General features: G+C 41.0%; 46 protein-coding genes (1 of these 46 running past the window's edge). 37 read left to right on the top strand and 9 right to left on the bottom strand.

The genetic code is table 11. From position 1 onward, the window contains the following. Positions 1-1270, top strand: partial view of a Fe/S-dependent 2-methylisocitrate dehydratase AcnD gene (acnD, locus tag AC07M3_RS16950; RefSeq protein ID WP_494567835.1) — the final stretch only. Its footprint begins 1337 nt before the window's first position; 1270 of the gene's 2607 nt are visible here — the last part of the coding sequence; its start codon lies off the left edge, out of view; it ends in the stop codon at positions 1268-1270. A 57-nt stretch (positions 1271-1327) separates the two neighbouring features. Here acnD and AC07M3_RS16945 read toward each other — a convergent pair whose 3' ends face one another. Further along, a complete protein-coding gene (locus tag AC07M3_RS16945) occupies positions 1328-3106 on the bottom strand; it encodes a retron Ec67 family RNA-directed DNA polymerase/endonuclease (protein ID WP_494567836.1) in 1779 nt (592 codons plus the stop codon). A gap of 562 nt (positions 3107-3668) precedes the next feature. Here AC07M3_RS16945 and AC07M3_RS16940 point away from each other — a divergent pair. From AC07M3_RS16940 to AC07M3_RS16925, 4 genes are all read left to right on the top strand, one after another. Beyond that, positions 3669-3803: a zinc ribbon-containing protein gene (locus AC07M3_RS16940; RefSeq protein ID WP_004640417.1), complete on the top strand. Its 135-nt coding sequence runs from the start codon at positions 3669-3671 to the stop codon at positions 3801-3803. A gap of 121 nt (positions 3804-3924) precedes the next feature. Next, positions 3925-4500 carry a DUF4126 domain-containing protein gene (locus tag AC07M3_RS16935; protein WP_005049170.1) on the top strand — a complete coding sequence of 192 codons (576 nt, stop codon included), beginning with the start codon at positions 3925-3927 and terminating at the stop codon, positions 4498-4500. A 402-nt stretch (positions 4501-4902) separates the two neighbouring features. Next, positions 4903-5412 carry a GNAT family N-acetyltransferase gene (locus AC07M3_RS16930; RefSeq protein WP_494567837.1) on the top strand — a complete coding sequence of 170 codons (510 nt, stop codon included), beginning with the start codon at positions 4903-4905 and terminating at the stop codon, positions 5410-5412. 345 nt (positions 5413-5757) lie between these two features. Further along, positions 5758-6177: an NUDIX hydrolase gene (locus AC07M3_RS16925; protein WP_004640421.1), complete on the top strand. Its 420-nt coding sequence runs from the start codon at positions 5758-5760 to the stop codon at positions 6175-6177. 103 nt (positions 6178-6280) lie between these two features. Here the strand turns inward: AC07M3_RS16925 and AC07M3_RS16920 are convergent, their stop codons facing one another. After that, a complete protein-coding gene (locus tag AC07M3_RS16920) occupies positions 6281-6565 on the bottom strand; it encodes a hypothetical protein (protein ID WP_494567838.1) in 285 nt (94 codons plus the stop codon). 675 nt (positions 6566-7240) lie between these two features. Beyond that, a complete protein-coding gene (locus AC07M3_RS16915; RefSeq protein WP_494567839.1) occupies positions 7241-7933 on the bottom strand; it encodes a tetratricopeptide repeat protein in 693 nt (230 codons plus the stop codon). A 261-nt stretch (positions 7934-8194) separates the two neighbouring features. Between AC07M3_RS16915 and AC07M3_RS16910 the strand changes: the two genes are divergently transcribed. The 3 genes from AC07M3_RS16910 to AC07M3_RS16900 are packed head-to-tail and all read left to right on the top strand — an operon-like array spanning position 8195 to position 12194. Continuing rightward, positions 8195-10981, top strand: coding sequence for a type VI secretion system Vgr family protein (locus AC07M3_RS16910; protein WP_494567840.1), 2787 nt, complete (start codon positions 8195-8197; stop codon positions 10979-10981). Then, positions 10971-11708, top strand: a complete 738-nt coding sequence (locus AC07M3_RS16905; protein ID WP_494567841.1) for a hypothetical protein — start codon at positions 10971-10973, stop codon at positions 11706-11708. The genes AC07M3_RS16910 and AC07M3_RS16905 overlap by 11 nt, the downstream gene beginning before the upstream one ends. A 9-nt stretch (positions 11709-11717) precedes the next feature. Next, the gene (locus AC07M3_RS16900; RefSeq protein WP_494567842.1) at positions 11718-12194 is read left to right on the top strand and encodes a hypothetical protein; all 477 of its coding nucleotides are present in this window, start codon (positions 11718-11720) and stop codon (positions 12192-12194) included. Positions 12195-12257: 63 nt separating this feature from the next. Here the strand turns inward: AC07M3_RS16900 and AC07M3_RS16895 are convergent, their stop codons facing one another. Continuing rightward, positions 12258-12959: an SDR family NAD(P)-dependent oxidoreductase gene (locus AC07M3_RS16895; protein WP_494567843.1), complete on the bottom strand. Its 702-nt coding sequence runs from the start codon at positions 12957-12959 to the stop codon at positions 12258-12260. Positions 12960-13210: 251 nt separating this feature from the next. Between AC07M3_RS16895 and AC07M3_RS16890 the strand changes: the two genes are divergently transcribed. From AC07M3_RS16890 to AC07M3_RS16860, 7 genes are all read left to right on the top strand, one after another. Beyond that, positions 13211-13795 carry a TetR/AcrR family transcriptional regulator gene (locus AC07M3_RS16890; RefSeq protein ID WP_494567844.1) on the top strand — a complete coding sequence of 195 codons (585 nt, stop codon included), beginning with the start codon at positions 13211-13213 and terminating at the stop codon, positions 13793-13795. A gap of 198 nt (positions 13796-13993) precedes the next feature. Then, entirely contained in the window at positions 13994-15193 is a 1200-nt protein-coding gene (locus AC07M3_RS16885; RefSeq protein ID WP_494567845.1) for an MFS transporter, read from the top strand. Between the two features lie 487 nt (positions 15194-15680). Beyond that, positions 15681-16184 (top strand): DUF2867 domain-containing protein, encoded by a 504-nt coding sequence (locus tag AC07M3_RS16880; protein WP_151743782.1) that lies wholly within the window; start codon positions 15681-15683, stop codon positions 16182-16184. 80 nt (positions 16185-16264) lie between these two features. Continuing rightward, a complete protein-coding gene (locus AC07M3_RS16875) occupies positions 16265-16966 on the top strand; it encodes a DUF1003 domain-containing protein (RefSeq protein ID WP_003655668.1) in 702 nt (233 codons plus the stop codon). 111 nt (positions 16967-17077) lie between these two features. After that, the gene (locus tag AC07M3_RS16870) at positions 17078-17743 is read left to right on the top strand and encodes an RluA family pseudouridine synthase (RefSeq protein WP_494567865.1); all 666 of its coding nucleotides are present in this window, start codon (positions 17078-17080) and stop codon (positions 17741-17743) included. A gap of 128 nt (positions 17744-17871) precedes the next feature. Further along, positions 17872-18249, top strand: coding sequence for a ribonuclease E inhibitor RraB (locus AC07M3_RS16865; protein ID WP_494567866.1), 378 nt, complete (start codon positions 17872-17874; stop codon positions 18247-18249). Positions 18250-18276: 27 nt separating this feature from the next. Further along, entirely contained in the window at positions 18277-18654 is a 378-nt protein-coding gene (locus AC07M3_RS16860; protein WP_004640449.1) for a nuclear transport factor 2 family protein, read from the top strand. A 43-nt stretch (positions 18655-18697) separates the two neighbouring features. On the opposite strand, the gene AC07M3_RS16855 is transcribed toward AC07M3_RS16860, so the two are convergent. After that, the gene (locus tag AC07M3_RS16855; RefSeq protein WP_494567846.1) at positions 18698-20788 is read right to left on the bottom strand and encodes a TonB-dependent siderophore receptor; all 2091 of its coding nucleotides are present in this window, start codon (positions 20786-20788) and stop codon (positions 18698-18700) included. A gap of 74 nt (positions 20789-20862) precedes the next feature. Here AC07M3_RS16855 and AC07M3_RS16850 point away from each other — a divergent pair, with 74 nt between their 5' ends. After that, complete coding sequence (locus AC07M3_RS16850; protein WP_494567847.1) at positions 20863-22008, top strand: acetyltransferase domain-containing protein; 1146 nt, start codon at positions 20863-20865, stop codon at positions 22006-22008. Between the two features lie 42 nt (positions 22009-22050). Here the strand turns inward: AC07M3_RS16850 and AC07M3_RS16845 are convergent, their stop codons facing one another. Next, positions 22051-22518, bottom strand: a complete 468-nt coding sequence (locus AC07M3_RS16845) for an Lrp/AsnC ligand binding domain-containing protein (RefSeq protein WP_003655656.1) — start codon at positions 22516-22518, stop codon at positions 22051-22053. A 136-nt stretch (positions 22519-22654) separates the two neighbouring features. Here AC07M3_RS16845 and AC07M3_RS16840 point away from each other — a divergent pair, with 136 nt between their 5' ends. The 5 genes from AC07M3_RS16840 to AC07M3_RS16820 all read left to right on the top strand — a co-directional run bounded on the left by AC07M3_RS16840 (position 22655) and on the right by AC07M3_RS16820 (position 28820). Beyond that, positions 22655-23920, top strand: a complete 1266-nt coding sequence (locus tag AC07M3_RS16840; protein WP_494567848.1) for a D-amino acid dehydrogenase — start codon at positions 22655-22657, stop codon at positions 23918-23920. 20 nt (positions 23921-23940) lie between these two features. Beyond that, positions 23941-25044 carry an alanine racemase gene (gene alr, locus AC07M3_RS16835; protein WP_494567849.1) on the top strand — a complete coding sequence of 368 codons (1104 nt, stop codon included), beginning with the start codon at positions 23941-23943 and terminating at the stop codon, positions 25042-25044. A 10-nt stretch (positions 25045-25054) separates the two neighbouring features. Beyond that, positions 25055-25414, top strand: a complete 360-nt coding sequence (locus tag AC07M3_RS16830) for a RidA family protein (RefSeq protein ID WP_005037543.1) — start codon at positions 25055-25057, stop codon at positions 25412-25414. Between the two features lie 162 nt (positions 25415-25576). Beyond that, on the top strand, positions 25577-27016 hold the full coding sequence (locus AC07M3_RS16825; protein ID WP_494567850.1) for an amino acid permease: 1440 nt from the start codon (positions 25577-25579) through the stop codon (positions 27014-27016). A gap of 370 nt (positions 27017-27386) precedes the next feature. Next, a complete protein-coding gene (locus AC07M3_RS16820) occupies positions 27387-28820 on the top strand; it encodes an amino acid permease (protein ID WP_004640465.1) in 1434 nt (477 codons plus the stop codon). A 57-nt stretch (positions 28821-28877) separates the two neighbouring features. Here the strand turns inward: AC07M3_RS16820 and AC07M3_RS16815 are convergent, their stop codons facing one another. Next, positions 28878-29759, bottom strand: a complete 882-nt coding sequence (locus AC07M3_RS16815; protein WP_016142532.1) for a LysR family transcriptional regulator — start codon at positions 29757-29759, stop codon at positions 28878-28880. A gap of 166 nt (positions 29760-29925) precedes the next feature. Here AC07M3_RS16815 and AC07M3_RS16810 point away from each other — a divergent pair, with 166 nt between their 5' ends. The 7 genes from AC07M3_RS16810 to AC07M3_RS16780 all read left to right on the top strand — a co-directional run bounded on the left by AC07M3_RS16810 (position 29926) and on the right by AC07M3_RS16780 (position 38526). After that, a complete protein-coding gene (locus tag AC07M3_RS16810; protein ID WP_209735222.1) occupies positions 29926-31443 on the top strand; it encodes a CoA-acylating methylmalonate-semialdehyde dehydrogenase in 1518 nt (505 codons plus the stop codon). An 11-nt stretch (positions 31444-31454) separates the two neighbouring features. Then, positions 31455-32345: a 3-hydroxyisobutyrate dehydrogenase gene (gene mmsB, locus AC07M3_RS16805; protein ID WP_494567851.1), complete on the top strand. Its 891-nt coding sequence runs from the start codon at positions 31455-31457 to the stop codon at positions 32343-32345. Positions 32346-32422: 77 nt separating this feature from the next. Beyond that, positions 32423-34072: an AMP-binding protein gene (locus AC07M3_RS16800; RefSeq protein ID WP_494567852.1), complete on the top strand. Its 1650-nt coding sequence runs from the start codon at positions 32423-32425 to the stop codon at positions 34070-34072. A gap of 11 nt (positions 34073-34083) precedes the next feature. Beyond that, complete coding sequence (locus tag AC07M3_RS16795) at positions 34084-35211, top strand: acyl-CoA dehydrogenase family protein (protein WP_494567853.1); 1128 nt, start codon at positions 34084-34086, stop codon at positions 35209-35211. Between the two features lie 21 nt (positions 35212-35232). Then, the gene (locus AC07M3_RS16790; RefSeq protein WP_494567854.1) at positions 35233-36006 is read left to right on the top strand and encodes an enoyl-CoA hydratase; all 774 of its coding nucleotides are present in this window, start codon (positions 35233-35235) and stop codon (positions 36004-36006) included. Positions 36007-36018: 12 nt separating this feature from the next. Next, a complete protein-coding gene (locus tag AC07M3_RS16785; RefSeq protein ID WP_494567855.1) occupies positions 36019-37044 on the top strand; it encodes an enoyl-CoA hydratase/isomerase family protein in 1026 nt (341 codons plus the stop codon). Between the two features lie 120 nt (positions 37045-37164). Then, on the top strand, positions 37165-38526 hold the full coding sequence (locus AC07M3_RS16780; RefSeq protein ID WP_494567856.1) for an MFS transporter: 1362 nt from the start codon (positions 37165-37167) through the stop codon (positions 38524-38526). Positions 38527-38666: 140 nt separating this feature from the next. Here the strand turns inward: AC07M3_RS16780 and abaI are convergent, their stop codons facing one another. Both abaI and AC07M3_RS16770 read right to left on the bottom strand, forming a co-directional pair. After that, entirely contained in the window at positions 38667-39233 is a 567-nt protein-coding gene (gene abaI, locus AC07M3_RS16775; protein WP_307013203.1) for an acyl-homoserine-lactone synthase AbaI, read from the bottom strand. Between the two features lie 63 nt (positions 39234-39296). Beyond that, positions 39297-39713 (bottom strand): DUF4902 domain-containing protein, encoded by a 417-nt coding sequence (locus AC07M3_RS16770; RefSeq protein ID WP_494567857.1) that lies wholly within the window; start codon positions 39711-39713, stop codon positions 39297-39299. Positions 39714-40348: 635 nt separating this feature from the next. Between AC07M3_RS16770 and abaR the strand changes: the two genes are divergently transcribed. From abaR to AC07M3_RS16725, 9 genes are all read left to right on the top strand, one after another. Beyond that, complete coding sequence (abaR, locus tag AC07M3_RS16765; protein ID WP_494567858.1) at positions 40349-41065, top strand: LuxR family transcriptional regulator AbaR; 717 nt, start codon at positions 40349-40351, stop codon at positions 41063-41065. 863 nt (positions 41066-41928) lie between these two features. After that, on the top strand, positions 41929-43818 hold the full coding sequence (locus AC07M3_RS16760) for a fatty acyl-AMP ligase (protein ID WP_494567859.1): 1890 nt from the start codon (positions 41929-41931) through the stop codon (positions 43816-43818). 50 nt (positions 43819-43868) lie between these two features. Beyond that, complete coding sequence (locus tag AC07M3_RS16755) at positions 43869-45644, top strand: acyl-CoA dehydrogenase family protein (RefSeq protein ID WP_494567867.1); 1776 nt, start codon at positions 43869-43871, stop codon at positions 45642-45644. Next, a complete protein-coding gene (locus AC07M3_RS16750; RefSeq protein WP_056483985.1) occupies positions 45641-45901 on the top strand; it encodes an acyl carrier protein in 261 nt (86 codons plus the stop codon). Before AC07M3_RS16755 ends, AC07M3_RS16750 begins: the two co-directional genes overlap by 4 nt. Further along, positions 45898-49857, top strand: a complete 3960-nt coding sequence (locus AC07M3_RS16745; RefSeq protein ID WP_494567860.1) for a non-ribosomal peptide synthetase — start codon at positions 45898-45900, stop codon at positions 49855-49857. The genes AC07M3_RS16750 and AC07M3_RS16745 overlap by 4 nt, the downstream gene beginning before the upstream one ends. Positions 49858-49881: 24 nt before the next feature. Further along, complete coding sequence (locus AC07M3_RS16740) at positions 49882-53565, top strand: outer membrane lipoprotein-sorting protein (RefSeq protein ID WP_494567861.1); 3684 nt, start codon at positions 49882-49884, stop codon at positions 53563-53565. Then, positions 53562-54836 (top strand): porin, encoded by a 1275-nt coding sequence (locus tag AC07M3_RS16735; RefSeq protein WP_494567862.1) that lies wholly within the window; start codon positions 53562-53564, stop codon positions 54834-54836. The genes AC07M3_RS16740 and AC07M3_RS16735 overlap by 4 nt, the downstream gene beginning before the upstream one ends. A 53-nt stretch (positions 54837-54889) precedes the next feature. After that, positions 54890-56743 (top strand): alpha/beta fold hydrolase, encoded by a 1854-nt coding sequence (locus tag AC07M3_RS16730; RefSeq protein WP_494567863.1) that lies wholly within the window; start codon positions 54890-54892, stop codon positions 56741-56743. Next, on the top strand, positions 56743-57504 hold the full coding sequence (locus tag AC07M3_RS16725; RefSeq protein ID WP_494567864.1) for a 4'-phosphopantetheinyl transferase family protein: 762 nt from the start codon (positions 56743-56745) through the stop codon (positions 57502-57504). Before AC07M3_RS16730 ends, AC07M3_RS16725 begins: the two co-directional genes overlap by 1 nt. Positions 57505-57671: the final 167 nt, after the last annotated feature.

Genomic DNA, 57671 nt, shown 5'->3' with positions numbered 1-57671 from the left:
AGCGGCTGCACTTTACCTCGAAGAAGCGGGTGTTCTAAAAGACTTAGAGCAACTTGGTTTTGGTATTGTGGCTTACGCTTGTACGACGTGTAACGGTATGTCGGGCGCGTTAGATCCAGCTATTCAACAAGAAATTATTGACCGTGACTTGTACGCAACAGCAGTACTCTCTGGTAACCGTAACTTCGATGGCCGTATCCATCCATATGCGAAACAAGCGTTCTTGGCATCTCCACCGCTTGTTGTGGCGTATGCAATTGCGGGTACGATTCGTTTTGACATTGAAAAAGATGCTTTAGGTCATGACAAAGACGGTAACCCGATTTACCTCAAAGACATCTGGCCATCTGACGCTGAAATTGATGCCTTAGTTAAAGAAGCGGTGAAACCTGAACAGTTCCGTAAAGTCTACATTCCAATGTTTGACTTGGGCGTAACCGTAGAGGCCGAAAGTCCGCTTTATGACTGGCGTCCACAAAGTACTTACATCCGCCGTCCACCATATTGGGAAGGGGCGTTGGCTGCACCACGTACTTTAGCGAACATGCGTCCGCTTGCCATTTTGGGTGACAACATCACCACCGACCATTTGTCACCTTCAAATGCGATTTTGATGGACTCGGCGGCGGGTGAATATCTTCATAAAATGGGTCTACCAGAAGAAGACTTCAACTCATATGCAACGCACCGTGGTGACCATTTGACTGCACAACGTGCAACATTTGCGAACCCGAAACTGTATAACGAAATGGTGGTCCGTTCAGACGGTACGATCAAGCAAGGTTCAAAAGCGCGTGTAGAGCCAGAAGGCGAAGTGATGCGTATGTGGGAAGCGATTGAAACCTACATGAACCGTAAACAGCCGTTAATCATTGTTGCGGGTGCTGACTATGGTCAGGGTTCAAGCCGTGACTGGGCTGCGAAAGGTGTACGCCTTGCAGGTGTTGAAGCGATTGTAGCAGAAGGCTTTGAGCGTATTCACCGTACTAACTTGGTGGGTATGGGCGTGTTGCCACTTGAGTTTAAAGCGGGTGTAAACCGCAAGACTTTAAAACTAGATGGTACAGAGCTTTATAGCGTGATTGGTAATATCGCGCCGCGTTCGACTTTAACTTTAGTCATTGAACGTGCCACAGCAGATGGTAAAGAAGAGATTGTTGAAGTGCCTGTGACTTGCCGTTTAGATACAGAAGAAGAAGTTTCTGTATATGAAGCGGGCGGTGTATTACAACGTTTTGCACAAGACTTTTTAGAAGGCCAAGTGGCTTAATATTGAGTTAAAAATAATTGATATAGTTTTAAAAGCCCCGCTTTAGAGTGGGGTTTTCTACTCTTCAATATTACAATAAATATAATGATAGAATTGTATATGAAAAATAGTATTAAATATTAAATCGAACTTTGAGAAATCAATTGTATTCTGATCCTGAAAAATAATTTTTTCAAACAAATCTTTTTTTCCATAAAATTTAGTTAAATCAAATGTTGAGTTAGATGAATTGTAGGTTTTTCCACTAATCGTCTTTAATAAAATAGATGGATCATAAAAATTCTCAATGACAGTATTTTTAGGAAGCTTAATTATATATAAGTTATGATGGGCATGATAATAATCTAATATAGCTGATTTATTTAATGCAGTAAGATTAATATGCTTAATAAAATCTTTAAATTCTTTGTTTGCACATTTAATAACATGTTCACCATCACTATCTCCATCTACCAAGATAATACAAGGTAAATGGCTTATCACTTGTGATTTATATATTGCATTATAATTCTTTAAAAATTTTTGTATTAAACCTGTCCCCCCAGTTAGCCCCATAATTTTTGAGAACCTTTTTGTTCCTGAAAGAGAAGAAAATTTGATAAATTTTAATGAATCAGAATATAGTTTGTGGCATGCCAGTTTTAAGTGTAGAGGATCAGTATAGCCTTCACCGATTATCAAAACTCTTTGTGGATGAATAAAGTAATGGTGAAAAAGAAATTTAGTATAGAGTTTTTCAAGGCTGTTTAGTTCATTAAAGTTTCTTGTACCATTGGGAAATTTAATATCTTGCTGATTTTTTATTTCATAAATATGGCTTAAAATTCCATTTAATGCCTCTCTGTTTGTTTTGTGCTTATCCATGTGAAATTTTGATTTGAAAAATTCCCCTTCAGCACAAAAATTTTGAACCATTGATCTTGTATAGCGATAATAATTTTGATCAATATTTACTTTTTTATTAACGGTTAATCCTGTTACTTCTTGTTTATTATATTTGTCAGTTAATCTTGTTTTTTTAGGATTAATCTTAAATTTACTGCTATTAATTGTATGGTTTAAGGCTGAACCTAGAACCCATTTTTCACCATCAAATTCGATGATATCTTCAGAAAATTGAGGTAAATTAGTTGATAGCGTTAAATCGTCTACATATCGAGTATATGTAAATTTATATTCTTTTGCTAATTTTACCATTTTAACATCAAGAATGTTCCCAATTAAATTACTGATTATAGGTGAGCAAGGACTGCCTTGAGGTAAAAAACCTTCTTTTGAGGTAGATACTCGGTATGTAACAATTTGGGCAATTAAAATAGCGATATCAAAAGGTAAGCTAAAAAGTTTATTTTTACTAAAAAAGCCAACTATTCTAGAAAAGGTAATACTTTCAAAAAAATCCTTTAGATCAATATTTAATACTAGCCTTTTGCCTGTATGTTTTTGTGCATTACTGTATATACCAAAATTAATTTCTTTAGCTTCAAGTGAGGTACGATTTTGTTTTGATGTGGGAATGTTTATTTTGAGTTTTTTCCTAAATCCATGTGAACTAATACAGTTAACATAAGAGGAGGTTGATAGTCTCTTTAATTCCAATTCTCTATAACAATTACTTAGAAGAATAGATAAACGAGTTTGTAATATCTTAAGCTCAGGAGTTGGAGCAAAAATTCTTCTTTTACCACCACTTTTTTTAGAAATTTCAAAAGCTTGGTATCTTGTTGTAATATTTTCACTAAATAAGATACGAGTGAAGTTCTTTTCTGAATAGCCTAATAAAATTGCTAAATCTTTTTGTGTTTGACAAGATTTAAGCTGTTTTAAATATTTCAAAAGGTGCCCCTTGGGAACTCATATGGTCAACGCACAGCAGCATGGTTAGCAGAGTGCCCAATGACTGGTTGGCAAATTTGACAATAAGCCATTAACATTTTCAAAACAGAATGCGATACGCAATCTAAAAATCTTCCCAAAGGGCATTTAAATATTAATTTAAAAATTTAATTAAAACAAATTCATATATCTATAAATTTTAAATTGGATATATTAATAAGATAAAAATAGAAATACTTTGAAAAAATAAAAAAGCCCAACATCCTGTTGGGCTTTTTCGTATTTGGTTGCTAGATATGACTCCTGTCGTATCTCACGTCCTGATGCATGAACCTATTATTGTTGTTTTGTGTTCCGGAACATCCTGTTCCTGTATGAACTCATCATAGAAAAAAAGCAGGAAGTCGCCAATCCGCAAAATCCCTAAAAGTTTGTAAGATAAATCGTACAAATAACATTTTTTGCATTTATGCCATCATCATCGGGCGAAATGGACAATTGACAATCACTCTAACTGGGTTATATTCCTGTTTAATATCTATACGATTATAGGAACGCAATCATGGTAACAGCTGGCGAAAAACCCGGAACAGGCTTCTATTTCTGCGCTCAATGTGGCCAGAGAGTGTTTTTAGAAATTAATACAGATCGTTTACCGCCGTGCACTAAATGCTATTGCACTGAGTTTAAACGTTAAGAATAAAATAATATTTGCGTTCGCATTTAACAAAAAGCCCTGTCACCCGATGGGGCTTTTTGTTAGTTTAAAATAAGACTTACATAACAAGACCCGTGATGGGCATGAAAAGGAAACCGTTATGGAAACTATATTGGGTTTATGTATTGGCGTGGGTTTGAGCGCTGCCTGCGGTTTTCGCGTGTTTGTGCCGCTATTGGTCATGAGCATTGCAACCATGATGGGATGGTTTGAGCCATCAAAAGGTTTTGAATGGTTAGCTATGCCGTCGGTTTGCTTGGCTTTAGCTGTGGCAACAGTCTGTGAAGTTGCGGCCTACTATATTCCATGGGTCGATAATGCCTTAGACACTGTTGCGACCCCTGCGGCTATGATTGCCGGTACATTAGCGACAATGGCGGTTAGCAGTGGGGAAATGTCTCAGTTTGCGAGCTGGGCAGCAGCCATTATTGTGGGCGGTGGTACGGCTGGTGTGGTGCAAATGAGTACCGTTGCTGCACGCGGTGTTTCAACTGCAACCACAGGCGGCTTAGGGAATTTTGTAGTTGCTACAGGGGAGTGGATTGGGGCAATCTTACTTTCGGTTTCAGCTTTGCTAGTTCCCGCGCTTGTTGCAGTTGTGGTGGTTATTGCTGTTATTTTGGCAATACGTTGGATACGTCATAAAAAGCAAGAACAGGTACATAGTCCGTTATAGGTTAACTTTAATATCATTTTTAAATGACCATAAAAAAAGCCCAACATCCTGTTGGGCTTTTTCGTATTTGGTTGCTAGATATGACTCCTGTCGTATCTCACGCTCCTAGTGCATGAACTTATTATTGTTGTTTTGTGTTCCGGAACATCCTGTTCCTGTATGAACCAATCATAGGAAAAAAGCAGGGTATCGCCAATCCGCAAAATCCCTAAAAGCTTGTAGGTTAAAACGTACATCGAAAAGTTTCTTGGGAAGTTGTGTAGATGAGAGAAGCAAGCAAATAGTCAGGCTTACTTTTATGAATAACTGTTTAGGATTAGAAGTAGAAAAAGAGTTGTTATTGATAACAATATGTTATTTTTAAATTGTGATTATAAAAAGAACAATTTTCGGGAGTAAGAAATGACCGTTATGTTGGTAAAACCTCATTTGAGGTTTAAAGAGAGCTATAACAACTATATTAATGAATTAGCAGATGAAGAACGTTACCCTTTGACAATGGATTTTGATCATACAAATTTTGATTCGTTTTTGAATAAACTAAAAGAGTATGAAAATGGGGAATCTTTACAGGAAGGACATGTTGCCAATATTACATATTGGTTAGTAGAAGGCAGTGAAATTATTGGTGTATCTAACTTACGACCTAAGCTTAATGAACAGATTCAATATTGTGGCGGGCATATTGGTCTAGGTATTCGCCCTTCTAAACGTAGAAATGATTTTGGTTCAAAATTATTAGAGCTTACGATTCAGGAGGCATGGAAGTTAGGCCTAACGGAATTACATATACATTGTTATAAATCTAATTTAGCGTCCGCAAAAGTAATTCAAGCAAACAATGGCCGTCTTCATTCCGAAATTGATGTCGATCAAGTAGTTCAAAGGTATGTTGTGAATAAAACACTATAAGAATTTTCTTTTAGGTTGTTTTTAACGTAAATAAAAAAAGCCCGACATCCTGTTGGGCTTTTTCGTATTTGGTTGCTAGATATGACTCCTGTCGTATCTCACGCTCCTAGTGCATGAACCTATTATTGTAGTTTTGTGTTCCGGAACATCCTGTTCCTGTATGAACCCATCATAGGAAAAAAGCGGGAAGTCGCCAATCCGCAAAATCCCTAAAAGTTTGTAGGTTAAAACGTACAAGGCATTTTAGATGGTATGTGTAAGTTTAAGCGTTTAGGCCATTAATAATGTATTTGCACTCTAGTTAAGTTCTATAATATGTTATTAAATTTAAAGAAGAAAATGATTATGTCTTTAATAGAAAAAGTGGTTCCTGTGGTATTCAGGGAAATAAATAATAACTTGGAGATTTTAGTATTTAGACATCCATTAGCAGGAATTCAAATCGTTAAAGGGACTGTGGAACACCAAGAACAATTGGAACAAGCAGCTTTGCGCGAGCTTTATGAAGAGTCTGGAATAAAGAATGCACAAGTTCATTCATATCTAGGTAAACATATTCCCTCAGAGGCAGGGCCTGACTGGCATGTTTTTGTGTGTAGTACAGATGACGCTTTACACGACACTTGGTCACATTTTTGTGAAGACGATAATGGATTAACTTTCGATTTTTTCTGGCACTCTTTTTTGAGTCCTCCAACAGAAGAATGGCATCCTCTTTTTAAAGAATTATTTGAATTTATTAAATCTAAATACAAGCTCAACTAACCAAACAACTTTAGGCCTCTGTGCCACAACAGGCTTTAATCTTTGCGCTGATTTAAAGTAAGAAACCATTGCAACACAGAGATAAAGGGGCTAAGCCAAATGCTTAGCCCAGACTACTTTTGTCACACCGCTGCATGACGCTGAAAAAAGTAGGGGCAAAGTCCTGTGGGAGAACAGGACTTTGCAAACTGACATGTTCTAGGTGCTGCATAAGCTTAGGGGAGTAAGCTTGTTCAAGCCGTTGGTAAATACAGTCGCAACTGGCTTGGGTGTGCCCACCCGACAGGCAAATTTTTTCAAAATCCTGCTGAGTGTGTAGGTTACAACCCGAAATACCCAAACTACCTAGAATGAAACTTAAAGCCAAAATAGGTTTATAAATTGTCATATTATTCTCATAATGATTTATATCTATGAGTAGAGTGAAAGTATAATTAGTTTTAAGGATTAAAATGATTTTTAGGTAATAATTAATCCTCCCATAAACATAGGAAAATAAAATAATTTAAGTTTTAAAATAAAAAATACTTTATAAATTTAAAAAATTAGGCAATAGAAAACCAAAATTTTAAATAAATAAAATGATTAAATTGGAGAGGGAATAAGTTTGAAAAGTATCATGGTCAACTCCTTAAAATTATGGAGTTCTACCACCAGATTACCGCGAATTAATTTATGGTGGTAGAACGAAAGGGGGTTGACAGACTGGACTCGTAGAACCAGCACGCACAGGGCGTCCCCCTCCCGTCCTACCGCAAAGAAAGGGGACGCAAGGGTCTAACGAATTATAGTAGAACTATAATCCGCTACGAGTTACGGTCTGTCAAAACCGTCTGGCAATGTAGGCCAGCAACGAGATAATAATCGGTGATTTTAATTACGTCAATTTAATATTTAAAATATTTTTTATTTAATAATAAATCTAAATTTATTCTTAAAATAATAGAATTAATGTTTATATTTAATTAGAAAAAATAAAGAATAAAATAGTTTGAGCATGTAATTTTATTAGTAATCGAGATTTATCATTTTATAAATAAAAATATTATAGGCGTGACCGACTTTATTCTAAACTTTTAAGAACTTCTTTGGCATCTACATCGCCTGCATCGGCAGCTTGCTGGAACCATTTCTTTGCCAGTTGCAGGTTTTTCGGCGTGCCTTCACCATTTAAATACATCTGGGCCAAGTTGTACTGGGCATCACTTTCGCCATGCTCGGCGGCTTTGTTGTACCACTTCAGTGTCTGCTCATCACTTTGGGTGACGCCGTGACCTTTTTTATAGAGCTGAGCTAAATTATATTCTGCGGGTGGATAGCCTTGCTCGGCAGCACGACTAAACCATTCAAACGCCTGCCCATAATTTTGCGCAATTCCTTCGCCCCTGTCATATAACACTCCTAAGTTATATTGCGCTTTAGCATGGCCTTTGGTCGCAGCTTTACTAAAGTAATCAAAGGCGTGCTTGGCATCTTTTTCGACGCCCGTGCCTGTGTAATACATCATTCCTAAACTATATTTTGCCCCCACGCTTCCATTTTGGTCAGCCGCAGTTAGCCATTTAAAAGCTTGCTCATAGTTTTTAACAACACCTTGTTCGCCACTTAAAAGCATCATACCCAAATGATATTGAGCAACGGGTTGCCCTTGTTCTGCACGATATTGAATATCGGCGACACTCGGTTCAGCAAATGCTGAAGAATGAAGTGAGAAAATTACGGTAAATATATAAAAAGCAGACTTTTTTATTTTCATATCTCATCCTGAATTTTATTAATTTGAATATTTATTTTCTTTAATATCTATTTGAATATAAAAGAAAAATGTTGAATATATCTGAGTGGTTTATAGAAATTTAAAATGATCTAATTTTACGGTTTAAATATCTATTTAATAAGAAGTTAACCTAAAACAGCATATTTAGACCAGTTACATTTTGAAAATGAGTATAGATAGACAGGTTAGTCTTTTTTTAATTAAAATGCGGCCTAAATATAAGTTTGATTGATAATAAAAATGCAGATGAGTGTGTCGAGTATATTGGAGCGTTTAGGCCTTGTTTCACAAAATCGCGCTGTTCATATCCAATTCTCAAATCAGTCTTTAAATCAGCAAGTCTTCTTACAACGTGTTGAAGGCGAACATACGCTCAATCAGGGCAGCGTTGCTGAGTTACTGTGTCTGTCGACAAACGCGCATATTGCATTAAAACAATTTATCGGCTGTCAGGTTGCCGTTGATCAGGTCACTGACATGGGCCAGTTTTTTAGAACCACAGGCATCATTACCGAAGCAAGCCAAGGCCAAAGCGACGGCTCACTCACCATTTATAATCTCACCTTAAAAGACCCAACTGCACTCTGGCATAAACGCCGTAATAGCCGTGTGTTTATGAATAAAAGCGTGCTAGATATTAGCGAAATTCTGTTTAAAGAATGGCAGGTTAAAAGCCCATTATTTGCTTCAAGCTTAACGCTCGACACGGCAGGCTTAACTAAAGACTACGATGTGCGTCCATTTGTGATGCAGTCAAACGAAAGCGATTATGACTTTTTAACTCGTCTGTGGCGTAGAGAAGGCATTAACTGGTTAGTCGATGAGTCGCAGCTTTTGGTCGCTGACCCGAATGCGTCCATTCAGCCACAAGTGCTACGTTTAATTGACGATAACCAACATTATCAGGCCCTTGAGCGCCGTAGCCTACGTTACCAACGCAGCAGTGCCACAGAACAGTTCGATACCATTACCCAAGTCAAAGCTGAGCGCCGTTTACAGCCGACATCGGTTCATGTGCAACGCTGGCAAGCCGACGCCTTACAACAAGAAGAAGGTAGCGGCAGTGTACAAGGCACCCAGCAGCACAGCGAACACTATGACAACGCTAGTTTGAACCTTGAAGATGCATGGCACGTCAGCCCAGCATGGATGCAGGACTTAAACGGTGAAGACCAAGCCACCGCTTCAGGCAATAGCCAGATCGAACAGCTGAACCAGCATATTAATGCTTACCATCACCTTAGCTCTAAACAGTTTACCGTTTCTGGTAATGTCCGTGATGCGCAGGTGGGTTACTGGTTTGAACTCAATGACCACCCTGAACTTGAGCGCCACTACAGTGCTGACAAAGAGTTTTTAATCTTAAGCAAGCACTACTATAACCAGAATAATTTACCGAAAGAATTACAGCAGCAACTTGAGCGCCTATTACCAAAAGACAAGCTCAAGGTAGCTCAGCTCGACAGCCAAAACCCTGAGCAGCGCCACTTTGCTGAGCTGAATGTTGTTCGACGTAACATTAAAGCTGTTCCTGAATATAACCCGCTAGAGCACCGACCAGCCGCTCACCCGCAGCGCGCTAAAGTGGTGGGATTAGAGGGTGAAAGCATTCATGTCGATCAGTGGGGACGTATTAAAGTCCGTTTCCTCTTTACCCGAGCTGACGACCATAGTCATGACGGAGGAGCGGGAAGTAACGACAATGACACCGACTCGGCTTGGGTCGACGTACTCACTCCATGGGCAGGCGTGGGTTATGGTGCGCGCTTCTTGCCACGTGTGGGTGAGATTGTGGTGATCGACTTCTTTGACGGCAACATTGACCGCCCATTTGTGGTGGGCCGCATTCACGAGGCTGAACGTCACCCAACCCAATTCGATCAGAAAGGCCAGTTACCTGACACCAAAAAACTCAGCGGCATTCGCTCCGAAGAAGTCGACGGTAAAGGATTTAACCAGCTACGTTTTGATGACACCACAGGGCAAATCAGTGCCCAGCTACAAAGTAGCCATGCGGCAAGCCAATTAAACTTGGGTAACTTAAGCCATCCAAAAGACAGCGCGACAAGCGATGGCCGTGGTGAAGGTTTTGAGCTAAGAACAGACCAATGGGGCGCGGTTCGAGCTGGCAGTGGTTTACTCGTTAGCACCCATAAACAGGACCAAGCTCAAGGCGTACACCTTGATGCAAACGAGGCCAAACAACAAATCGATGGTGGCCTCAACAATGCCAAGGCACTCAGTGAAGTAGCTAAAAACCAGCAAACTGACCCGTTAGAAAATTTAGAAAACCTAAAATCCTTTATTGAAAAACTTGAGCAGCAAGACAACGCAAAAGCCAAAACGTTTAAAGAGGCGATTATGCTGCTGGCGAGCCCAAATAGTATCGCGCTGAGCAGTAACGAAGACATTCACTTAAGCGCAGATGGCCAGATAAACCAAACTGCTGGAGACAGCATAAATCTGTCTACACAAAATAACCTGATCGCACATGCACAAAACAAGATTAGCCTTTTTGCAGCCCAAGAAGGCGCAAGACTATATGCAGGCAAAGGCAAAGTTGAGATACAAGCACAAGGCGATGGCGCAGATTTAATTGCCCGTAAAGCAGTTCAGATTATTTCAGCAGAAGACAAAATTGAAGCGACCGCAGCCAAAGAAATTGTGCTCACCGCAGGCGGCTCTCAAGTCAAAATTACTGGTTCGGGCATTTTTATGACTACAGGCGGGAAGTTTGAGGTGAAGGCTGGACAGCATTTGTTTATGGGGGGAGGGAGTGCGAATGCTAATGTTCCTGCGTTGCCTGACTTGCGAATGAAAACCGAGCATCGTAATTTCCAAGCTATAGATTCATCTAAAAATGAACCATTAGAAGGAATTCCTTATTCAATTTTGAATAAAAGAACAGGAATTAAATCCTATGGTTTTACTAATGAGAAAGGAATGACGAAAACCATAAAATCAGCTGAAAATGATGAATTAGTTGTTAATTGGTTCGAACAGGAAGATTTTATAAATGGGGAATAATTCAACAACAAGTACTACAACAAATACAGCTAATCCACCCACCCAGAAAGTTCCTTTGAAACCAGAAGCTGAGTTACATCTATTAGTAGGGAGTGCTTATGGAGAAGGAGATAAAGAGTCGCCTTATGGTCATACAGCTGTGTATATTAAATTGAAAGGTAAGGATTATATTTATGATTTTGGTAGATATGGAAAAATTAAGCCAGAAAGTTTTGGCCCTTTCACATTAAGTGGTTCTAGTAGCCCCAGAGGAGAAGGGGTGCTAAAGGTTTGGGATAATTATCAAGCTTATATTGCTGAGGAGAATAGCCAAGGAGCTGGGACTTCGAAAACTAGGACAACACACGCTTATGGTTATAGAATTTTTGATAGTCAGGCTATGCTTGTATTAAATTATTATAATACTTTGATGAAAACAGCTAAATCATATGTAAAAACAAAGTATTATACGCGTTATACACTTAATCAAGATTATTTTGCTTTAGGTCCTAACTGTACGACCCAAAGTCTAGATGCAACAAAAAAAGCAATTCCAAGTATGGCAAAATCTGGTTATAAATTTGTTAATGCTGATAAAGTATTACCAACTACTGCAAAGTTAGCATTTAAAGCAAGTAAATATGAAATGCCAAAATATTTATTCTTGCCAGATAATTTAAATGATTATTTAAAAGTCTCTCCAGATGTGAAAGTAAATATGAAAAATATTTATCATAGTGGGGAGTAGGATAATCTAATGAAGAAGAATTTGATAATAGGTGTGCTACTTTTATTTTTTTTCGTTCAATTATTTTTTAATATTTATTCATGGAGAACTATGAAAGTGGCTAAAATTCATGTTTTAGAAAAACCTTTAAAGATATATTCGTTTGAAGGTAAATATTCGAAAAATAGCACTTTGCCAGAATATTATATTTTGCCAGAAGGTACTGTTTTATATGATGATAGTGATTCTTTAAATCGAAGAGTTATGGTTTATTTCAATTTACAAGGTGTAGATTTTAAGTTTGAAGAGCAAGATCCTGATATTTTAAAGCAACCTAGTGAAGTCAGTGCTATAAGGTCGACGGAATTGCCTGATTTACTAAAAGAAATTCCTCTGAATAAAAAAGATATTTATTTAATTATTAAATATGATGACAGTATAAATGACTCCGTACGTTCTATTCTCTTTAAAAAATACAAAATTGATCCTTCAGAGTATGAAAAATAATTTTGCACCCAAAAAGTAGAACAAGCGTAATTGATTACGCTTGTTCTGTCCTAAGAAACAATTTTAAGCAGCTTGAATGGCTTCTCCACATAGAGAGACAGTTTCTTGCTTATGCTGGTGTAAGTACCAGAACTGTTCCGCAATGGTTTTTGGATGTACCGTGTAGCTTTTATCTTCTGTGCCTGGTGTTCCATCTACGAAACCGTTAACAATGACTTGGCTCACGTAAACATTTGAGTCAGCTAGACTATGAGCAAGTAAGTTGGTGGTTTTATATTGGGCGGCAGCAGTAATTGCTAATGATGAATATTCTTTGGCAACTAAATCTATTCCGACCGCATCGAACGCGAAAATTCCATTTGTCGATAAAATGCTGCCATGATTTTTTTCTAAATCACGTAGGCAAGCTTGTACCGTAGCAATATAGCTCGAAACGCGAATATGAAAGCTTTTGGTAAGCTCCAGTGGAGGGGTTTCTAATATGTTGCCTTCAATATCATGGGAAGCATTCCAATGAATATTTTTAATCTCTCCTAATTGATCTTTAATGCATTTAATAAGATTTGGTATGTTTTCAAGAACCGCTAAATCACATGTAAAAGCGTAAGCTTCAATACCATGTGTTTTAAGTTCTAAAATGGCCTTTTCGAGTTTTTCGGCATTTCGTGCCACTAACCCGATTTTATAGCCTTCTTTACCAAATTTATGTGCTACGGCTTTAGAAATACCTGTTCCATAACCAAAGATTATAATATTGTTGTTCATTATAAAGTTCCAAAAACCAATTATTTGGTTAGAAATAGTTTATAATATGTTTTTATAATGTATTCAAGCGAAAAAGTTATCTATAAAAAATAATACTGAAAGAGCAAAACAAAAAATCTTAAAAGCAGTAATGAGTAAGTTTGGTTTGAATGATCCAGATGGGACAACGATTGATAAAATAACTTTTAATTTGACTTCTCTATCTTCCTATCATAAATTAATTGGAACGATCGTTCCTGTTAAGTCTACTTATGCGAACAAAAGAATTTGAAATTGATGAAATTGCTGATGCAGCCATGCATGTTTTTTGGCGTCATGGATATGCAGCGACTTCAGTTCAAGACTTAGTCGATGGTACGGGATTATCTCGAAGTAGCCTTTACAGTACGTTTCAGAGTAAACAGGGGCTTTATCAAAAAGCATTACAACGCTATGAACTTTTAACTACGCTTAATAATGTGAAGTTGCTATCTGGTTCAGCCTCACCGAAAGAACTTATTCGGCAATTACTGATTAATGTGGTTGAAGATGAGCTAAATGATGAAGAACACAAAGGCTGTCTGGTCGCAAATGCGTGTTTAGAGTTGGCTGGTCATGATGCAGATGTCACTCAATTTGTTGTAAGTAATCTACAGAAAATACAGCATGCTTTAGAGAATTTATTAATTAAAGCTCAACAATCTGGTGAAATTGCTTCTACCCAAAACCCACGTGCATTGGCAAGTTTCTTTCTGAACACCATGCAAGGTTTACGTGTTTTAGGCAAAGGCAGCCCGCTTGAACGAAGAAAGCAAACTTTAATGGATGTGGTGGAGATTGCTTTAAACGTTTTATAAAACTCATTTAAACCTTAACTATTGTAGAGCTGGATAGTTAAGGTTTTTATTTAACTCCAACTGGAATGATCGTTCCTAAAATCTAATTTTTAGTACACATGGAGAACAAATGTCTTCCTATCCTAACGTTGTAAAACAAGTATATAGCTATGCAGAGCATAGTAAGTCCGCTGAAAAAGAGTTTGAGATTAAAACCTTATGAATATTAAGAGTGATGAAACATCTCATCAGTTAAGTGAAGAGTTCTCTGCTCAATTACCGATTTGGAAACTGTTGGCTTTTACTGTTGCAGGTTTTCTGACCATCATGACGGAAACCATGCCAGCAGGGCTTTTGCCCCAAATCAGCCAAGGGCTAAATATTTCAGAGGCATACGCAGGGCAGCTTATAGCAGTGTATGCCTTGGGCTCGGTTTTAGCGGCAATACCTCTGATTAGTCTTACTCGTAGTTGGAATCGGAGACCCTTATTACTCAGTGCTATTGCGGGTTTACTTTTATTTAATGCGATTACTGCCTTATCAAATGATTATATTTTGACTTTGATTGCTCGTTTCATTGCAGGTATGGCGGCGGGCGTTATATGGGGGCTTTTAGCGGGTTATGTAAGACGCATGGTCCCAGCATCGTATCAAGGTCGAGCTTTAGCAATTGCTGGGGTTGGGCAACCAATTGCTTTATCGATTGGTGTGCCTTTGGGTGCTTGGTTGGGAACGCTGTTTGAGTGGCGTGGCGTATTTTGGATCATGTCTTTACTGGCTTTGATTTTATTTGTCTGGATACGCTTTTGTATTACTGATTTTGCGGGACAGTCAGCACAAAAAAGGTGGCCCATTTTAAAAGTTCTTTTAATGCCGGGCATTAGAGCTGTTTTAGCAGTCGTCTTCCTTTGGATATTGGCTCATAGCATTCTTTATACTTATATTTCACCTTTCTTAGCTTCAACAGGGCAGGCATACAAAGTCGAGACGATACTTTTTGTATTCGGTATTTCTTCAATTGTAGGCATCTTGATTACAGGTGTGTTTATCGATCGATCATTAAGAAAAATAACGCTTTTAAGCTTATTTGTATTTGCTATCGCAACAATACTGTTAGGTGCTTACAGCTCTTCGAGTTTTGTAGTTATAACTGGCGTTGTGCTGTGGGGAGTAACTTTTGGGGGCGCTCCAACATTATTACAAACAGCTTTAGCAAATACTGCGGGTCATGAAGCAGATGTCGCACAGTCCATGTTGGTTACTATGTTTAACCTTGCTATTGCATGCGGTGGAATGGTTGGCGGTGGATTACTTGAAAGCTTTGGTGCAGCTTCTTTTCCATGGATTATGCTGGTGTTTGCTCTCATCGCGTTATGCACCGTTTGCAATGCTCGTAAGCATGGTTTTATATCTTCATAAAAGATTTTTGCCCTTCATGACTGAAGAAGTGAAGGGTAATTTAATTTTTTATATTCTGATGTACTGTCCCAAAATAGTTAATGACTTGGTAAAATAAACCGTAAAATACAAATAAAGTGGAATTTAAATTTAACTAATTATACTGAAATGGTAATAAATTCTTTTTAATTTGCTTAATGGCGTAAAAATTCCCAAAAATATTTAAAATTAGCTGTTCTTAGAAAAACAATCCCGCAGGGTGCTGGCTAAACTATATCTCAAGGGTGTGATAGGGATCGAAAAGAGTAGCATGCACCAAAACGTATAACGTTAGTGTGTACTCACCCAAAAGGTCTCGATTCGGCTTAGGACGCTATAGATCAAAAGTTTATAGGCATAAGGTTCTAACTTACAAAGTTATAATTGTTGAAGTAAACCATAGATGTTTTCCCTTGACACCCTAAAAAATTCTCTATAATAAAAACGATACTTCACAAGAATATAATTTATGAATAAGCCTTATCTTTCTGCCTTGCCGCATGACAGCCAAATCTCATCTCAATTGAACAATGCTTACTTCCACGATTCGTGGAGTATTGTGCTTGGCCAACCAGACCTTAATGTATTTGGGCAGCTTATTAAACTGTTCCATCACACGCCTCAATGGATAGAATGGAGTATGAATTTACGTAATAAAATTACTTCAAAGATTGGGCTTAAAGATTTAGGAAGTTTTAAGCAAATTGATGCGCATAAAAAAGAAAATGAATATGTAGCTGGTGACCGGATTGGAATTTTTACCTTGTTACAGCGTACCGAAAATGAGTTAGTGGTTGGCGATGACGATAAACATTTAAATGTGACTTTATCTATTTATAAGAATGAAAAGACTCAAGTACTGACCATAACCACAGTAGTGCATATTAAAAATTTGCTTGGACGACTCTACATGGTGCCAGTGATTCCTGCCCACCGAAAAATAGTACCAGCCACTTTACAGATATTGGGTTAGAGTACTATTTTTATTTACGATGTTATCTGTTGAAATCGTTTATATAATATCCTTATTATTATAATTGCGAGCTGAATAAAATGGACAATAAAAACCAGTGTCGCCAATGCGCCGTTTGTGGAAAGAGCTTTCCCTTAAAAGATCTGGTCTCTGGTGAAGTCATTCGAGATGTCATTGGTGAAGAAATCTTGAAAGATTATCCGGATTGGTCTTTTTCAACCTTTATTTGTCGTGCTGATTTGGCAGACTACCGTATTAAATATGTGCAATCACTATTGCGTTCAGAAAAAGGCGAGTTAACAACTTTAGAAAATGAAGTGATTGGCAGTATGCAACGGCATGAGCTGATTAGTCGAAATACAGAGACAGAGTTCGATCAAAATTGGACTTTGGGTGAAAAACTAGCAGATAAAATAGCCTCTTTTGGCGGAAGTTGGGTCTTTTTAACTTGTTTTGGACTATTTTTAGTGGCTTGGATCATTTTAAATACTGTAGTGATGGTTGTGCATCCAGTTGATCCTTATCCATTTATTTTGCTTAATCTGGTCTTGTCATGTTTAGCTGCAATTCAGGCACCTGTCATTATGATGAGTCAAAATCGACAAGAGGTAAAAGATCGGTTACGTGCTCAACATGACTATCAAATTAATTTAAAAGCTGAGCTTGAAATTAGACATTTACATGAAAAAATGGATCATCTTTTATCGCATCAATGGGAAAGACTTGCGCATATTCAAGAAATTCAGCTCGATCTTTTATCTGAAATGAATAAAAAACGGTAAAAATTGAATCTGAGTTTCACGTGGAACATGATGAGCTGTATAGAATATTTTGCGATAAATTTGAAATTTCTTTATGATCTGCCGCCATGCTCCCTTGCTGTTTCTACGACAATGCCTTTAAACGACCACTTTGTTTATGCTCCGCCACAAGATCCGCTTTCAATCCTATTTGAAGATGACGATCTGGTCGTGGTTGATAAGCCAGCGGGTCTATTGTCGGTTATGGGGCGGTTGCCTGAACATCATGATAGTGCCTATTTACGGGTGCTTGAAAAGTTCCCTTTAGCCAAAGTGACTCATCGTTTAGATATGGCAACTTCGGGTTTGCTTATGTTTGCCAAGCATCGTGATGCAGAAGTTGCGGTGAGTAAAATGTTTCAGGCTAGAACGGTCAAAAAGCATTATATTGCTTTGGTACAAGGGCAATTGAAACAAGAGGGGAGTGTCGAGGTTCCGCTCATTACTGATTGGGAAAATCGCCCGAGACAAATTGTGCATTTTGAGTTGGGCAAACATGCTAAAACTTTATATCAGCCTCTCTCATATTGTACTGAAACAGATCAAAGCCGCGTTTTATTAGAGCCAGTGACAGGGCGTTCGCATCAGCTACGTGTACACATGATGCATATTGGACATCCGATTATGGGTGACAAGTTATATCACCCTGAACCTAAACAATTTCACTTAAACCGTATGGCGTTACATGCAGCATATCTCGCTTTTCAGCATCCATTAAATGGAACAGATGTGGTGATTGAATCGAAGGTGCCTTTTTAAAATTTATATAATTAAAAAAATTAATTTGATGCAATTGGGAACGGAATATATACCCAAACTGCAATAAAAGTCGGGTATTCTTAATGCCGAATAATATTAATACGGCAACAACAACAAGGGATCATATTATGACTCGTGATTACGAACAATTTCCAGATGACGATAACGGCAATGTACTTTGGCAAATGGCTGAAGACGGGGATGATTTAACTGATCTGCATGAAATTGAATTTTCTATTGCTTTTCAAGATCAGAAAAATGCAGAGCAATGTTCACTCTATTTACTGTACCAAGAACAAAAGGTTTCACTCTTTCAAGATGATTCTGTTGAGCCAAATGAATGGGTGATTACGGTCTTTGTTAACATGGAACCAGAGTATTCAGATATTGTTGATTTGGAACAATGGTTTACCAGCATCGCTGAAAAATTTCAGGGCGAATATGATGGATGGGGGTGCATGGCCTATGTCTTTGATGAGGATGAAGAAGATGACCTGTTGCAGTAAGGTCTAAAATAACGGGTAGGAGATAACATGAACTTATCTCAAAAACAAATTGCTGTACGGTTTTTAGAGCTTGCCGCTGCTGGTGAAGTCGATGAAGCCTACAGCAATTATACTGCTCCAAACTTCAAGCATCACAACCCTTATTATGCAGGTGATGCGACTTCTTTAAAGGAAGGAATGCGTGAAAGCGCGGCTGAAACGCCGAACAAAGTCTTTGAAGTTCAACATGTCATTGAAGATGGTGATTTAGTCGCTGTGCATTCTAAACTTGAAATGCAAATGAACGGGTTAACAACCTTGGCAGTGGTTCACATTTGTCGTTTTGAAAATGGAAAAATTGCTGAGTTTTGGGACATTGGGCAAATACAGCCTGACCCACTCGTCAATGAAAACGGTATGTTCTAGTGAAAAGCCCGAAAATTTTCGGGCTTTTTCAATTGTGGATGAATTAAAATTTCCACTGTGCCGAAATTGAGGCATTGAGTGAATCACCTGGTTGAACCCACAAATCACTATAGCTTGAGACATAGTAAGTTTTATCAAATATGTTGTTCACATTAAGCTGATAACGTAAGCGGTCAGATGGAGCATAGTAGCCATTTAAATTCACCAGCATATAACTCGGCAAATTAAAGCCATTATCAAGGTTATGACCACTGCGCTCACCGACATAGGTGAGGTTGGCACCTACACCTGCCTTTTTCGTGCCTTCTTGCAGAAACTCATAATTGGTGCTGATTGAACCTTGGTGTTTTGGAACATTACTCAGACGCGCACCCTTAGCTAGGTCTTGGTCTTTTTCAATTTGAGCATCGGTATAACTATAATTGGCATTGACGAGCCAGCGGTCATTGATCTGGCTATTGAAGTCAAATTCAATCCCTTTACTGCTAACTTCACCTGCTGCGGTTTGAAAGTTGTTGTCGATCGGGTCTGTCGTCAGCACATTCTGTTTTTTCATTTTAAATAGAGCAAGGCTAAGCACGCTGTGATCGTTTATTTTATATTTGGTGCCAACCTCATAGCTTTCACCTTTTTCAGGAGCAAAGGTTTGACCATTTCGGTTCATACCACTATTCATCGCAAATGAGCGACCATAGTTTGTATAAAAAGCCCATTGGTCAGAGGCTTTAAAATTTACTCCGAAACGCGGACTATTTTGATGAAGTGTCTGGTTACTTTCGGTCTGAGTCAGGTGATTTTTAAAGTCTTGTTCGACCTGATCAAAACGGTTGCCGAAAAGCACACTCCATTGATCATTAAAAAAGATTTGATCTTGTACATTCAGAGCAAAGTAACGTTGCTGTTCTTTGGTGTTGGTGAACGGTGCTAAATCTGGTAAATATTTCCCATATTCAGGTTGGTAAATATCAATTGTATTTGGCATGCCTGAGCTGTGGTTACGACGAAGTTGATATTGTTGATAATCGAGTTGACCAAGCTCAGTTGAAAGTAAAATTTCATGTCGAGCCCAAGATGTATCAATTTTGCCGAGTAACTCTGTTTGAGCCAGCACGTCTTCACTTTGATAATCACGATAGCGGCGTTGACGTTCTAAAGTACGACCATCGGCTTGTAGGCGTCGTGGTTCGGTCGAAAAGCCGACCATTTGAGCATCTTTATAACTGACGGCACTATTAAGTTTCCAGTCAGAGTTAAATTCATGACTAAGACGTAACTGGTAAAAGTAATCTTTTACTTTCATATCGCCGTCATCAGGTTCACCCGTAAAGGTTTTCGGGTCCATCACAAACTGGTGATTGACTGTGCTTACACCACGGTCAAAGGTCCCTTTGTGCTCTGTAAATTCACTGTCAAAGTCGAGTTGAGTCTGGTCTGAAATTTTCCATGTGAACTGCGGCGAAAAGAACCAGCGCTCACTACTAACATGATCACGGAAGCTTTGATTATCTTCATGAGCAACTGCTAAACGATAGGCCAGTTCATTGTTAATCGGCGCAGTGTGTTCTAGACTCATTCGATATTGTTCTTGGCTATTTGCGCGTAAGTTAATTTCACTTTCGCTTTCCCACTGTGGTTTTTTACTATTTAGATTGAGCAAACCACCTGTTTCTCCACGTCCGTAGAGGGCAGCCATTGGTCCTTTTAAAAACTCTAAAGAGTCAATATTTACGATGTCTTTGGGAGCACTAATACCTCGGTTTACACTCAAACCATTACGGATCATGGTTGCCCCTAAGTTTGGATCACCACTAAAACCTCGGAAAGAGTAATTATCCCAAAAACCACCACCATAATTATTCTGATGAAAAACCCCACTCACTAAAGTTAATGCATCATCAATCCGTTGAACGTCTTGTTGCTCCATCACCTGCTTAGAAACAAAAGCACGATTGAAAGGGACATCTAAAACATCATGAGAAAATTTAGTCGCTGAACTATTTTGACTTACATCTTCTTGGGTAGTTTCAGCCTGAACGCGTATGGTCTCAAGTACCGTTGACGTTTCTTCTCCCCAACTGAGTGTCGATATAAACGATAGACCTAAGGAAGACAACAAACCTAATTTGTGTTGCATAAATGAGCAGCCATGAAAGACAAAAGGGATTAAATGTAATAATATAACGTTACATTATTTTATTGATTATCGCTATGTCTTTAGAAAAAAATATTGAGCGTTTACAGTCGATTGATGCCTTACGTGGCTTGGTCATCTTGATTATGTTGCTCGACCATGTGAGAGAAACTTTCTATTTGCATAAGCAGGTCATAGATCCAATGGATGTAACAGTGACTGAGCCTGCATTATTTGGTAGTCGGTTATTGGCACATATTTGTGCTCCGGTTTTTGTTCTTTTAACAGGTATTTCGGCTTTTTTATTTCATTCAAAAAAACAGGATTTACAGCAAACCCGTGCGTTTTTATTGAAGCGCGGTCTATTTTTAATTGTGTTAGAGCTGACATTGGTGAACTTTGCTTGGACAGCAACTTTTCCACCAGAAGTCATTTACTTACAGGTGATATGGGCGATTGGTATTAGCATGGTGGTGTTGGCTGGTTGTGTGAGTTTGCCTTTACCTGTTCTTACTGGTGCAGCTTTAGTGATTATTTTTGGGCATAACTTATTAGATTCTGTGCATTTTACAAACGGTTTTTTACAGAATATATGGTTCGTTTTACACGAGCGTGGCTGGATTGAGTTTGTAGGTATAAAGCTCAGAACAAGCTATCCTGTTTTGCCTTGGATTGGTGTTATTTTGCTGGGGTATGTTTTAGGCCAATTCTTTAGTTCAAAATATACTGCAAAACAAAGAAGCCGCTATTTATTGAGTATCGGTCTGGCAAGTATTGGATTCTTCATTTTACTTCGTTTTATGAATATCTATGGTGACCAGCCGTGGCAGCATTTTGAGTCACTACAACTGACGTTAATGAGCTTTTTTAATCTCACAAAATATCCACCATCTTTACTGTTTATTTTGCTGAATGTTGGAATCGGTTTAATCGTGCTGATTACTTTTGAACGTATGCAGCAATATTCATTTTTAAAACCATTGGTGATGTTTGGCTCGGTGCCTATGTTCTTTTATTTACTGCATTTATATGTGTTGAAACTGATGTATGTATTTGCAATAAGTATGTGGGGAGCCAACTACGGCAATTATTTATCGGTTAATCATGTATGGATGCTGTGGTTAATTACGATTGTGCTGTCTTTTGCACTCTATCCAGCGGTTAAGTGGTTCTCGAAGTTTAAGCATCAAAATAAACATATTTCGATTTTAAAATATTTCTAATATTCAAAATATGGGTAAAGCGAGTTCAATAGTGGCCTCGCTTTACTTACTCACATCTAGATATAGAGTTTCTTTGACTTCTTCCATGACCACATAACTATGTGAAGATGCCGAAGCGGGGAGTTTCTTTAACAGATCTCCTAACAAGCGGCGGTAGGCACTCATTTCTTTTAATCGGGCTTTTACAAGATAGTCAAACTCACCTGAAATGAGGTGACATTCGAGTACTTCAGGAATCTCGACTAAGTCTCTGGCAACCTGATCAAATACATCGCCAGATTTGGCTGATAGTTTAATTTCTAAAAAAACGAGCAGATTACGGTCTACATAAGCTGGATTTAGTCGTGCGAAGTAACCCATGATGATGCCATCGCGTTCAAGTCGTTTGACACGCTCTGAACAGGGGGTGGTCGACAGGTTGACTCTCGATGCCAATTCACTAATCGCAATTCGTCCTTCACGCTGCAAAATATCCAGAATCATGCGATCTATACGATCTAAGGGGCGCATAGATATTTCCTCTTTTTTTAAAATTCTTGTGATAAAAACATAAATTTACCTAGATTATAGCCTTAAAAACAGTGAAATAAACTATTGGGGCGGAAATATACTAGTGAAATAAACTGGTGTGCGTGAGGGAATAGAAATGCGCGTAATTGTATTAGGTAGCGGCGTTATCGGAGTGGCAAGTGCCTATTATCTAGCTCAACAAGGAGCTGAGGTCACTGTTCTTGATCGACAGTCAGGTCCTGCTGAAGAAACAAGTTTTGGTAATGCAGGTCAAATTTCGCCAGGGTATTCAACCCCTTGGGCAGCACCAGGAATTCCTTTTAAAGCTGTGAAGTGGATGTTCCAGCACCACGCACCGCTTGCTATTAATTTAGATGGCAGCATGTGGCAGTTACAGTGGATGGCGCAAATGCTGAAAAACTGTAATCCACAAAGTTATGCTGTGAACAAAGAACGTATGATGCGTGTGGCTGAATACAGCCGTGACTGCTTACGTGAATTAAGAAAAGATACAGGTATTAATTACGAAAACCGTGCGAAAGGCACTTTGCAGTTATTCCGTAAAGAAGCGCAAATGGAAGCGGTTCAACGCGACATTAGCGTGCTACAAGAATGCGGCGTAAGTTACGAATTATTAAATGGCAACGAACTTGGCCGTGTAGAGCCAGCTTTAGCAAATACCCAAGATAAACTGGTTGGTGGTTTACATTTACCAAATGATGAGACAGGCGACTGTTATTTATTTACTAATGCTTTAGCTCAAATTGCCAAAGAATTGGGTGTTAATTTTCAGTTTAATCAGAACGTAGAAAAATTGATTGTTGAAGGCGATCAAATTAAGGGCGTTCAGGTCAATGGCAAAGTCTTAACCGCAGATCGTTATGTTCTAGCATTTGGTAGTTATTCACGTGATTTCTTGAAACCACTCGATTTACAGTTGCCTGTATATCCTGTGAAAGGTTACTCATTGACGATTCCAATTATTGACCCTGCTTTTGCTCCGCAATCTACTGTGCTTGATGAAACCTACAAAATTGCAATTACCCGTTTTGACCAACGTATTCGTGTAGGTGGAATGGCTGAGTTAAGTGGTTTCAATTTAGGTCTTAACGACGACCGCCGTGCAACCTTGCAAATGGTGACTCAGGACTTGTTCCCGGGCGGTGATATGGCACAGGCATCTTTCTGGACTGGTTTACGTCCAATGACGCCAGACAGTACCCCAATTATTGGTGCGACTCGCTTTAAAAATCTGTTCTTGAATACAGGTCATGGGACTCTAGGCTGGACGATGGCATGTGGTTCAGGAAAATTAATCAGCGACATCGTCTTGAATCATAAGACTGAAATCAGTACTGATGGTCTTTCAATTCAGCGCTATTCTCATGCGCATGCTGCGTAACGGACTTTAGGAAATAAATCATGCCTCGTCCTATTACCGCAGTCATCCACCGTCAAGCCTTACAAAACAACTTGGCAGTGGTACGCAAGGCTATGCCAAACAGTAAGGTCTTTGCCGTTGTAAAAGCCAATGCTTATGGACATGGAATTGAACGTGTCTATGAAGCATTTAAAGCAGCAGATGGCTTTGCCTTACTTGATCTTGATGAAGCAAAACGAATTCGTGCTCTAGGTTGGACAGGTCCAATTCTTTTACTCGAAGGAATTTTTTCTCCTCAAGATTTATTTGATTGTGTGCAGTATCAGCTTAGTTTCACCATTCATAGTGAAGAGCAGATTGAGTGGGTTCAAAAGCATCCTTATCCGGCACAATTTGATGTTTGCCTAAAAATGAACAGTGGCATGAACCGTCTTGGTTTTAAACCACAGCACTATGTTCAGGTATGGGAACGTTTAAATAATTTAGCAAACGTCTCCAAGATTACGCACATGATGCATTTTTCAGATGCAGATGGCGATCGTTTTGGCCAGCAAGGTATTGATTATCAAATCAGTGCATTTGAAGACATTATTAAAGATTTACCGGGTGAAAGGTCGGTAAGTAATAGTGCTGCGATTCTGCGTTATCAAGACCAGCTCAAATCAGATTATGCACGTAGCGGCATCATGCTCTATGGCAGCTCGCCTGACTATCCAACGCATAGTATTGTCGATTGGGGCTTACAACCGACCATGAGCTTACGCAGTGAAATTATTTCCGTTCAGCGTTTAGAGCCGAATGAAAGCGTAGGTTATGGCTCAAACTTTGTCGCAGAGCAGCCCATGACGATTGGGATTGTCGCTTGCGGATATGCCGATGGTTATCAGCGTATTTCACCAACAGGTACTCCGGTTTTAGTGGACTCGGTACGTACTCGTACAATCGGCCGCGTCAGCATGGATATGTTGGCAGTCGATTTAACGGGTATTGAAGATGCCAAAGTTGGCAGCGAAGTAGTGCTTTGGGGACAATCAAGTACAGGCGTTATTTTGCCTATTGATGATGTCGCAGTTTCATCCGGTACGGTGGGGTATGAACTGATGTGTGCCGTCACCGCCCGTGTTCAATTTATTAATCAGGTATAAGGAAATCCGAATGTCTAATTCAGATATACAAAAGATTAACACTAACGAAGTCATGAGCGCCGTGACTGTTTTTAACAAAGTGGTTTATTTGTCAGGTCAGGTACCTAAAAATACCGAGCAAGACGTGGCAGGCCAAACTCGTGAAATTCTTGCAACGATTGATGAACTTTTGGCGCTTGCCGATACCGACAAATCTCGCTTGCTCTCTGCGCAGCTCTATTTAAAAAATCTTTCTGACTTCTCAACCGTAAATGCGATTTGGGTTGATTGGTTAAAAGGGTGTGTTGCTCCATCGCGTGCCACAATTCAGGCCGATTTGGTTAATCCAGACTGGCTCATTGAAATTGCCGTGACGGCAGCACAAAAGTAATTCGTTTTTACTCCAAAAATGATGATGTATCTAACAGAAGGAAGATAGATACGGTTTAACCAGTCATTTTTTGGTGAACAGATTCAGTGACCTATGGTATACGGTTCGATTTTCGCCATAGGTTGCTGATCTTAACAAAGGAATTAAAAAAGGAATTTTCATATGACAACGGCTCGTCATTCAGATACGGAAACTTCTCCTGATCATCTGCAACGAAAACTGTCTAACCGTCATTTACAACTGATTGCAATTGGCGGTGCAATAGGAACCGGCCTATTTATGGGCTCGGGTAAAACCATCTCCCTCGCAGGTCCTTCAATCCTTTTGATCTATATGATCATTGGAGGAATGTTCTTTTTCTTAATGCGTGCAATGGGCGAGTTGCTCCTTGCAAATCTGCATTACAAATCTTTTGTGGATATGGCTCATGACCTGATTGGTCCTTGGGCTGGTTATTATTTGGGCTGGACCTATTGGTTAGGTTGGGTGCTGGTGGGTATTGCGGACCTTTCAGCGGTCATCAACTATTTAGGTTTCTGGCTGCCCGATGGCGCGAGCTTCTCTCCAACTCAACAAGCCATGATTAGTGCAGGCTGTGTGTTGTTTGTGATGGGTCTTAACCTTCTGACAGTACGTTTATTTGGTGAAATCGAATTCTGGTTTGCACTCATCAAGATTTTGGCCATTATTGGTCTAATTGGCGTGGGTGGTTACATGATTTTCAGCCATTTCCAAGCTCCGCAAGGTGCTGTAGCAAGCATGAGTAATGTTTGGTCGCATGGCGGTTTATTCCCCAAAGGTACTGAAGGCTTCTTGGCTGGTTTCCAGATTGCCGTGTTTGCTTTTGTCGGGGTTGAACTTGTAGGTACAACGGCTGCTGAAACGAAAGATCCAGAGAAGAATTTACCAAAAGCAATTAACGCGATTCCGATACGTATTATTTTGTTCTATGTGTTGGCGCTCTTTATTGTGATGTCAGTAACACCATGGGATCACATCCGTGCAGATAAAAGCCCGTTTGTTGAGTTATTCTTAAATGCGGGTATTCCGGTTTCTGCCATCATTATGAACTTGGTGGTGCTGTCTTCGGTGATGTCTTCAATGAACAGCGGTGTGTTTTCAACCAGTCGTATGCTGTTCGGCTTATCAAAAGATGGTCAGGCACCGGGTGCATTTGGCCGTTTATCAAAACGTGCAGTACCTTCAAATGGTTTGATTTTCTCTTGTATTTTCATTATGGGCGGAGCAGTACTTCAGTACTTTGTTCCAAACACAATGGAAGCATTTACCTTGGCAAGTTCACTCTGTGTGATTCTATTCATTAGTGTGTGGAGTCTCATCATGGTGTGCTATTTACGCTATCGTAAATTACGTCCAGAGTTACATGAAAAATCAACTTTTAAAATGCCGGGCGGTGTTTGGATGAGCTATATAGTTCTGGCATTTATGCTTTTCACTTTGGTGATCTTGGCATTAGAACCAGATACTTTAAAAGCACTATATGTCAGTCCAGTATGGTTGGTTATTTTAGGCGTCACTTATCATGTGCTCTATAAACCACGTATGAAAAAACTAGGACGTGAACTCGTCAATGATCATTAAGTTTTAATAAAAAGCCAATCAATCATGATTGGCTTTTTTTATTTTCTTTCGATTTTTTATCGGAATAATATTGTTTATTTTTGAGTCAATGATGCGATTTTGAGGGTATTGGAAAAGTACATATAGCATTATCGCATGCTACACTCCGGCTAATCTGGAGAATCCAGATATGTTAATTAAAATTGCCGTGAAGGCATTACATAAATAATGTGACTTAAAAAAAACAGGACAAACGATTTATCAATTAAGGAAAAATATACTTGAACATCTTGTCCTGAGGTATAGACTCAGCAACCCACGATATACGGTTCGTTTTTCTCCCTATAGGTTGCTGATTTAAGTTAAGCAAAATATAAAAAGGACTTCTAATATGACAATGGTTCATCATTCAGATGAGGCAAGCTCCCCTGATCATTTACAACGGAAATTAAATAATCGCCATCTACAAATGATTGCAATTGGCGGTGCAATTGGAACCGGCTTATTTATGGGCTCGGGCAAAACCATCTCCCTCGCTGGTCCTTCAATTCTCGTGATTTACATGTTAATTGGTGGCATGTTCTTTTTTCTGATGCGCGCATTGGGTGAACTACTGCTTGCCAACTTACATTACAAATCATTTGTTGATATGGCATATGACTTAATCGGCCCATGGGCTGGCTACTATATAGGCTGGACCTATTGGTTAGGTTGGGTGTTAGTGGGTATAGCCGATCTTTCTGCCGTCATTAACTATTTAAGTTTCTGGCTGCCCGAAGGTGCCAGTTTCTCACCAATGCAACAGGCCATGATTAGTGCAGGCTGTGTACTATTCATTTTAGGGCTTAACCTTCTTACGGTGAAGTTGTTTGGTGAAGTTGAATTCTGGTTCGCACTCATTAAGATTTTGGCCATTATTGGCCTGGTTGGAGTCGGTGGTTACATGATCCTCACTCATTTTCAAGCTCCACATGGCGAGGTTGTGAGTGTAAGTAATGTGTGGTCGCATGGCGGTATATTTCCAAAAGGCGTAAGTGGATTTTTGGCAGGTTTCCAGATTGCCGTGTTTGCCTTTATTGGCGTTGAATTGATTGGTACAACAGCCGCTGAAACTAAAGATCCAGAGAAAAATCTACCGAAAGCGATTAACGCGATTCCAATTCGTATTATTTTATTCTATGTGTTAGCACTCTTTGTGGTGATGTCAGTAACACCTTGGGATCACATTCGCGCAGATAAAAGCCCGTTTGTTGAGTTGTTCTTAAATGCCGGTATTCCAGTTTCTGCCATCATCATGAACTTGGTGGTGCTATCTTCGGTGATGTCCTCTATGAACAGCGGTGTGTTTTCAACCAGTCGTATGCTGTTCGGTTTATCGAAAGATGGTCAGGCGCCAAGTGCATTGGGGCGTTTATCAAAACGTGCCGTACCTTCAAATGGTTTAATCTTCTCATGTATTTTCATTATGGGTGGGGCAGTGTTGCAGTACTTTGTTCCAAACACGATGGAAGCATTTACTTTGGCAAGTTCACTCTGTGTGATTCTCTTTATTAGCGTATGGCTTCTGATCATGGCATGCTATTTACGTTACCGTAAGTTGAGTCCAGAGTTACATGCTAAATCGACCTTTAAAATGCCGGGCGGGGTATTGATGGCGTATGTTGTCATTGCATTTTTCTTGTTCACTTTAGTGATTTTGGCATTAGAACCAGATACCTTAAAAGCGGTATATGTTAGTCCATTATGGTTAGTGGTTTTAGGCGTTAGCTATCATGTGTTTTATAAACCACGCATGAAAAAACTAGGCCAAGAAACTTTTGATTAATGATTAATAATTTCAAAAAAGCCAATCAATCATGATTGGCTTTTTTATTTAGACTATTTAATCAACCAATAAATGTTGATATTTATCGGCTTGCTTACGTAGATAATCCCAAACCAACTTAATGCGCGGTTCATGTTGTAAATCAACAAAGGTCAACATCCAGAACGTATGGGTAAAGCGAACTTGCTGCTCTAACACCTCTTCAAGTTCCGGTTTATCATCTGCCAAAAACTTGGGCAAAATTGCAAGGCCTGCACCAGCACTTACTGCAATTTGTTGAGCCAAAATACTGCTGCTGCGGAAGTTGGCATTAAGCTTTAAGGGCAATCGTTCTAAACAGTACAGCTCGGGGCTATAGACTAGATCATCAATATAATTCACGAAGCGATGCTGAGTTAAATCTTCTAAACCGCGAATAGGTGGGTTCTGAGCCAGATAGTTTTGGCTACCATAAATTTTTAAACAATAGTCAGACAAGCGCGTAATGATATATGGCCCAGAAGTTGGGCGGTCAATTGACACCACAATGTCGGCCTCACGGTGTGAGAGCTTAATCATTTTCGGCACTGGAATCAGGTCGATGGTAAGCAGTGGATACTGGATGGAGAACTCAGCCAGTAAGCGGGCTAAAAATGCAGTACCAAAGCCTTCAGGTGTGCCAATTCGCACACGGCCTTGTAAAGGTTGATGTGGTTTTTCAATTTGTAAGAAAGCTTGTTCCATTTGCTCAACTCGAGGAACAAGTGCCATCCCTTCGAGTGTCAGTTCATATCCAGTCGCTTCACGCTTAAAGAGCGTTGTACCCAAAGCAAGTTCTAGTGCCTGAATCCGTCTTGCAACCGTACTATGTTCTACCCCAATAATACGCGCGGCATTGGTTAGGGTTTTAGTGCGAGCTAAAACCAGAAAAAAATGTAGATGATCCCAATCCACTTTCATTTTTATTGTAATCCCTGTGCATATTTGCACATCAATCGTGCATGAATTTCCGTTGGTGGTCAAAGATTTCTTTGTTAGTCTCAATTGAAACTGAAATAAAGAAAATACGATCAAAAAGTATTTTCTAATAATTGAACACAATAAAAATATGGCCTACGGAGAGGTTATGAACACAATCCAAAAAATCGAATTGGAAACCGCTAAGTTACTCATTAACGGAAATTTTATCGAATCTAAAACACAGGAATGGCAAGACATTGTTAACCCTGCAACTCAGGAAGTGATTGGTCGTGTACCATTTGCAACGGTTCAAGAAGTCGATGCTGCTATTCAGGCTGCACAAGATGCTTTCGCTTCTTGGCGCCAAACCCCAATTCAAGCACGTATGCGCATCATGCTTAAACTGCAAGATTTGATTCGTGCCAACATGAAGGAAATTGCGCAAGTACTGACGGCTGAACAAGGCAAAACCTTGGCAGATGCTGAAGGCGATATTCAACGTGGTTTAGAAGTGGTGGAACATGCTTGTTCAATCGGTACTCTACAAATGGGTGAATATGTCGAGGGTGTGGCACGTGGTGTAGACACTTATACCTTGCAGCAACCTTTGGGTGTGTGTGCCGGCATTACGCCGTTTAACTTTCCAGCGATGATTCCACTGTGGATGTTCCCAATGGCAATCGTTTGTGGCAACACCTTCGTTTTAAAACCATCAGAACAAGACCCGTTATCAACCATGATGCTCGTTGAACTTGCGATTCAAGCAGGTATTCCAGCAGGTGTGTTGAACGTTGTGCATGGTGGTAAAGAAGTTGTTGATCGTCTATGTACGCATAAAGACATTAAAGCCATTTCATTTGTTGGCTCAACTGCGGTTGGAACGCATGTTTATAACCTTGCAGGTCAACATGGCAAACGCGTGCAGTCGATGATGGGTGCAAAAAACCATGTGGCTGTCATGCCTGACGCCAATAAAGAACAAACCTTAAATGCCTTGGTGGGCGCAGCATTTGGTGCTGCTGGGCAACGCTGTATGGCATTGTCGGTTGCAGTCATGGTGGGTGAAAGCAAACAGTGGATTCAAGAATTAGTTGAAAAAGCGAAAACCTTAAAAGTGAATGCAGGGCATGAGCCTAATACCGATATTGGCCCTGTCATTTCAAAACGTGCCAAAGCGCGTGTGCTTGATTTAATTAATAGTGGAGTTGAGCAAGGTGCAGAGTTGCTGCTCGATGGTCGCGATGTTCAAGTTCAAGGCTATGAATCAGGCAACTTTGTAGGCGCGACGATTTTTAGTGGCGTAAATACCGACATGCGTATTTATAAAGAAGAAGTCTTTGGACCTGTACTTTCAATTATTTGCGTAGACACACTTGAGGAAGCGATTGCTTTAATCAATGCTAACCCATTTGGTAACGGTGTGGGCTTATTTACGCAAAGCGGTGCGATTGCACGTACTTTCCAAAACTTGATTGATATTGGTCAAGTGGGTATCAACATTCCAATTCCTGTACCAGTGCCTTTCTTTAGTTTTACGGGTTCACGAGGCTCAAAACTTGGTGATTTGGGACCATATGGCAAACAGGCTGTACAGTTCTATACTCAAACCAAAACCATTACTAGTCGCTGGTTTGAAGACAGCCATGAGGTTGGTGCAGTAAACACAACCATTAGTTTACGTTAAGGGGGTCACGGATGAATATCGCCTTTATCGGTCTAGGAAATATGGGCGGCAGAATGGCCCATAACCTACTTAAAGCCGGAATCAAAGTTTATGGTTATGACCTCAGTGAAGTTGCTATTCAGCACTTCGCCGAGGCGGGTGGCGTGGTATGTGACAGCCCACAGGCAGCCGCGAAACAAGCAGACGTGGTCATTACCATGTTACCTGCTGCAAAGCATGTTAAAGAAGTTTACTTAGGTGAAAATGGTGTCTTGGAAGTGCTAAAAGCAGGTAGCTTATGCATTGATAGCAGTACCATCGACCCGCAAACCATTAAAGATATTGCTGCTGTTGCACATAGCAAAAATATTAAAATCTGTGATGCACCAGTCTCGGGTGGGACCATTGGTGCTCAAGCGGGGACCCTAACCTTTATGGTGGGTGCCGATGAGCAAACCTTTAATGAAGTGAAACCTGTGCTCAGCCACATGGGCAAAAATATTGTTCAGTGTGGTGAGGTCGGTGCAGGGCAAATTGCTAAAATCTGCAATAACCTCATCTTGGGTATTTCAATGGCTGCCGTTGCCGAAGGTATGGCACTTGGTGTGAAGCTGGGCATTGACCCGCAAGCATTGGCAGGTGTCATTAATAGCTCAAGCGGTCGTTGCTGGAGTTCGGATGTGTGCAACCCATGGCCACATATTAATGAAAATGCACCAGCGTCTAGAGGCTATCAAGATGGTTTCGCCACACAGCTGATGCTGAAAGATTTAGGTCTTGCTGTCGAGGCCGCAGGCCAAGTTAAACAGCCAATTTTATTAGGTGGCATGGTACAGCAGCTCTATCAGCAAATGTGCATGCGTGGTAATGCCAATCTCGATTTTTCGAGCATTATTCAGCAATACCTGCCACAAGAGGCATAACGGCAAAGCCAAAGGATGGCTTTAACTCAATTAAACCCTGTCGTGAATAACAACAAATCCGGACTGAGGGAAAAGATATGATGGATTATCAAAATGCTGCACAGACTTTCGATTTGGAAAGTACTGCAAAAAAAATGTTATCAGGTTCACTTGATGCCTTAAATGCTTGTTATGAATGCTGTGATCGACACGCAGATGGCAACAAAATTGCGCTGTATTGGCAAGGAAAAGACGGCCGCAAAGAGCAATACACCTTCCGTGAACTAAAAGAATGGTCGAGTCAGTTTGCTAACTTTTTAAAATCACAAGGTGTGAAAGCAGGCGACCGTATTTCAGGTCTATTACCAAGAACACCTGAACTGATCGTGACTATTTTTGCAGCTTGGCGAATTGGTGCAGTTTATCAACCACTATTTACTGCGTTTGGCCCAAAGGCGATTGAGCACCGTATTCAGCTTGCACAAAGCAAGTTGGTGGTGACCGATATAGGTAATCGCAGTAAGCTTGATGAAATTGAGAATTGCCCTCCAATTGTGACGGTTACCGATGTACAAGGTACTCCGCTCAAAGCAGATGATTTTAACTTTTGGAATGAAGTGAATCAGCAGTCTGATCAATGTGATCTGGTCATGCGTAACATTCAAGATCCATTTTTATTGATGTTTACTTCAGGGACTACAGGGCCAGCCAAACCATTGGAAGTACCATTAAAAGCACTCATTGCTTTTGGGCGATATATGCAAGACGCCATTGGTTTAACCGAAGAAGATTCGTTTTGGAATATTGCCGATCCGGGTTGGGCTTATGGTCTGTACTACGCGATTACTGGGCCGTTATTTTTGGGCCATGCCACTTTGTTCTATGAAGGTGGTTTTAGCACAGATAGCCTATGTCAAATTGTGAAAGATTATAAAATTAACAATTTGGCAGGTGCACCGACGGCCTACCGTATGATGATGGCAGCTGATCCAGCACAAATGGCGCCGTTAAAAGGACTATTCCGTGTCGTTAGCAGTGCAGGTGAGCCGCTTAACCCAGAAGTGATTCGCTGGTTTAAACAAGTGCTTGATGCTCCGATTTATGATCATTACGGACAAACCGAAGTGGGTATGGTGGTGTGTAATCATCATGGTTTAAAACATGAAATTCATGCCGGTTCAGCAGGTTTCCCAAGTCCGGGTTACCGTGTTGCGATTGTCAATGAGCAAGGTGAAGAACTTCCGCCAGACACACCGGGAATTTTAGCTGTAGATATTAGCCAGTCTCCAATGATGTGGTTCGGTGGGTATAAAGAAAGCCGAAAATCACCTTTTGTGGGTCATTACTACTTAACTGGAGACACTGCCGAGTTACATGCTGATGGCAGCATGAGCTTTGTAGGGCGTAGTGATGATGTGATCACGACATCGGGTTATCGCATTGGACCTTTTGATGTGGAAAGTGCCTTACTCGAACATGATGCTGTCATTGAAGCAGCAGTGATTGGTGTGCCTGACCCAGAGCGTACCGAAGTCGTTAAAGCATTCGTGATTTTAGCTGCGGACGCTCAACCATCAGATGTACTTGCTGAACAACTCAGCCAATTTGTTAAAAGACGACTTTCTGCACATGCGTACCCACGTTTAGTTGAATTTGTGAGTGAATTACCTAAAACTCCAAGTGGCAAAATTCAGCGCTTTTTATTGCGTAATCAAGAAATTGCTAAACAACAAGCTAAAGCAGGGTAAAGGAAATAACAATGCAATTTACCGAAGAACAATTACTCATTCGTGATATGGCGAAAAGTTTCGCCCAAGAACAAATCAAGCCCAATGCCAGTGATTGGGATCGAGATGGGACATTCCCAAAGGAAACCTTGGCTCAAATGGGGCAACTTGGTTTTATGGGCATGCTTGTTTCAGAACAATGGGGCGGTTCAGACACGGGCAATTTAGCCTATGTATTGGCACTCGAAGAAGTCGCAGCAGCAGATGGCGCAACTTCGACCATTATGAGTGTACATAACTCGGTTGGCTGTGTGCCTATTTTGAAATTTGGTACCGACGAGCAAAAAGAGCATTTTTTGAAACCTTTGGCACAAGGTGAAATGATCGGTGCTTTTGCGTTAACTGAACCGCATACAGGCTCAGATGCGGCAGCCCTTAAAACTCGTGCGGTGAAAGATGGCGATGATTACATTTTAAATGGTGCTAAGCAATTTATTACCTCGGGTGATAATGCAGGCGTGATTATTGTATTTGCAGTAACCGACCCAAGTGCAGGCAAAAAGGGCATTAGTGCATTTTTAGTTCCACGCGAGACGCCGGGTTACGAAGTGATTCGTGTTGAAGAAAAACTCGGTCTGCATGCTTCAGATACGTGTCAGATTGCTCTGACAGATGTACGCATTCACAAGAGTCTCATGCTAGGCAAAGAAGGCGAAGGTTTAAAAATTGCACTTGCCAATTTAGAAGGTGGTCGTATCGGCATTGCCGCGCAGGCAGTAGGTCTGGCACGTGCAGCGCTCGAAGAAGCAACTCGCTATGCCAAAGAACGTATTACTTTTGGAAAACCGATTTTTGAGCACCAAGCCATCGCGTTTCGTCTTGCCAGTATGGCAACCGAAATTGAAGCTGCCAGACAACTTGTTCACTACGCTGCACGTTTAAAAGAAGCAGGCCAACCGTGTCTAAATGAAGCCTCAATGGCCAAGCTATTTGCTTCGGAAATGACGGAACGTGTGTGTTCGAGCGCCTTACAGGTGTTTGGTGGCTATGGCTATCTCAAAGACTTCCCGATTGAGCGTATCTATCGTGATGCCCGTATTTGTCAAATTTACGAAGGTACGAGTGATATTCAACGTTTAGTGATCGCACGTAGTCTATAAAACCAGCACAAGGAATAAATCATGCAGTGGCAAAGTATTTTATTAGAAAAGCGTAATGGGGTTGGACTGATTACATTAAATCGCCCTCAAGCGCTCAATGCCTTAAATAGTGAATTAATTAGTGAGATTAATCAGGCATTAGATCAGCTCGAAAAAGATCGTGAAATTGGCTGCATGGTATTAGCAGGCTCAGAAAAAGCTTTTGCCGCTGGTGCAGACATTAAAGAAATGGCTGATTTGGTATTTCCAGATATTTATTTTGATGACTTTTTCCATCTTGCAGACCGTATTGCGCAGCGTCGTAAACCTTTAATTGCAGCAGTCAGCGGCTATGCGTTGGGTGGTGGCTGTGAATTAGCGCTTATGTGTGACTTTATCTATTGTGCTGACAATGCCAAGTTTGGCTTACCCGAAGTTACTTTAGGTGTAATTCCGGGTATTGGTGGTACACAGCGTTTAACTCATGCCATTGGTAAAGCCAAAGCAATGGAAATGTGTTTTACCGCGCGACAAATGGGCGCGGTAGAGGCAGAACAAAGTGGTTTAGTCGCACGTGTGTTTAACAAAGAAGAATTACTTGAACAAACCTTGCAAGCAGCTGAAAAAATTGCGGCACGCTCTTTAACAGCAAACATGATGCTTAAAGAAACCATTAACCGAGCTTTTGAAGTAAACCTCACTGAAGGCTTGCGTTTTGAAAGACGTATGTTCCATTCAATATTTGCGACATCTGACCAAAAAGAAGGAATGCAGGCTTTCGTTGAAAAACGCCAGCCAAATTTTAAAAATCAATAAGAGATCAATAAAATGAATACAGAAAATCACTTAATGATTGAGCAACAAGGTAAGTTGGGCATAATTACCTTAGACCGTGTGACTCATCTCAATGCATTGTCGTTAGATATGATTGAAGGCATTGGTGCCCAATTGGAACTGTGGCGAAATGATGTTGCTGTTCAGGCAGTATTAATTAAGTCAAATAGTCCAAAGGCTTTCTGTGCAGGTGGCGATATCCGCTATCTCTACGACAGTTATAAAAATGGCACGGCTGACTATAAAGGCTATTTCAGTGCCGAATATAAAATGCTGAATACACTGCGTGAATATGAAAAGCCAGTCATCGTTGTGCTTGATGGCTATGTGTTAGGTGGTGGTTTTGGTTTAGCTCAGGCTTGCCATATTGTCGTGAGCAGTGAAAAATCCAGATTTGCCATGCCTGAAACAGCGATTGGTTTTTTCCCAGATGTTGGGGCAACACACTTCCTGTCTCGCCTTGATGATATCGGCGTTTATATGGCAATTACGGGTGAGCAGATCAGCAGTAGCGATGCACTCTATCTCGATTTAATTGACTACCATGTGCCAAGCGAGCAGTTACAAGCGTTGCAAGAAGCACTTGTTGATACGTCAAGTTTAAGTAAAGAAGGAATTGAGCAAATCATTACCCGATTTATTACTCGTCCTGCCGAAAGTGAGTTAAAGCAACTAGCCGAAGGCATCCGTAAACATTTCGGTTTTCAGCATTTAGATGAAATTGAACAAAGTCTTGAAAATGAACAAGATGAAAGCTTAAAAACTTGGACTAGCAAGATGCTCAGCATTTTGCAGCAACGTTCATTTATTGCCAAACAAACGAGTTTGAAGCTGCAACATTTAGGCCGTGGGCTTTCTTTGCCTCAATGTATGCAACTTGAGCGTGATTTACAGGATATCTGGTTTGAGCATGGTGACTTTATTGAAGGTGTTCGTGCGCTCATTGTTGATAAAGACAAACAACCGCAGTGGCAAAAACGTAATCCGGAGCTTGAACAGATTTTAGAAAAATTGAGCTAAATCGCATTACAAAAACATAAAAAGCTTAAGGAGATAAAGCGAGACCTGAAAATGCTTATGGTCAGGGCTGGTCATAAGCATAAAAAAGATAAAACAAGAAAATCTAAAAAGGATATTACGATGCAAACAGTACAAGGAAACGGTTCACATTCTAAAAAGTCGTCCCATCGATTAGCAGGCATCTCTAGCATGGTCGGCACCACCATTGAGTGGTATGACTTCTTTATTTATGGCGCTGCAGCAGCTCTCATCTTCAATAAATTATTTTTCCCAAATCTGGATGCACTTACAGGTGTACTTGCTGCATTTGCAACCTATGCCGTTGGCTTTATTGGACGACCATTAGGTGGTTTGGTCTTTGGTCATTTTGGTGACAAGATTGGCCGTAAGTCGATGTTGTTGCTAACGTTAATGTTAATGGGGATTCCGACAGTTCTCATTGGCTTATTACCGACTTATGAATCAATTGGCTACTGGGCTGCAATCGGTTTGGTGATCTTGAGATTTATTCAAGGTATGGCAATGGGCGGTGAATGGGGTGGTGCAGTGCTTATGGCCGTTGAACATGCACCTGAAGGCGGTAAGGGTTTTTGGGGAAGTTTGCCTCAAGCCAGTACGGGCGGTGGCTTAATGCTAGCCTCAATCGCACTAGGACTGGTGTCGTTATTACCTGAAGAAGCACTGTTTAGCTGGGGTTGGCGTTTACCATTTCTTGCCAGCATTATTTTACTGGCAGTAGGCTGGTACATTCGAGTGAAAGTACCAGAGTCACCAGATTTTGAAAAAGTAAAACAGCAGTCCGAAGAAGTTAAAGTTCCAGCCTTACAAGTTTTTAAAAATCATCCGAAGCAGCTCATCACGATTATTTTGGCGCGTGCTGCCGAGAATGCATGGTTCTATATTGCTTCAACCTTTACGTTGGCTTACACCACTGCTCAACTTGGGATTCCACGTCAGGACATTTTATTTGCCACCATTTGCGGTGCTGTGGTCATTCTATTTATGACGCCGTTATGTGGACATTTGTCAGATAAAGTCGGCCAACGCAATATGTTTATGTTTGGGTTATGCGTATTGGCACTTTATTGCTATCCATTTTTTACCATGCTCAACACAAAAGATCCGGTATTGGTCTGGACGGCAATTGTTTTAGCGATTGGCGTGGTCTTTCCAATTATGTACGCACCACAAGCTCAGCTTTTTGCCCGTCAATTTCCGGCAGAAATCCGTTATAGCGGAATCTCAATTTCGGTACAGCTAGCTGGAGTGCTCGGTGGTGGTTTAGCACCGCTAATTGCGACGAAACTTTTAAGTATCGGGCAGGGTAATCCTTACTTAATTATGATTTATATTGGATCTATGGCTATCGTTGCGATTATATCGACTTCATTTATGCCACGTGATTGGCAGACTAAAACTGATGAGGCTTATCATAAGAAATCAGAATTAAATTTGAAAACCAAAATTACTGAGCAGTCTTAATATTAAGTTTGAATCTTCAAATAAAGAAAAGCCCTAATCTTTTGACTAGGGCTTTTGAAATTTAATGAGTGAAACGAGATTCCGGCTTAAGACCTTAATCCTTGTAATGTTACCAATTTTTTAGACTTTGATTTAACCAACTACACTTCAATCAAGCATGCAAACATGGCATATCCGTCGATAACCATTGGTGGGCCTGCACGATGGGCGCGAAAACCCGCGGCACGTAATAACCGCTCTACCCCAAGAGGTGAGGTCGTAATGAGTTGTTTTGCGCCTTGTTCTCTTGCAAAGTTGATCGCTTCTTGCAAAATTGCAATAGAGACTGGGGATGACACTGCTTGATTAGCAGAGGTCGGCGGATTCGAGAAATCTACGGCTGAAAATCTTGATAATTCCCAAACCTCTGGTGAGCAAGGAATAGGCATTCCATTCATTAATTGAGGAAATATTTCACCAAGTAAATAGGGTTGAGTCGTGGGTAGTAGTCTGGCACAGCCAATAATATTGGATTCTCTATCTTGAGCAACGACATAAGCTGTATCGACCTTATCAAATTGGTCTAGTTCTTCATTATTTGGACAGTTTAATTCCCAACCCAAATGTTCAACAAATACCCTGTAGCGGTAACTTTTAAATTTGGTATATAGGCCTTCTGAAAAATTGTTTTGGAATCCAACAATAACATTCATTACAAGTGCTTCCACTTATTTTTCAGGCGACTTTACTTGACAGCTGGAAAGGTGGTAACTGTAAGAATTAACAGGTTTCTAAGAGAAATTTGGACTTAATTTAGTCTTTGTTTGCATTGTATTGATTTGAGCGTAAATGAACTGTTCCCAAAACAAAGTATCTATTTTTTTTTCGATTAATGTTTCAGTAATATCAAATCCAATATCTGTACCAGATACATCAACAATCATGATATTGCTTCGAGGTAGTCCAGTCCGTTTTAAGGTAGCGATGCCATTTTGCTCAACAAACTCCCAGTCCCATCCGGTACTTAAAGCTGGGGTCAGGGATGTTGCCCATTCAGTAAACCCATAATATAGAATTTGAGAATCTTCAATTTGTGTTGATTCAACAGTAGATATGAGGTGTTGGAGGGGGTAATTCATAAGCTGGTTTTCATTCATCCGAATAAAACCATCAGTTGAGATTGAGAAATCAGGGGGGATTGTGACCATGCTACCTGTTCAAGTGACTTGAATTACAGTTCTATAGATAAATAACATAAATTATTGCCAACAAAATACTGTTATGTTTTACAGGTCAGTCATAATCTGGTGGTACACAACGTTAAGCTGTTCTTTAGAAAGTATTTCAGGCAGTGAGTTTTACCTGTGCAGAAATTGAGCATTTTGTAGCTTCAATATGAGAGTTGCTCGTTTCAAGATTATCAATAGGGTGAATTTATCATGTGCATTGTAGATAATGTCTATCCTCATTATTAAAACAATATTTTTGAGATCATTATAATTATTCTACGCTTCACCAGATAATAAATAGAAAACTTATATGGAGTGTATTGTTCGTGGAAGTTATTATTTAGTTAAATTAATAGAAATATGCAAATAAGGATAAATAATAGACTTCTTGTGAAAGTAAAAAATACTCATTTTTGGAATAAAATGCGTTCTTTATATTTGAGACTTTCAAGCATAATTCACAGATGCAATATAACAACTTTAAAAAGCTTTCTGAAACTAGTTTGTCCGAAGAATTTACCACCCCCTCAGGCTCAAAAATGTTGTTAATTGGATTATGAATTCACTATATGCAACTAAAAAAATGATTTATGAATAAGGTCTAATGAGAGTAAATGGAAAATTGGCAAGAGGACTTACTATCAGCATCTCTGATGGTGAAAAATGAATATCAGCTATTTGAGGTCGTCAAATCTACAGCTTTAAAGCTCGGATTTGATTATTGTGCTTATGGCATGCAGGCACCATTATCTATTGCTGAACCAAAAACGATTATGTTGAATAATTATCCAGAAGCATGGCAGAAGCGTTATGTTAAACAGCAATATGTGGTGGTAGATCCAACCGTACAGCATTGTATGTTGTCACTTCAACCTCTTGTCTGGTCGAGCCAATCTGCGAACACACAAGCTCAAAAAGATTTTTGGGAGGAGGCGCGTTCTTATGGTTTAAATGTTGGTTGGGCACAGTCAAGCCGTGACTTTATTGGTACAAGGGGGATGTTAACACTAGCAAGATCCGCTGACCAATTATCAGAAAAAGAGCAGAAAGCTCAATATACAAATATGTATTGGTTGTCTCAGACAGTGCATTCCAGCATTGCTAAAATTGTGAATGATGCGGAATTTGCTCAGTTTAATCTTTATTTAACGAACCGGGAAAAAGAGGTTCTACGTTGGACTGCGGAAGGAAAAACGTCAGCAGAGATTGCCCAGATTCTCGGGGTAACTGAAAGAACAGTAAATTTTCATCTCTGTAACTCAATGCAGAAGCTAAATGTGAATAATAAAATTTCAGCAGCTATTCGGGCTGTGATGTTGGGGATTTTATAAAGGTGGATATATAAAAGATAGAGAATTTTAATATTGGATTTTAAGAAAATAAACTATTATTAGATATGTGCTTAAAATAAAATTAATTATTTGAAAGGTATTTTTAATTTAATAAAATTTTAATTAAAATGAATTTTTTTAGAAAAACTTATTTACTGTGGGGTCTGTGTTTTTTAAATTTTAACTAATAAAGTTTTTTTAATTTTTCTATTATTTTAATATTAAATATTTTCTTGATTAATATCCTTGCTAAAAAATAAATATTCGTATTTTTTGTATTATCTATGGATGAAGTATATCGATTCTAAGTTTATATATTAGTCACGGTGCTGTACATGATTTCGAGTTATTCAAATACAATTTAAAGCAGATTCCTTTATGAGCTTTATTGTTGTAAATAAAGGCTATTAGAAGATTTTGCTTGAATCTTTTATTGCCTTAAAAAGAGAAAGCACACAGTAAATTAGATCTTAAATACAAGATCTACAATCAAGAGATCAACAAAATAAAAATACGGACTGGGTGTAAGTTGGTAGGCTAAAAACCTTTAGAAACATTGTTAAATATTATTGGAATAGATGCAAAAAATTGAATTTGAGTTTTAATTTAATTTCCAAATTTCACAAAATTGACTGAATAAAAATAATTTATGAAAGAGATCTAGTGTCTTAATTTTCAATAAATACAGGCCAACCTGTAAACCCTTACAGGTGTAATAAAAAACACCCGCACATAAAATATAATGTGAATTTATATTTTAAACAAAAAAAGTATGTTCATTTTTTATTAAAAGCCCCAGCTAGACATGTAATTTTTGAATTAGCGAGTTTTAAGGGTGAATTATAAATAATTGGAGTTAAGTTATGGCTGTAATGGGTACGGATAATATCATTGCAACTTTGGAATCCCACGCAAATTTAAATGGAGGCAAGATTGCTTTTGAATATTTGGGACGCCAATCTGGTGGTATTCAATCTCTGACGTATGCAGATCTGAACGAGCGGGTTCAATATCAAGCTCAAATATTAATGAATCTTGTAGACAGTGGCGATCGTGCCGTATTGCTGTTCGAGCCTGGACTGGACTTTATCGTATCGTTCTTTGCTTGTCTGAAAGCTAAAATTATCGCAGTACCTGTCAGCTTGCCTTTTAATCGCAACGGTTTTTCTAATATTTTGAATATTATGAATGACTGTGAGCCAAAGATCGTACTCACAACCAAAAAGATTCTTGAGCTATCAGGTCTGATCACATTAAAAGCCCAAAATGAAAGTTTAATATTGCATGCTGTTGATGCCGAATTGCAGCGTGATTTGGTGGAAAAGGATTTTCCACATATTGCTGAAGACGATATCTGCTTCCTTCAATACACTTCAGGGTCAACTGGTTGGCCTAAAGGGGTAATCGTCACCCATAAAAATATCATGGCAAATGAAGTCATGATTGCTGAAGCTTTTGGTACACAAGCCGATGATATCGGTCTTACATGGCTACCTGTCTATCACGATATGGGATTGATCGGCTCGGTTTTACAGACCGTGTATGTAGGTCTGACTTGCTATGTGATGTCACCGCTGGATTTTATTCGTAAACCTCTTAAATGGCTGCAATTCATCAGCGAAAAAGGGGTCACGATTAGTGGTGGGCCAAACTTTGCCTATGAATTGTGCCTACACCGCATCTCGGATGATGAAGCTGCATCGCTTGATCTGAGCCGTGTGCGTGTGCTGTTTAACGGTGCCGAGCCGATCAAGGCCAACGTCATGCAGCGTTTCATGGAGAAGTTCAATACTCAGTCGAAATTGAGACTAGATACTTTCTTGCCGTGCTATGGCTTGGCAGAAGTTACGCTCTTAGTCAGTGGTGTAACTGGTCCTCTCAATGCTATTTCAATCGATCGTGAAAAGTTGAATGCCAACTTGGTACAGACTAGTCAAGATCAGACAGCTGTGCAAGTGGTGAGCTGTGGCAAGATCTCCACACACATTGATTGCCGTATCGTCAATCCGCATACCCACCAAGAGGTAGGGGCGGATGAAGTCGGTGAAATCTGGTTAGCAGGTGAGAGTGTTACTGCGGGTTACTGGCAGAAGCCTGAGGTCAATCAGGAAACCTTTGCTGCAACCATCCTCGATAAAGCAGGTAAGCCTAGTCAAGAGCATTACTTGAGAACGGGTGATATGGGCTTTATCAAAAACGGAGACCTGTATGTAACTGGTCGCCTTAAGGATGTGATCATCATCCGTGGCAAAAACTATTACCCGCAAGATATCGAGTGCTCCGTCGAAGTAGCGCATCCTGCTGTCCGTAAGGGTTGTGTCGCAGCAGTGAATTTCGGTAATTCTGACGGTGTTACGGTTGTACTGGAGATCAAGAAGAAGTCGATAGACAAGACCCTTAATTTTGAAACCATCAGAACTCAGGTTAAAGAGCAAGTGGCGGCTGATATTGGCTTGCCTGTAGAAGGTGTCTATTTACTGCATCAAGGTCGGATCAACAAGACCACCAGCGGCAAAATTAGAAGAAGAAAAATTAAAGAGCAGATCGAGCGCGGTCAACTGATCTGTTTAACCCATCCAAACCGTAGAACGGTGATGGCCCGAAACTATGTCAAGAACGGCTTAGAAGTCATCCGTGATCGTGAGCAGCGGGGGCAACTGATTCGTTATAGCTCCAATCTACTCAATTCAATGATCAAAGAACGAGAAGTGCGCGCGCTCATTTTTAATCGACTGAAAAGTGCTTTGTTTTAATCCTTACCCTTTAATCATTTGAGCAAGAACTCATGTCACTTACGTCCAATTTGCGGCAGTTTCAATCTGCTGCTCGTCTGGAGCAAATTTTAGGCTCCGTACATGATACTAATAATGATTTTTCTTGGTCCGCGGCCATCGAGCGTGATGAGAAGGAGCAGTACCCTCAGCGTGCTGTTGACTTTTTGAATGCTGTGGGCATGAACCGTTTTTATGTACCTTCAGAGCTTGGAGGTCGCATGGAAATTGGTGAAGAGTTGCTATATCTGCATCGCGTGCTGGCACGACGTGATCTAACAATCAATTCGACCTATAGCACTAATGCTTGGTCTGTGATCGTATGGATCGGCGGTAATCCTAATCAATGCCAAAACATCGCTAGTCGGATTTTGAGTGGTGCTGCACCAGCGCTTGCTTATAGCGAGAAAGCGCATGGGGCCGACCTGTTATCCAGTGAAGTGACTGCACAACTTACTGAGAGCAAGTACGTCTTAAATGGCGAAAAGTGGTCAATCAATCGTGCGACTCTAGGTGACTCTTTAAGTCTGATTGCTAAAACATCAGATGATCGTGGACCCCGTAGCCTGAGTGCATTCTGGCTTGATAAGCGTCACATGGCTTCTAAAGGAACCTATAGCCTGAACCGCTTGCCGACGGTGGGTATGCGTGGGCTAGATATTAGCGGTATTGGCTTTAATAATGCTGAAATTCACAAAGATGCCCTGATCGGTGAAGAAGGTCAGGGATTGGAGCTTGGACTCAAGACGCTACAGGTGACGCGTGCATATTGCAGCAGCTTCTCTCTAGGTGCGGGTGATACGATGCTGCGTATCGCGACCGAGTTTGCTATCGAACGCGAGTTGTATAACAAAAAAGTAATAAGTATTCCGTTGGTGCGTGAGCAACTTGCTACAGCTTATGCCTATCTATTAGCAGCTGAGGTGTTATCACTCGTTGGTGCGCGCGGGTTACATGTCTGTATCAATCAGTTCAGCACATGGTCACCTATCATCAAGGTACTAGTACCTGAGTATGTAGAGTCACTGGCCAAAATTACTTCCTCAGTGCTTGGGTCGCGTTTTTTCTTAAGAAATGCATATGCTGATGGAATGTACCAGAAAGCTTTCAGAGACCATCTGATTGTTAGTGTATTTGACGGCAGTAGTACCGTCTGTCTAGACAGCCTGAGTTTTCAGCTCAAATCTGCCAATAAAGGGCGTAGCAAAAAAGCCGACCATCTCGACCAAGCCGAAGCTAAAGCACGCTATCGCCAGTTGTATGACTTACAGGTGGAAACCGACGCTATTGATTTCCGCGAGCTTGAGATTTTCAACCGAGATGGTGACTTGGTGATGGAGTCACTGGGAACGATCATCAAGATGCTCAACGATGCTGACGTTACAGTAGGGCTGGCTGCTGAGACGCTGTCCACGCTACGTGAGCGCGCTGATCAGCTTCTTATCGAGCAGCGTACGCTAGATCAAAAAATTCAAGATTATTTCTCAAGTTCAGATGCGGCTAAAGAGTTCGAAACATTACGTTTCAGCTTAGCCCGCGACTATGCCGAGTTGTTTGCCCGCATTGCTGTGCTGGGTTTTTGGGTCTTTAACCGTCATGGCTTAAGACCTGCTTTGCAGGATGATGCATGGCTGATCATTTTCCTAAATGCTGCTGAAGGGCAGACGTCCCCTCCAATGACATCACTACGTGAAAACACATTGGCAGATCTGCTAGACCGAATTTCAAACAACCATATGTTATCTGTCATCGATTTTGCACTGGCACCGCGTGATGCCAAACCGGTTAAAGAGGATATTACCCCATGAATAAAGATAAAGCTTACTGGAGCGAAATCATTCGTACGCTAGTAGCCAAAGAAATGCGTGTAGAGCCCCAGACTCTTGATCCACAGCAAAAATTTACCAGTTACGGTCTTGATTCTATCGTCGCTTTATCGGTGTCTGGGGATCTAGAGGATCTAACACAACTGGAACTTGAGCCGACACTACTATGGGATTACCCGACCATTAATGCGTTGGCTGAATATATCGTTTCTCAGTTGGAGCAGGGAGTTGCTTCATGAACAACATTGCACGCCTAGATCCAGAAATTCTGTCTCGTCATGCAATTTCTGCAGAACAGCTTGGTATTTGGTATATCCAGCGTCTTGAGTCAACTTGCAGTGCCTATAATATGGTGGTGGCCTTTGATGTGAAGGTCAACCAACCATTAGGCAACAAGCCGATGGAGATTCTAGAGGCGGTAATGCATGATTATCCGCTACTGCGTGTAAGCATGCCTGCCAATGATCAGGGGATTGAGCAACTGATCTGGGATCGAGTCTATCCTAATATTATCGTGTCGGATGCCCGCCATGTCGATGCATCTGATTTGACACAATTAGTCGAGCAAGATACTAAGCAGCCCTTTGACCTGACTCAGCCACCGCTGTGGCGTCTTCATTGCTATGAGCGGGGGCAGGGTCATTATGTGATTGCGGTTGTGATTCATCATGCCCTCATGGATTTCTGGTCGATTGGTCTCTTGCTGCGTGATGTATGCAAACGTTTTGGACTCATTACAGAGTCAGATACAGTGAACGGAATCGAGTTCGCACATTATGCAGATAAGCAGCAGAGCACTGTGACTGATGATGCGGATGAGAGTCTACTCTTCTGGAAAAATGCGTTGCAACATGCACCACACGTGCATAGCATTCCGCTTGATTATACTCGTCCGGCTGTACAGCAACATAAAGGCAGTTCGGTGATTTTCCGTGTGCCTGAGTCAGTGTCATCTGGTCTTGTGAGCTTGGCGAAAGATTATGAGATCACGTTGTTCGGACTCGTACTATCTGGTTTCTATATCCTGCTGCACAAACTATCGAATGAAAATAATCTAGTCATTGCCACAGCAGTAGCAGGTAGACTTGAACGTTCTTTGCGCAATGCGCTGGGGCAGTTTGTCAATACAATTGCTCTTCACATGGACATGGACGCTGATCAGACTTTACGTCAATTTACACAGCAGGTGCAGGAACAATTAAGACAAAGTCTCAAGCATCAAAAAGTTGCTTTTTCCAGAGTGGTTGAGGCTGTTTCACCAAAGCGTGATGGCAGTATTAATCCATTGGCGCAGGTGGGGATGTTCTGGGAACGTCTAGGTGGCATGGATGAGTTTAAAGAACTACTCTTGCCAATCCAGACCCCAGCTACCTTGGTTGGTCAAGACCTGACGTTAGGAAGTTTTCCAGTTCGCCAGCAAGAAGGTCAACTTGATCTTACGCTGGAAATGGGTGGTGAATATCAGGGCGAGCTGGTTGGCGTACTGAAGTATAATTCCGAGCTATTCTCTGCACAGTCTGCAGAGAATATGGTGCAACTACTGCAAGTCGTACTATCAGAGATGGTGGCTCATCCTGAGCGTAAGATTGTTGAGTTAGATATCGCACCTAATTATGCGGATAATATCCAGCTAGGCCTCCTGTGTGGTCAAGTTACTGACTATCCAAGACATGATCTAATGGGAATGATTCTGAAGCAGGTTGATAAGTGTGGTGACAACTATGCTATGACTTCTAGAGATCATGCTGTCAGTTATCACGAGTTAGGTCAGCATATCGCTGGTATCGCTGAATATCTGCGTGCACATGGTATTACCAGTGGCGATCGTGTAGGTCTGATGTTAGACCGCACTGTGCTATTGCCAGCGGCCATTCTTGGAATCTGGGCGGCAGGAGCAGCATATGTACCGCTTGATCCTAATTTCCCAAGAGAACGTCTACATAACATCATCGAAGATGCTGAACCTAAAGTCATCTTGACTCAAACCGAGTTGATGGATGCTCTCACAGTTTCTGTACCGCGTTTGGATATCAATCAAGCTGGTCTTGTACCCCTTGAGCAAGTGCGTGAGACGCTTGCCTTTGGTGATACCGCTTATGTGATGTATACCTCTGGCTCGACAGGCAAGCCTAAAGGCGTGCGTATTGGGCATAGCTCAATAGTCAATTTCTTACTGTCTGTGAATGATAGGCTGCAAGCAACTGCTGAGACTCAATTATTAGCGATCACCACTTATGCATTTGATATTTCAATTGTTGAGCTGCTGATTCCATTGATGTACGGTGGTGTGGTGCATGTGTGCCCGCGTGAGGTGTCTTTAGATGGTAATCAGCTGGTGGACTATATGCAGGCGAAGTCGATCAATGCTATGCAGGCAACGCCATCCTCTTGGAAAATGCTCTTGGACAGTGAGTGGAACGGCACCCCAGGTCTGACTGCACTTAGCGGAGGGGAAGCACTGGATCCTATACTCGCAGAAAAACTGCTGAGCAAAGTCAGCTGTTTATGGAATGTTTATGGGCCGACAGAGACTACTGTGTGGTCTAGTGCAGCCCACATCACTGATGCAAAATATATTGATTTAGGCGAACCACTGGCCAACACTCAGCTTTATGTTCTAGATGAACAACAGCGGTTGGTACCACGGGGCGTTATGGGAGAGCTCTGGATCGGAGGCGATGGTCTGGCAGTTGATTACTGGCACCGACCTGAGTTGACAGATGCGCAATTTAGAACTTTGCCATCCCTTCCAAATGCTGGTCGCCTCTATCGCACTGGGGATAAAGTCTGTCTGCGAATGGATGGACGTTTGACTCATCACGGACGTCTGGATTTCCAAGTCAAGATCCGTGGATTCCGTATTGAATTAGGCGAAATCGAGAATGTTCTCAAACAGATCGACGGTATCACGGATGCAGTCGTGTTGGTTAAGACGACAGCCAGCAACGATCAGAAACTAGTAGCCTATGTGATCGGACATGAGATTGACATCGCTGATCTGAAAAAGACCCTACAAATCCATCTCCCAGCTTATATGGTGCCAAGTACATTTATTACATTGGATGAGTTTCCAATGACGGCTAACAATAAGTTGGATCGTAAGGCGTTTCCTGAGCCAGTGTTTGAGCAAAGTAATGATTATGTTGCACCGCGCGATCCGATTGAAATTGAACTCTGTACTACCTTTGAGCAGATTTTGTCGGTTAAACGGGTTGGTATACATGATGACTTCTTTGACTTGGGTGGACATTCGTTACTGGCTGTGAAGCTTGTTAATCACCTCAAAAAAGCATTTGGTACCGAACTATCAGTTGCTTTGCTGGCGCAATATTCCACTGTGGCTAGTCTGGGTGAGATCATTCGTGAAAATAAAGAAATTAAGCCTTCCATCGTAATTGAACTGCGCCGTGGAACTTACGAGCAACCGTTGTGGCTGTTCCATCCAATTGGTGGTAGTACCTTCTGTTACATGGAGCTTTCGCGCCATCTCAATCCGAACCGTACCTTGCGCGCTATTCAGTCTCCTGGACTGATTGAAGCAGATGCTGCTGAAGTGGCAATCGAAGACATGGCAACGCTCTATATTGCTGAAATGCAAAAGACGCAGCCTGAGGGGCCTTATTTCCTTGGTGGCTGGTGCTTTGGCGGTGCGATTGCATACGAGATCAGTCATCAGTTGCGTCAAATGGGGCAGCAGGTCACAGGGATTGTCATGATCGATACCCGGGCTCCAATTACAGAGAATGTGCCTGACGATGCTGACGATGCCATGCTCTTGTCTTGGTTTGCTCGTGATCTGGCTGTGCCTTATGGCAAAAAGCTGACGATACCAGCGCAATACTTGCGTGAATTGAGTCCAGATCACATGTTTGATCATGTGCTTAAAGAAGCTAAGGCTATCAATGTTATACCTCTGGATGCTGAGCCATCAGATTTCCGACTTTACTTTGATACCTATTTGGCGAATGGCGTTGCACTCCAGACTTATTTCCCAGAGCCTGAAGATTTTCCGATCCTCTTGGTTAAGGCCAAAGATGAGCTGGAAGATTTTGGCGAAAGTCTGGGCTGGGATCAACTGATCAAAGATACGCTTATCCAAGTGGATCTACCTGGTGACCATTCATCGATTATGTTCGCTGAGAACGTCGCGGCTGTGGCTCAGACGATTGATCAGATGTATCCAATTCCCGCATAAAAAATACAAGAAGGTAGAACCACTATGGTGATCATAGAACATGCTTTCCTCATACCGGCCGAGATTGACAAGGTTTTTAAATATCTTGCAAATCCGGGCAATGATGCAAGCTGGCAATTGTCATGTAAGCATTCTGAACTGCTAGATAATACTCCGTGTGTGGGCAGCAAGTATGAAATCGGTTTGAGCTTTGCTGGTCGTGAGTTGGCCTTTAAAGGTGAAATCACACATCTGGTAAAGAATGAATTGTATGCCTTTCAAGTGCTAGAAGGACCTTTTCTTTATACGGGTACTTACCACTTCAAACCACATCCTGAAGGCACATGGATTGAGTGGCTCTTTGAGGCAGAACCAGGCGGCTTTTTTGGTGTATTTCCCGATGCACTACTAAAAAAGATGGTTCTTGCCCAGTTCAAGAAAGACCTTGCTAATCTCCAGGCACTGGCTCAGAAGGGTGGAACCTATGAGGCAGTGAGTCAGCAAACGCAAGAGATCGAAAAACCATCGCAAGAGATCGAAAAATCATCACAAGAGATCGAAAAGCCAGTTCAAAAGACTCATCCAATGATGGAGCAATATGCGCGATGGATTCTCAGACATCGCCGTATTGTGCTGACGGTGGTGATGCTTTTGACGATTGCACTGGCGTATCTCGCATCTGGTGTAAAAATTATTATTGATCCAGATGCGCTTGCGCCCAAAGGACATCCTTATATCACCTCGACCAAGCTGATAGAAAAGAAATTCGGCTCCAAGTACATGGTCGTGATTGGTATTACACCGAAGCAGGGTGATATTTATCAGCCGCAAGTGTTAGAAAAAGTCAAACGCATTACCGAAGAAGTGGATAATACACCGGGTGTGGTTCGATCCACCTTGATGAGTCTGGCCGCACGTCAGGCTAAAGGGATCACCGCCAATTCGGATGGATTTGATGCTAAGAAACTACTGCCGAACAGTTCTGTGACCGAAGGTGATGTCGATTACCTGAAAAAACTGTTGGCGCTGAATCCAATCTACATGAATTCGGTCGTATCTAAAGATCAGAAAACTGCTGCTATTTTGCTTGAGCTTGAGGAAAGTCCAGAGGGCTTCCAAAAGATGATGGGCCCAATCAACAAAATCGTAGCGGCTGAACAGTCTAAGGATATGACTATCAGTGTCGGCGGCAATCCTGTTTATTTGGATAAAGCTGAAGATTACTCTAAACGGATCAATATCTTGTTCCCGATTGCCATACTGGTCATTGGGTTATTGCACTTCGAAGCATTCCGCAGTAAGCAGGGTTTGATCCTTCCACTAGTTACAGCTTTACTGGCTGTGGCATGGGGTATGGGTATGATGGGGCTGTTCAAACAGCCAATGGATATTTTTAACTCTCCTACACCTATTCTGATTCTGGCCATTGCAGCAGGGCACGCCGTGCAGTTGCTCAAGCGATACTATGAAGACTTTGATCGACTGACTGCCCAAGGTATGGAACCTAAAGCTGCGAATAGCGAAGCTGTGGTGCAGTCTATGGTTCGTGTTGGTCCGGTTATGATATTGGCTGGCGGAATTGCAGCGGCTGGATTCTTCTCGCTGTTGACTTTTAATATTCCGACCATCCGTTCATTCGGTATTTTTACAGGAATCGGGATCATCAGTACGCTGATCATTGAGATGACTTTTATTCCTGTACTTCGCTCGATGCTACCACCACCTTCGGTTACCAAGGTTGCACGCAAAGGTTTACCGATCTGGGACTGGATTCCAAAACGCATTGGCGATGTCATTTTGTCAGTTCGTCCGCGCATGATGCTAATGACTGTGATTGCAGTACTGGGTATTTTTCTTGCTCTAGGTACTAGCCGTATTGTGGTGGATAACGATAGCCGCAACTTCTTCTCACGCGACCTACCAATGCAGCAAGATGACAGATTCTTGAATCAGTCTCTTGGTGGCACAAACAGTCTCTACATCATGGTCGATACAAAGGTTCGTGATGGTATTGAAAATCCAGAAATTCTAAAAGCGATTGATAATACAGAAAAGTTCGCGAATTCAATTCCAGAGGTCGGTAAAACCATCTCTATCGTGGACTATATCAAGAGAATGAATCAGGCAATGAATGCCGATCAGCCACAGGCATTTCAGGTTCCAGCAACCAAAGATGTTGTTGCTCAGTATCTGCTGTTGTATTCAATGTCTGGTGAGCCGACTGATTTTGAATCTTACATTGATACAACTCAACGCTATGCCAAGATCACGATTCTGTTAAAAACAGGTAGTAATCATCGCATCAAAGAAATTCTTGAGTCGCTAAAAACGTATATGGCGGGTCAATTGGGTGATAAAGCCGTCGTGAGTTTTGGTGGTGATGTGACTCAGACCATTGCTTTGACTGAAACAATGGTTCACGGCAAGCTCATGAATATTCTACAGATTTCATTTGCCGTATTCTTTATCTCAGCGCTAGTTTTCCGTTCGCTCTCTGCGGGACTAATTGTCCTGACGCCACTTCTATTCTCGATTCTTGCGATCTTTGGTGTGATGGGCTGGCTCGACATTCCGCTCAATATTCCGAACTCCCTCATCTCGGCCATGGCTGTCGGTATTGGTGCAGATTATGCCATTTACTTCCTTTATCGCTTGCGTGAAATCTTGCGCGAAGAAGGGGGCGATATCAAAGACGCTATTCGTAAAACTTTAAGTACTGCTGGTAAGGCTTCGCTTTTTGTTGCGACTGCGGTTGCTGGTGGTTACGGTGTGCTGTCCTTGTCGCAAGGCTTCCATGTGCATCAATGGCTAGCGATGTTTATTGTTATTGCGATGCTTTTTAGTGTATTTGCAACCTTAATTATGGTACCTACAATGATTCTAATCTTGAAACCTCGTTTTATCTTTCCCTCAAATAAGAAGAACATTACCGTTGCACAAACTGTTGTGACAAGTCTTTTGTTGGGTACTGCACTCACCATGTCAATGCCTAAAACATCTTATGCAGATGAAGTTCAAGACATTGTTAATCGTAGTGATGATGCCTCTAAGTTCTTGTCTTCAAGTGCTAGTGCTAAATTTGTGCTGACGTCTAAAAGCGGCGAGCAACGGGTACGTTTGACTAAAAATATGACTAAGCTTGCTGGAAATACTCAGAACAATATGCGTTTGACTGAATTCATCTCACCAGCAGATGTACAGGGAACCACGACGCTGTTGATTGAGAACTCAAAAGGCAGTGATAGCATGTTTGTCTATTTGCCTGCCTTGAAAAAAGTGCGCCGTCTTGCATCGGCGAATAAGGGCGATGCTTTTATTGGTACGGACTTTAGCTATGGTGATGTACTTGGTTATAAGCTAAGTGACTGGAAATATACGAAACTGGCAGATGGCAAATTTAATGGCAAAGATTGCTACATGATTGAAGCAACGCCAATTAATAATACTGTGAAAAGTGACTTTGGTTATAGCAAACGTCGCATGTGCATCCTCAAAGACAACTTTGTTACAGCAACCATCGACATTTGGGATACTGCAGGTAAGCCGTTAAAACATATTGAGTTCACGGATATCCGTCCTTACGGCAAAGTGAAACCAAGATGGCAGGCCATGAAATCTATGGCAAAGAATCTACAAACTCAGCATATGACACAAGTTATCGTCAGTGATTTTGTCGCAGAAAAAACCTTATCCGATAAGATTTTCTCACCGCAGAGTCTTGAAAAATGACGCAAGGTACCTATTGGGTATTGGCATGTTGCAGTAGCTTTATGCTACTGCAGCATGCTTATGCAGATGACAGCGAAATTAGTTTTGTGAGCCAGAACTCAGCCAGATTCGATGTGTGGTCATCGGATCGTGATCTAAGCTCGTTAAAAAACATTGGGCAAGCAAGTTTCTGGTCCAATGGTACGCTTAAGTTTAACCCTGAGTTTAAGATCCATTACGACATAAATATTGGAGACGAAACGGACCATACTGTAAACCCAGATCAGGTAAGTAAGGTGAATCGCAACTTACGTGAGTTATATGCCTCTTATAACTGGGATCAGACGTTTTATCTCGACTTTGGTCGTCAGATTGTAGTCTGGGGGAGAGCTGACGGGATTAATCCAACGGATAATCTATCGCCCCGTGACTATACGCGTCTAGTGCCAGATGAGACAGATCAACGTCTTGGAAATGATGCAATCAAATTGACATATATTCCTGAATCTGGAACCAATAAATGGACGGCATTATGGTATCCGCGTAGTCGTTCAGATGTGATTCCATTGCGTCAAATTGCTGGTGTTCAGTATGACATAGACCGTAAGAGTCGTCCTGCGTTTGCAATGCGTTGGGATTATTCCGTAGATGGTCTGGATGTTGGGGCATCGTATTTCTCAGGTTTGGACCATATGCCCGATCTGTCAGTTCTTTCAGCATCTCCAACAGGGGAGGCAACATTGCAACTGAAAAATAATCCTATGTCTGTCTATGGATTTGATTTTAGTTATAACCATAACGATCTCGTGTGGCGAGGTGAAGCTGCGTATACAAAGACAGACTCGGATGGCAGCGAAGATCTTTCACATAAGAAAAATAATTTAACTGTGGTCATGGGACCGGAATTGTCATTAAAGAACTCCACGCTGAGTTTAGTAGGCGTGTACAAACATACGGAGGACTTTAGATCTGCCGACAGTCTAACAAATCCATCATTGAGAGAAGTTTACCGTTATCAGCAAACAATCAGTGACCAATATGAGCAGGATCAGTATGGAGCTATGCTGCGCTATGCACTTAACTTGCTGAACGATAATCTAAAGCTGGAAGTAACGGGATTCTATTTTGCACCAGAGCCTAATGAATTGTTGAGAGTACGTATTAATTACAGTCTCAATGATCACTGGCAGTTGAATGCAGGTGGAGATCGCTTCTGGGGCAAAAATGATACGGTGTTAGGACAATTTAGAGATAACAGTCTGGTGTATGCCCAGATTCGATATAATTTTTAAGATAATTCGCTCCAAAACAATGCTGGAGTGCCCAGTCCCTAATAAGGTGATTTATGGATAATTTAAATAACGCAAAAAAAGATAATTTTTCACGGAAGACCATATTAGTAACAGGTGCAGCAGGTTTTATTGGCAGCAGACTGATCGTTGAACTTCTGCGCGAAGGTCATCAGGTGATTGCTGCGCTGCGTAATGCCGCAACCAAGAAAGATAAGCTGTTAGGTTTCATTGCAACGCAAGGGTTAGTTGATCCCTCTATTTCGTTTGTTGAATATGATTTAAGCCGTGATTTTAAGCTGGACTCTCTGCTAGCGGATGCTCAGGCAAAGATCCATGTTGTCTATCATCTTGCTGCATCATTTAATTGGGGTATTAGCAAAGCTGAAGCAGAGCGTACGAACATTAAATCAGGACTCGCTTTGATTGAATGGGCTGCAACATTGAAGCAGCTTGAACGATTCATCTGGATTGGCGGATATCGTGTGGCTGCTCCACCGCAAGAGTCGGCTGATGATTTGTATTGCAAATACGGTGGTTACGAGGCTTCGAAAATTTTAGGGCATCAAGCTTTCATTGAGACCTGTAAGCGTTTAAATGTGCCATGGACTGCAATAAATCCAGCGACAGTCATTGATGGTTTCTATACGCATGGTGATATGCAATATATTGGCATTGCTGACATGATTGATAAGCTGTATCAGGGACATCTGATGGCATTGCCAGGTGGGCGTGATACATTCCTGCCATTGTGCAATATGCAGTATATCGTGAGCTTTCTCATCCGAACGATGTCTTACCCTGAGACCATTGCTCAGGAGTATATGTTGCTTGATCCAGCGACACCAAAGTTTCATAGCTTGGTTCACCTAGCTGCCGAGCACTTAGGCGTCAGCGCACCACATTTACAGTTACCCAAAGTTCTGCTTGAGAAATTACCTGAGGTATTGCTTGGTGGTTCTAAAGAGCAACTCGCTTTCATTTCTAGCGAGCACTATCATGTCGCTGGGGCAGAGGCGCAGGCCGCGAAAATGGGCATCGCGGACCTAATCAATATCAGTCCCTATTACTCTCGTTGGATTGATCGCTTGGTTCTTACACGTTTTGGTCGCATGCAAGTACCTACACCTAGTGGTTTTGGCTATCAGAATCGATATTGGACAGAAATTTATACTAAACAGCCAGTTAAATCAGAAAAATCATCTGCATTATTTTTACATGGGATTCCATTCGATAGTGCATGCTGGTCTCCAATAATTAATAAAATCACATACGATCAAGTCGCTATGATGGACCTGCCGGGACTTGGGCGTTCAGGCAGTTATGAGATGATGGAAGACAACAACCATCAATTTATTGATGCCGCTGCAAAGCTTTTAGCGCCAAATAGTGTTGTTATTGCACACTCGCTAGGGTGTCTCTTTGCATTGAATCTTGCAAAGAGATATCCAGATAAAGTTGCGCGCCTTATCCTCATATCGCCTTATTTTGTTCAGGCGCAGGCCGCTAAAATGTTTCAGATACAAGCTATATCTAATCTGATTTTCCGTTTTGTTCCAAAAGATATGATTGCTAAAGACCTACATCCAGATGGACAAAAAAATCCGTCTGTTGGTTATGCGATTGATTCATTACGTCGAGTGTCGGTAGCCAAGCATATTAGTGAGTATATGCACCGTATTAGTTTGCCGCAGCAGCGAGCAACTCAGACAGCTTTGTTAAACGAACTTAGTTCTAAAGTTGAAATAATTGTGGGAGATAAAGACCCAATTGTTACCACAATAAGCTCAGATATTCCTGTACATATCATCGCTGGCGCAGGTCATAATCCGCACGTTACACATGTAGATGCGGTTTCTGACTATCTCGCACCTGTTCTGATGAAATACAACAGCACTACCGCTTCCTAATGCCTGATCGTGCCCAAGTGCAGGTTTATGTCTGTCCAGTTTCACGGGCACCACAAGACCATTTGGTATTGAGTCATTATCTCGGCTTTCTCAGTTCGGCAGAGAAGCTGAGATATGATCAATATCACCCTAAGGCAGCTCGCCTTTTCTTGATCTCTCGCGTATTAGTGAAGACTGTATTGGCAGATAAGCTAGGCATCTCCCCTCATGAGGTCAGCCTCCAATTACATCCCAACGGCAAGCCTTTTGTGCAAGGCAGCAAGGCTGTGTATTTTAATCTTACTCACTCAGCGGACGTTATTATTCTTGCTGTGACTGAAGAAGGGGAAATAGGAGTCGATATTGAACAAGTGGATCGAGAGTTCGAGTGGATGCGTGTCGATAGTGTGTTAACACCAAGTGAAATTGAATGGATTAAGGGGAATGAACTTATTGATCCATTCAGTGTATATCAGCGGTTTTTTCAAATTTGGACGCTAAAAGAGGCTTATATCAAATGTACTGGCGAAGGAATGAGCCGTCATTTAAAAATGCTCAACTTTCATTTTTTGTCTGAACATATACAGTTTCTCGATTCAACCAATAATGCTCAAAAAACAGAAGAATATTATTTTGAAAGCTATATCTATGATTCTAACTTCATCTTTTCCATATGCTTACAGCAGAGCCACAATATAGAATGCTTTAATCTGGATTGTTTTCAATTATTACCGTTTATATCTATGCATCGGATAACCCCAACACCTTGCAAATATAACTAGATTAAATCCCTACAATTGGTGATTTTAAAAGTATAAATATATAAAGACATCAAAAGAAAAAAGCCCCAGTCTTTCGACTGGGGCTTTTTAAATTTGGAGCGGGAAACGAGACTCGAACTCGCGACCCCAACCTTGGCAAGGTTATGCTCTACCAACTGAGCTATTCC

The organism is Acinetobacter sp. GW821-FHT09D10, assembly GCF_059416285.1.
The sequence above is the reverse complement of the archived record's forward strand: the minus strand, read 5'-3'. Positions and strand labels throughout refer to the sequence as shown.

What these genes read in the sequence shown, in the direction of transcription:
- AC07M3_RS16855 (WP_494567846.1), bottom strand. Translation starts at nt 20,788, where the DNA reads ATGCAACACAAATTAGGTTTGTTGTCTTCCTTAGGTCTATCGTTTATA.
- AC07M3_RS16725 (WP_494567864.1), top strand. Translation starts at nt 56,743, where the DNA reads ATGCCTGATCGTGCCCAAGTGCAGGTTTATGTCTGTCCAGTTTCACGG.
- AC07M3_RS16760 (WP_494567859.1), top strand. Translation starts at nt 41,929, where the DNA reads ATGGCTGTAATGGGTACGGATAATATCATTGCAACTTTGGAATCCCAC.
- abaR (WP_494567858.1), top strand. Translation starts at nt 40,349, where the DNA reads ATGGAAAATTGGCAAGAGGACTTACTATCAGCATCTCTGATGGTGAAA.
- AC07M3_RS16830 (WP_005037543.1), top strand. Translation starts at nt 25,055, where the DNA reads ATGTCTAATTCAGATATACAAAAGATTAACACTAACGAAGTCATGAGC.
- AC07M3_RS16925 (WP_004640421.1), top strand. Translation starts at nt 5,758, where the DNA reads ATGTCTTTAATAGAAAAAGTGGTTCCTGTGGTATTCAGGGAAATAAAT.
- AC07M3_RS16935 (WP_005049170.1), top strand. Translation starts at nt 3,925, where the DNA reads ATGGAAACTATATTGGGTTTATGTATTGGCGTGGGTTTGAGCGCTGCC.
- AC07M3_RS16845 (WP_003655656.1), bottom strand. Translation starts at nt 22,518, where the DNA reads ATGCGCCCCTTAGATCGTATAGATCGCATGATTCTGGATATTTTGCAG.
- AC07M3_RS16850 (WP_494567847.1), top strand. Translation starts at nt 20,863, where the DNA reads ATGTCTTTAGAAAAAAATATTGAGCGTTTACAGTCGATTGATGCCTTA.
- AC07M3_RS16920 (WP_494567838.1), bottom strand. Translation starts at nt 6,565, where the DNA reads ATGACAATTTATAAACCTATTTTGGCTTTAAGTTTCATTCTAGGTAGT.
- AC07M3_RS16865 (WP_494567866.1), top strand. Translation starts at nt 17,872, where the DNA reads ATGACTCGTGATTACGAACAATTTCCAGATGACGATAACGGCAATGTA.
- AC07M3_RS16740 (WP_494567861.1), top strand. Translation starts at nt 49,882, where the DNA reads ATGGTGATCATAGAACATGCTTTCCTCATACCGGCCGAGATTGACAAG.
- AC07M3_RS16940 (WP_004640417.1), top strand. Translation starts at nt 3,669, where the DNA reads ATGGTAACAGCTGGCGAAAAACCCGGAACAGGCTTCTATTTCTGCGCT.
- AC07M3_RS16745 (WP_494567860.1), top strand. Translation starts at nt 45,898, where the DNA reads ATGAACAACATTGCACGCCTAGATCCAGAAATTCTGTCTCGTCATGCA.
- AC07M3_RS16840 (WP_494567848.1), top strand. Translation starts at nt 22,655, where the DNA reads ATGCGCGTAATTGTATTAGGTAGCGGCGTTATCGGAGTGGCAAGTGCC.
- AC07M3_RS16785 (WP_494567855.1), top strand. Translation starts at nt 36,019, where the DNA reads ATGAATACAGAAAATCACTTAATGATTGAGCAACAAGGTAAGTTGGGC.
- AC07M3_RS16770 (WP_494567857.1), bottom strand. Translation starts at nt 39,713, where the DNA reads ATGGTCACAATCCCCCCTGATTTCTCAATCTCAACTGATGGTTTTATT.
- AC07M3_RS16815 (WP_016142532.1), bottom strand. Translation starts at nt 29,759, where the DNA reads ATGAAAGTGGATTGGGATCATCTACATTTTTTTCTGGTTTTAGCTCGC.
- AC07M3_RS16735 (WP_494567862.1), top strand. Translation starts at nt 53,562, where the DNA reads ATGACGCAAGGTACCTATTGGGTATTGGCATGTTGCAGTAGCTTTATG.
- AC07M3_RS16800 (WP_494567852.1), top strand. Translation starts at nt 32,423, where the DNA reads ATGATGGATTATCAAAATGCTGCACAGACTTTCGATTTGGAAAGTACT.
- AC07M3_RS16905 (WP_494567841.1), top strand. Translation starts at nt 10,971, where the DNA reads ATGGGGAATAATTCAACAACAAGTACTACAACAAATACAGCTAATCCA.
- AC07M3_RS16895 (WP_494567843.1), bottom strand. Translation starts at nt 12,959, where the DNA reads ATGAACAACAATATTATAATCTTTGGTTATGGAACAGGTATTTCTAAA.
- AC07M3_RS16885 (WP_494567845.1), top strand. Translation starts at nt 13,994, where the DNA reads ATGAATATTAAGAGTGATGAAACATCTCATCAGTTAAGTGAAGAGTTC.
- AC07M3_RS16915 (WP_494567839.1), bottom strand. Translation starts at nt 7,933, where the DNA reads ATGAAAATAAAAAAGTCTGCTTTTTATATATTTACCGTAATTTTCTCA.
- AC07M3_RS16860 (WP_004640449.1), top strand. Translation starts at nt 18,277, where the DNA reads ATGAACTTATCTCAAAAACAAATTGCTGTACGGTTTTTAGAGCTTGCC.
- AC07M3_RS16820 (WP_004640465.1), top strand. Translation starts at nt 27,387, where the DNA reads ATGACAATGGTTCATCATTCAGATGAGGCAAGCTCCCCTGATCATTTA.
- AC07M3_RS16880 (WP_151743782.1), top strand. Translation starts at nt 15,681, where the DNA reads ATGAATAAGCCTTATCTTTCTGCCTTGCCGCATGACAGCCAAATCTCA.
- AC07M3_RS16825 (WP_494567850.1), top strand. Translation starts at nt 25,577, where the DNA reads ATGACAACGGCTCGTCATTCAGATACGGAAACTTCTCCTGATCATCTG.
- AC07M3_RS16790 (WP_494567854.1), top strand. Translation starts at nt 35,233, where the DNA reads ATGCAGTGGCAAAGTATTTTATTAGAAAAGCGTAATGGGGTTGGACTG.
- AC07M3_RS16780 (WP_494567856.1), top strand. Translation starts at nt 37,165, where the DNA reads ATGCAAACAGTACAAGGAAACGGTTCACATTCTAAAAAGTCGTCCCAT.
- AC07M3_RS16930 (WP_494567837.1), top strand. Translation starts at nt 4,903, where the DNA reads ATGACCGTTATGTTGGTAAAACCTCATTTGAGGTTTAAAGAGAGCTAT.
- AC07M3_RS16910 (WP_494567840.1), top strand. Translation starts at nt 8,195, where the DNA reads ATGCAGATGAGTGTGTCGAGTATATTGGAGCGTTTAGGCCTTGTTTCA.
- AC07M3_RS16795 (WP_494567853.1), top strand. Translation starts at nt 34,084, where the DNA reads ATGCAATTTACCGAAGAACAATTACTCATTCGTGATATGGCGAAAAGT.
- mmsB (WP_494567851.1), top strand. Translation starts at nt 31,455, where the DNA reads ATGAATATCGCCTTTATCGGTCTAGGAAATATGGGCGGCAGAATGGCC.
- alr (WP_494567849.1), top strand. Translation starts at nt 23,941, where the DNA reads ATGCCTCGTCCTATTACCGCAGTCATCCACCGTCAAGCCTTACAAAAC.
- AC07M3_RS16900 (WP_494567842.1), top strand. Translation starts at nt 11,718, where the DNA reads ATGAAGAAGAATTTGATAATAGGTGTGCTACTTTTATTTTTTTTCGTT.
- AC07M3_RS16875 (WP_003655668.1), top strand. Translation starts at nt 16,265, where the DNA reads ATGGACAATAAAAACCAGTGTCGCCAATGCGCCGTTTGTGGAAAGAGC.
- AC07M3_RS16810 (WP_209735222.1), top strand. Translation starts at nt 29,926, where the DNA reads ATGAACACAATCCAAAAAATCGAATTGGAAACCGCTAAGTTACTCATT.
- AC07M3_RS16870 (WP_494567865.1), top strand. Translation starts at nt 17,078, where the DNA reads ATGCCTTTAAACGACCACTTTGTTTATGCTCCGCCACAAGATCCGCTT.
- AC07M3_RS16890 (WP_494567844.1), top strand. Translation starts at nt 13,211, where the DNA reads ATGCGAACAAAAGAATTTGAAATTGATGAAATTGCTGATGCAGCCATG.
- AC07M3_RS16730 (WP_494567863.1), top strand. Translation starts at nt 54,890, where the DNA reads ATGGATAATTTAAATAACGCAAAAAAAGATAATTTTTCACGGAAGACC.
- AC07M3_RS16750 (WP_056483985.1), top strand. Translation starts at nt 45,641, where the DNA reads ATGAATAAAGATAAAGCTTACTGGAGCGAAATCATTCGTACGCTAGTA.